This window comes from Actinoallomurus soli (assembly GCF_024055715.1).
GTDB lineage: Bacteria > Actinomycetota > Actinomycetes > Streptosporangiales > Streptosporangiaceae > Actinoallomurus > Actinoallomurus soli.
Window position 1 is genome coordinate 57,311 of record NZ_JAMXMV010000022.1, and the last position, 56,358, is coordinate 113,668.

The 56,358-nt window shown below is 70.8% G+C and carries 56 protein-coding genes (2 of these 56 only partly in view); 30 read left to right on the forward strand and 26 right to left on the reverse strand.

Annotated elements, in window-relative coordinates:
* On the forward strand, positions 1–3,244 hold the 3' portion of the coding sequence (locus NDW01_RS35350) for a GH92 family glycosyl hydrolase (RefSeq protein ID WP_252828707.1). It extends 44 nt beyond the left edge of the window; the window shows 3,244 of its 3,288 coding nt (coding positions 45–3,288); its start codon lies beyond the left edge, outside the window; it ends in the stop codon at positions 3,242–3,244.
* A 118-nt stretch (positions 3,245–3,362) separates the two neighbouring features.
* Here the strand turns inward: NDW01_RS35350 and NDW01_RS35355 are convergent, their stop codons facing one another.
* From NDW01_RS35355 to NDW01_RS35380, 6 genes are all read right to left on the reverse strand, one after another.
* Positions 3,363–4,589, reverse strand: coding sequence for a cytochrome P450 (locus NDW01_RS35355; protein ID WP_252828708.1), 1,227 nt, complete (start codon positions 4,587–4,589; stop codon positions 3,363–3,365).
* 23 nt (positions 4,590–4,612) lie between these two features.
* Positions 4,613–6,223, reverse strand: a complete 1,611-nt coding sequence (locus NDW01_RS35360) for an FAD-dependent oxidoreductase (protein ID WP_252828709.1) — start codon at positions 6,221–6,223, stop codon at positions 4,613–4,615.
* A 174-nt stretch (positions 6,224–6,397) separates the two neighbouring features.
* Positions 6,398–7,246, reverse strand: coding sequence for a carbon-nitrogen hydrolase family protein (locus NDW01_RS35365; protein ID WP_252828710.1), 849 nt, complete (start codon positions 7,244–7,246; stop codon positions 6,398–6,400).
* On the reverse strand, positions 7,243–7,899 hold the full coding sequence (locus NDW01_RS35370; RefSeq protein ID WP_252828711.1) for a response regulator: 657 nt from the start codon (positions 7,897–7,899) through the stop codon (positions 7,243–7,245). Before NDW01_RS35370 ends, NDW01_RS35365 begins: the two co-directional genes overlap by 4 nt.
* Complete coding sequence (locus tag NDW01_RS35375) at positions 7,896–9,044, reverse strand: sensor histidine kinase (RefSeq protein ID WP_252828712.1); 1,149 nt, start codon at positions 9,042–9,044, stop codon at positions 7,896–7,898. Before NDW01_RS35375 ends, NDW01_RS35370 begins: the two co-directional genes overlap by 4 nt.
* Complete coding sequence (locus NDW01_RS35380; RefSeq protein ID WP_252828713.1) at positions 9,041–10,246, reverse strand: sensor histidine kinase; 1,206 nt, start codon at positions 10,244–10,246, stop codon at positions 9,041–9,043. The genes NDW01_RS35375 and NDW01_RS35380 overlap by 4 nt, the downstream gene beginning before the upstream one ends.
* Positions 10,247–10,379: 133 nt before the next feature.
* On the opposite strand from NDW01_RS35380, the gene NDW01_RS35385 reads away from it, so the two are divergent.
* The 3 genes from NDW01_RS35385 (at position 10,380) to NDW01_RS35395 (ending at position 13,299) form a co-directional block, all read left to right on the forward strand.
* A complete protein-coding gene (locus NDW01_RS35385; RefSeq protein ID WP_252828714.1) occupies positions 10,380–11,291 on the forward strand; it encodes an ABC transporter ATP-binding protein in 912 nt (303 codons plus the stop codon).
* Entirely contained in the window at positions 11,288–12,139 is an 852-nt protein-coding gene (locus NDW01_RS35390; RefSeq protein WP_252828715.1) for a hypothetical protein, read from the forward strand. Before NDW01_RS35385 ends, NDW01_RS35390 begins: the two co-directional genes overlap by 4 nt.
* 167 nt (positions 12,140–12,306) lie before the next feature.
* Entirely contained in the window at positions 12,307–13,299 is a 993-nt protein-coding gene (locus tag NDW01_RS35395) for an LLM class flavin-dependent oxidoreductase (RefSeq protein ID WP_252828716.1), read from the forward strand.
* Here NDW01_RS35395 and NDW01_RS35400 read toward each other — a convergent pair.
* The gene (locus NDW01_RS35400; protein ID WP_252828717.1) at positions 13,267–14,136 is read right to left on the reverse strand and encodes an SDR family NAD(P)-dependent oxidoreductase; all 870 of its coding nucleotides are present in this window, start codon (positions 14,134–14,136) and stop codon (positions 13,267–13,269) included. The two genes, NDW01_RS35395 and NDW01_RS35400, sit on opposite strands and share 33 nt — an antisense overlap.
* 132 nt (positions 14,137–14,268) lie before the next feature.
* On the opposite strand from NDW01_RS35400, the gene NDW01_RS35405 reads away from it, so the two are divergent.
* Positions 14,269–15,168, forward strand: coding sequence for a LysR family transcriptional regulator (locus NDW01_RS35405; RefSeq protein WP_252828718.1), 900 nt, complete (start codon positions 14,269–14,271; stop codon positions 15,166–15,168).
* 97 nt (positions 15,169–15,265) lie between these two features.
* Here NDW01_RS35405 and NDW01_RS35410 read toward each other — a convergent pair whose 3' ends face one another.
* The gene (locus NDW01_RS35410; protein WP_252828719.1) at positions 15,266–16,129 is read right to left on the reverse strand and encodes an SDR family oxidoreductase; all 864 of its coding nucleotides are present in this window, start codon (positions 16,127–16,129) and stop codon (positions 15,266–15,268) included.
* Positions 16,130–16,317: 188 nt separating this feature from the next.
* On the opposite strand from NDW01_RS35410, the gene NDW01_RS35415 reads away from it, so the two are divergent.
* The gene (locus NDW01_RS35415; RefSeq protein ID WP_252828720.1) at positions 16,318–17,202 is read left to right on the forward strand and encodes a helix-turn-helix transcriptional regulator; all 885 of its coding nucleotides are present in this window, start codon (positions 16,318–16,320) and stop codon (positions 17,200–17,202) included.
* 854 nt (positions 17,203–18,056) lie between these two features.
* On the opposite strand, the gene NDW01_RS35420 is transcribed toward NDW01_RS35415, so the two are convergent.
* Together NDW01_RS35420 and NDW01_RS35425 are read right to left on the reverse strand one after the other, a co-directional pair.
* Positions 18,057–18,980 (reverse strand): alpha/beta hydrolase, encoded by a 924-nt coding sequence (locus NDW01_RS35420; protein WP_252828721.1) that lies wholly within the window; start codon positions 18,978–18,980, stop codon positions 18,057–18,059.
* Between the two features lie 313 nt (positions 18,981–19,293).
* Positions 19,294–20,817 carry an MFS transporter gene (locus NDW01_RS35425; protein ID WP_252828722.1) on the reverse strand — a complete coding sequence of 508 codons (1,524 nt, stop codon included), beginning with the start codon at positions 20,815–20,817 and terminating at the stop codon, positions 19,294–19,296.
* Between the two features lie 105 nt (positions 20,818–20,922).
* Here NDW01_RS35425 and NDW01_RS35430 point away from each other — a divergent pair, with 105 nt between their 5' ends.
* Positions 20,923–21,378, forward strand: a complete 456-nt coding sequence (locus NDW01_RS35430) for a MarR family winged helix-turn-helix transcriptional regulator (protein WP_252828723.1) — start codon at positions 20,923–20,925, stop codon at positions 21,376–21,378.
* Positions 21,379–21,400: 22 nt separating this feature from the next.
* On the opposite strand, the gene NDW01_RS35435 is transcribed toward NDW01_RS35430, so the two are convergent.
* On the reverse strand, positions 21,401–21,595 hold the full coding sequence (locus tag NDW01_RS35435) for a hypothetical protein (protein ID WP_252828724.1): 195 nt from the start codon (positions 21,593–21,595) through the stop codon (positions 21,401–21,403).
* A 171-nt stretch (positions 21,596–21,766) separates the two neighbouring features.
* Here NDW01_RS35435 and NDW01_RS35440 point away from each other — a divergent pair, with 171 nt between their 5' ends.
* On the forward strand, positions 21,767–21,943 hold the full coding sequence (locus tag NDW01_RS35440) for a hypothetical protein (protein WP_252828725.1): 177 nt from the start codon (positions 21,767–21,769) through the stop codon (positions 21,941–21,943).
* 258 nt (positions 21,944–22,201) lie between these two features.
* The gene (locus NDW01_RS35445) at positions 22,202–22,561 is read left to right on the forward strand and encodes a hypothetical protein (protein WP_252828726.1); all 360 of its coding nucleotides are present in this window, start codon (positions 22,202–22,204) and stop codon (positions 22,559–22,561) included.
* Positions 22,562–22,825: 264 nt separating this feature from the next.
* Here the strand turns inward: NDW01_RS35445 and NDW01_RS35450 are convergent, their stop codons facing one another.
* A complete protein-coding gene (locus tag NDW01_RS35450) occupies positions 22,826–23,782 on the reverse strand; it encodes a helix-turn-helix domain-containing protein (protein WP_252828727.1) in 957 nt (318 codons plus the stop codon).
* 401 nt (positions 23,783–24,183) lie between these two features.
* Between NDW01_RS35450 and NDW01_RS35455 the strand changes: the two genes are divergently transcribed.
* Complete coding sequence (locus tag NDW01_RS35455; RefSeq protein WP_252828728.1) at positions 24,184–24,777, forward strand: RICIN domain-containing protein; 594 nt, start codon at positions 24,184–24,186, stop codon at positions 24,775–24,777.
* A 78-nt stretch (positions 24,778–24,855) separates the two neighbouring features.
* Here NDW01_RS35455 and NDW01_RS35460 read toward each other — a convergent pair whose 3' ends face one another.
* The 3 genes from NDW01_RS35460 to pdhA are packed head-to-tail and all read right to left on the reverse strand — an operon-like array spanning position 24,856 to position 28,212.
* Positions 24,856–26,148, reverse strand: coding sequence for a pyruvate dehydrogenase complex dihydrolipoamide acetyltransferase (locus NDW01_RS35460; RefSeq protein ID WP_252828729.1), 1,293 nt, complete (start codon positions 26,146–26,148; stop codon positions 24,856–24,858).
* 8 nt (positions 26,149–26,156) lie between these two features.
* On the reverse strand, positions 26,157–27,143 hold the full coding sequence (locus NDW01_RS35465; protein WP_252828730.1) for an alpha-ketoacid dehydrogenase subunit beta: 987 nt from the start codon (positions 27,141–27,143) through the stop codon (positions 26,157–26,159).
* A gap of 10 nt (positions 27,144–27,153) precedes the next feature.
* A complete protein-coding gene (gene pdhA, locus NDW01_RS35470) occupies positions 27,154–28,212 on the reverse strand; it encodes a pyruvate dehydrogenase (acetyl-transferring) E1 component subunit alpha (RefSeq protein WP_252828731.1) in 1,059 nt (352 codons plus the stop codon).
* Positions 28,213–28,356: 144 nt separating this feature from the next.
* Between pdhA and NDW01_RS35475 the strand changes: the two genes are divergently transcribed.
* The 4 genes from NDW01_RS35475 to polX all read left to right on the forward strand — a co-directional run bounded on the left by NDW01_RS35475 (position 28,357) and on the right by polX (position 32,489).
* Complete coding sequence (locus tag NDW01_RS35475; protein WP_252828732.1) at positions 28,357–28,974, forward strand: GntR family transcriptional regulator; 618 nt, start codon at positions 28,357–28,359, stop codon at positions 28,972–28,974.
* Positions 28,975–29,035: 61 nt separating this feature from the next.
* On the forward strand, positions 29,036–29,479 hold the full coding sequence (locus NDW01_RS35480) for an RrF2 family transcriptional regulator (RefSeq protein WP_252828733.1): 444 nt from the start codon (positions 29,036–29,038) through the stop codon (positions 29,477–29,479).
* 78 nt (positions 29,480–29,557) lie between these two features.
* Entirely contained in the window at positions 29,558–30,760 is a 1,203-nt protein-coding gene (locus tag NDW01_RS35485) for a globin domain-containing protein (protein ID WP_252828734.1), read from the forward strand.
* 16 nt (positions 30,761–30,776) lie between these two features.
* Entirely contained in the window at positions 30,777–32,489 is a 1,713-nt protein-coding gene (gene polX / locus NDW01_RS35490) for a DNA polymerase/3'-5' exonuclease PolX (protein ID WP_252828735.1), read from the forward strand.
* Here the strand turns inward: polX and NDW01_RS35495 are convergent.
* A complete protein-coding gene (locus NDW01_RS35495; protein WP_252828736.1) occupies positions 32,471–33,304 on the reverse strand; it encodes a helix-turn-helix domain-containing protein in 834 nt (277 codons plus the stop codon). The genes polX and NDW01_RS35495 overlap by 19 nt on opposite strands.
* A gap of 155 nt (positions 33,305–33,459) precedes the next feature.
* Between NDW01_RS35495 and NDW01_RS35500 the strand changes: the two genes are divergently transcribed.
* Both NDW01_RS35500 and NDW01_RS35505 read left to right on the forward strand, forming a co-directional pair.
* Complete coding sequence (locus NDW01_RS35500) at positions 33,460–34,299, forward strand: SDR family oxidoreductase (protein ID WP_252828737.1); 840 nt, start codon at positions 33,460–33,462, stop codon at positions 34,297–34,299.
* Positions 34,300–34,481: 182 nt separating this feature from the next.
* Entirely contained in the window at positions 34,482–35,549 is a 1,068-nt protein-coding gene (locus tag NDW01_RS35505) for an alpha/beta hydrolase (RefSeq protein ID WP_252828738.1), read from the forward strand.
* A 115-nt stretch (positions 35,550–35,664) separates the two neighbouring features.
* Here NDW01_RS35505 and NDW01_RS35510 read toward each other — a convergent pair whose 3' ends face one another.
* The 5 genes from NDW01_RS35510 to NDW01_RS35530 form a co-directional block, all read right to left on the reverse strand.
* On the reverse strand, positions 35,665–36,672 hold the full coding sequence (locus tag NDW01_RS35510) for a COX15/CtaA family protein (protein ID WP_252828739.1): 1,008 nt from the start codon (positions 36,670–36,672) through the stop codon (positions 35,665–35,667).
* A 48-nt stretch (positions 36,673–36,720) separates the two neighbouring features.
* Entirely contained in the window at positions 36,721–37,341 is a 621-nt protein-coding gene (locus NDW01_RS35515) for a Uma2 family endonuclease (protein ID WP_252828740.1), read from the reverse strand.
* Positions 37,342–37,459: 118 nt separating this feature from the next.
* The gene (locus NDW01_RS35520; protein ID WP_252828741.1) at positions 37,460–38,395 is read right to left on the reverse strand and encodes an EamA family transporter; all 936 of its coding nucleotides are present in this window, start codon (positions 38,393–38,395) and stop codon (positions 37,460–37,462) included.
* Between the two features lie 3 nt (positions 38,396–38,398).
* Positions 38,399–39,166 carry an ABC transporter permease gene (locus NDW01_RS35525; protein WP_406567125.1) on the reverse strand — a complete coding sequence of 256 codons (768 nt, stop codon included), beginning with the start codon at positions 39,164–39,166 and terminating at the stop codon, positions 38,399–38,401.
* Positions 39,163–40,074, reverse strand: coding sequence for an ABC transporter ATP-binding protein (locus NDW01_RS35530; RefSeq protein WP_252785952.1), 912 nt, complete (start codon positions 40,072–40,074; stop codon positions 39,163–39,165). The genes NDW01_RS35525 and NDW01_RS35530 overlap by 4 nt, the downstream gene beginning before the upstream one ends.
* A 99-nt stretch (positions 40,075–40,173) precedes the next feature.
* Here NDW01_RS35530 and argF point away from each other — a divergent pair, with 99 nt between their 5' ends.
* The 10 genes from argF (at position 40,174) to NDW01_RS35580 (ending at position 49,237) form a co-directional block, all read left to right on the forward strand.
* Positions 40,174–41,190 (forward strand): ornithine carbamoyltransferase, encoded by a 1,017-nt coding sequence (argF, locus tag NDW01_RS35535; RefSeq protein ID WP_319949745.1) that lies wholly within the window; start codon positions 40,174–40,176, stop codon positions 41,188–41,190.
* A 149-nt stretch (positions 41,191–41,339) separates the two neighbouring features.
* Positions 41,340–42,737 (forward strand): MFS transporter, encoded by a 1,398-nt coding sequence (locus NDW01_RS35540; RefSeq protein ID WP_252828742.1) that lies wholly within the window; start codon positions 41,340–41,342, stop codon positions 42,735–42,737.
* Between the two features lie 56 nt (positions 42,738–42,793).
* Positions 42,794–43,561, forward strand: a complete 768-nt coding sequence (locus NDW01_RS35545; protein WP_406567124.1) for a helix-turn-helix transcriptional regulator — start codon at positions 42,794–42,796, stop codon at positions 43,559–43,561.
* Positions 43,558–44,970, forward strand: coding sequence for a Fe-S cluster assembly protein SufB (sufB, locus tag NDW01_RS35550; protein ID WP_252785950.1), 1,413 nt, complete (start codon positions 43,558–43,560; stop codon positions 44,968–44,970). The genes NDW01_RS35545 and sufB overlap by 4 nt, the downstream gene beginning before the upstream one ends.
* Positions 44,971–44,972: 2 nt before the next feature.
* Positions 44,973–46,088 carry a Fe-S cluster assembly protein SufD gene (gene sufD / locus NDW01_RS35555; protein WP_252828743.1) on the forward strand — a complete coding sequence of 372 codons (1,116 nt, stop codon included), beginning with the start codon at positions 44,973–44,975 and terminating at the stop codon, positions 46,086–46,088.
* Positions 46,085–46,399, forward strand: coding sequence for a non-heme iron oxygenase ferredoxin subunit (locus NDW01_RS35560; protein WP_252785948.1), 315 nt, complete (start codon positions 46,085–46,087; stop codon positions 46,397–46,399). Before sufD ends, NDW01_RS35560 begins: the two co-directional genes overlap by 4 nt.
* 7 nt (positions 46,400–46,406) lie before the next feature.
* Positions 46,407–47,159 carry a Fe-S cluster assembly ATPase SufC gene (gene sufC, locus NDW01_RS35565; protein ID WP_252785947.1) on the forward strand — a complete coding sequence of 251 codons (753 nt, stop codon included), beginning with the start codon at positions 46,407–46,409 and terminating at the stop codon, positions 47,157–47,159.
* Positions 47,156–48,436 (forward strand): cysteine desulfurase, encoded by a 1,281-nt coding sequence (locus NDW01_RS35570; protein ID WP_308211851.1) that lies wholly within the window; start codon positions 47,156–47,158, stop codon positions 48,434–48,436. The genes sufC and NDW01_RS35570 overlap by 4 nt, the downstream gene beginning before the upstream one ends.
* Positions 48,437–48,473: 37 nt before the next feature.
* Positions 48,474–48,920 (forward strand): Fe-S cluster assembly sulfur transfer protein SufU, encoded by a 447-nt coding sequence (gene sufU, locus NDW01_RS35575; protein WP_252828744.1) that lies wholly within the window; start codon positions 48,474–48,476, stop codon positions 48,918–48,920.
* The gene (locus NDW01_RS35580) at positions 48,917–49,237 is read left to right on the forward strand and encodes a metal-sulfur cluster assembly factor (RefSeq protein ID WP_252785945.1); all 321 of its coding nucleotides are present in this window, start codon (positions 48,917–48,919) and stop codon (positions 49,235–49,237) included. The genes sufU and NDW01_RS35580 overlap by 4 nt, the downstream gene beginning before the upstream one ends.
* A gap of 22 nt (positions 49,238–49,259) precedes the next feature.
* Here the strand turns inward: NDW01_RS35580 and NDW01_RS35585 are convergent, their stop codons facing one another.
* Positions 49,260–49,772, reverse strand: a complete 513-nt coding sequence (locus NDW01_RS35585; protein WP_252828745.1) for a hypothetical protein — start codon at positions 49,770–49,772, stop codon at positions 49,260–49,262.
* 96 nt (positions 49,773–49,868) lie between these two features.
* Here NDW01_RS35585 and NDW01_RS35590 point away from each other — a divergent pair, with 96 nt between their 5' ends.
* Positions 49,869–50,453: an HD domain-containing protein gene (locus NDW01_RS35590; protein WP_252828746.1), complete on the forward strand. Its 585-nt coding sequence runs from the start codon at positions 49,869–49,871 to the stop codon at positions 50,451–50,453.
* Between the two features lie 30 nt (positions 50,454–50,483).
* On the opposite strand, the gene NDW01_RS35595 is transcribed toward NDW01_RS35590, so the two are convergent.
* From NDW01_RS35595 to NDW01_RS35610, 4 genes are all read right to left on the reverse strand, one after another.
* Complete coding sequence (locus tag NDW01_RS35595) at positions 50,484–51,623, reverse strand: EAL domain-containing protein (protein ID WP_252828747.1); 1,140 nt, start codon at positions 51,621–51,623, stop codon at positions 50,484–50,486.
* A gap of 202 nt (positions 51,624–51,825) precedes the next feature.
* Positions 51,826–52,221, reverse strand: coding sequence for an ABC transporter permease (locus NDW01_RS35600; RefSeq protein ID WP_252828748.1), 396 nt, complete (start codon positions 52,219–52,221; stop codon positions 51,826–51,828).
* 57 nt (positions 52,222–52,278) lie between these two features.
* Complete coding sequence (locus NDW01_RS35605) at positions 52,279–53,337, reverse strand: DUF2330 domain-containing protein (protein WP_252828749.1); 1,059 nt, start codon at positions 53,335–53,337, stop codon at positions 52,279–52,281.
* A gap of 362 nt (positions 53,338–53,699) precedes the next feature.
* Entirely contained in the window at positions 53,700–53,939 is a 240-nt protein-coding gene (locus tag NDW01_RS35610; RefSeq protein ID WP_252785938.1) for a hypothetical protein, read from the reverse strand.
* Positions 53,940–54,242: 303 nt separating this feature from the next.
* Here NDW01_RS35610 and NDW01_RS35615 point away from each other — a divergent pair, with 303 nt between their 5' ends.
* The 3 genes from NDW01_RS35615 to NDW01_RS35625 all read left to right on the forward strand — a co-directional run.
* Entirely contained in the window at positions 54,243–55,841 is a 1,599-nt protein-coding gene (locus tag NDW01_RS35615) for an ABC-F family ATP-binding cassette domain-containing protein (protein WP_252828750.1), read from the forward strand.
* A gap of 126 nt (positions 55,842–55,967) precedes the next feature.
* A complete protein-coding gene (locus NDW01_RS35620; RefSeq protein WP_141961196.1) occupies positions 55,968–56,180 on the forward strand; it encodes a helix-turn-helix domain-containing protein in 213 nt (70 codons plus the stop codon).
* Between the two features lie 121 nt (positions 56,181–56,301).
* A protein-coding gene (locus NDW01_RS35625) for an enoyl-CoA hydratase/isomerase family protein (protein ID WP_252828751.1) crosses the window boundary here: on the forward strand, positions 56,302–56,358 show its 5' portion. 729 nt of this gene lie beyond the right edge of the window; the window shows 57 of its 786 coding nt (coding positions 1–57); it begins with the start codon at positions 56,302–56,304; the stop codon falls past the right edge of the window.

The following is a 56,358-nucleotide window of genomic DNA, read 5'->3' on the forward strand; positions in this document are numbered from 1 at the left end:
GGCCCTGACCTCCTTGGCCGTCTCGGCCGTACCGGCCCGAGCGGCCACCCCCGATCTCGCCTCCTACGTGAACCCGTTCGTCGGGACCCAGGACGGCGGCCCCGACTTCGGACACGGCGGCGGCGCCGGGATGGACTTCCCCGGCGCCGTCGCGCCGTTCGGGATGATGCAGTGGAGCCCCGACACCGTCCGCTCGTCCGGCGGCGGCTACAAGTACGAGGACAACCGCCTGCGCGGCTTCAGCATGACCCACATCTCCGGGCCGGGCTGCACGGGCGCGCAGGACTTCCCCGTCATCCCGTTCTCCGGGCCGATCAAGAACTCGCCGGCGACCCACGGCACCGACTACGTGCAGACCTTCAAGCACGAGAATGAACAGGCCTCCCCGGGGTCGTACGCCGTGACGCTCGACAGCGGCGTGAAGACGGAGCTGACCGCGACGCAGCGGGGCGGCGTCGCGCGGTTCACCTTCCCGACGGACAAGGTCGGCACGCTCCTGCTCAACGTGACGGGGTCGATCAACGGCGTGGACGACGCCGAGGCCACCGTCAAGGGCAACACCGTGTCCGGCTGGGCCAAGACCGGCGGGTTCTGCAACACCGACGCCAAGTACTACGTCTACTTCACCGCGACCTTCGACCGGCCGTTCCAGGCGTACGGCACGTGGAAGAACGACTCGGTCGAGCCGGGCGAGGACGCGGTGCGCGGCAGTTCCCCGGCGAAGGTGCCACAGCAGACCAGGAAGATCGTCGGGCGGATCAACAACGGCCCCGAAGGCCGGCCGATGCCGCAGCGCTCGCTCCAGGCCAAGACCCAGGACGTCACCGTCAAGGGCCCCGGCTCGGGCGTCTACCTGCAGTTCGACACCAGCAAGGCCAAGCCGGTGCAGATGCGTGCCGCGGTGTCGTACGTCAGCATCGACGGCGCGAAGCAGAACCTCAAGAAGGAGATCGGCGGGCGGAGCTTCGACTCCGTACGGACCGCCGCGCGGGCCGCGTGGAACAAGCGGCTCGGGCAGATCAAGGTGAGCGGCGGCGCCGCCGACCGGCTGCGCACCTTCTACACGGCGCTCTACCACGCCATGCTGCAGCCGTACGTCTTCGACGACGTCGACGGCACCTACACCGGCTTCGACTACCGCACCCACAAGGTCAAGAAGGGCCACCACCAGTACGCGACCTTCTCCGGGTGGGACATCTACCGCAGCGAGGCGCAGCTCATCGCGCTGCTCGCCCCCGACGTGGGCGCGGACATCGCCCAGTCGATGTACAACGACGCGCATTCCGTCGGTGACGTGTGGGACCGCTGGTCGCACCAGAACACCATGACCGGCGTGATGAACGGCGACCCGTACCACTCGATCATCGCGACGATGTACGCCTTCGGCGCCCGGAGCTTCGACGCGAACGCCGCGCTGGCCGCCATGGTCAAGGGCGCGAACCGCGTCGGGGAGGACAAGGCGACCGGCTACACCGAACGTCCCGGCAACGCCGACTACCTCAAGCTCGGCTACGTGCCGGCCGACCCGGCGACGACGCTGGAGTACGGCATGGCCGACTTCGGCATCGCCCAGCTCGCCCAGCGCCTGGGGGAGAAGGACACCTACCAGGAGTTCATGAAGCGGGCGCACGGCTGGGAGACGATCTACAACCCGCTGAACGACTGGATCCAGCCGCGCTTCGGCGACGGTTCGTTCCTCACGCCGTTCGACCCCGCCGACTCCAACTGGTACGTCGAGGGCAACGGCTCGCAGTACCACTGGATGGTCTACGAGGACGTCGCCGGGCTCTTCAACGCCATGGGCGGCCGGGACCAGGCGGCCAAGCGGCTCGACACGTTCTTCACCAAGCTCAACGCCGGCTCGCACGAGGCGTACGCCTACCTCGGCAACGAGCCGTCCCTGCAGTCCCCGTGGCTCTACGTCTGGGCCGGACAGCCCTACAAGACCCAGGACGTCGTCGCGCGGGCCCGTACGCAGCTGTTCAAGCCCACCCCGGACGGCCTGGTGGGCAACGACGACCTCGGCACGATGTCGGCGTGGCGGGTGTTCGCCGGACTCGGCATGTACCCGGCGATCCCGGGCCGCGCCGAGATGGTGCTGAACAGCCCGGAGTTCCCGCAGATCACGATCAAGCGGTCGAGCGGCCAGAAGATCACCATCAACGCGCCGGGAGCCTCCGACACCAACAAGTACGTCCAGTCGCTGAAGGTCGGCGGCAAGGCGACCAGCCGCGCCTGGCTGCCCGAGTCCTTCGTGGCCTCCGGCGGCAGCCTGGACTACACGCTCGGCGCGCAGCCGAATACCACGTTCGGCAGCGACCCGAAGGACGCTCCGCCGTCCTTCGGCACCGGCGCGCGGCCGTTCCTGTCGGCGCTCCAGCCGGGTACCGCGTCGGTCGAGCCGGGCGGCTCCACCGAGGCGACCCTGCGCGTGCAGGCCGTCGGCGCGGGTGACACCGTCACCTGGACCGCCAAGCCGCCGGCGGGCATCACCGTCACGCCGTCCTCCGGCACGCTGAAGATCCCCGACGCCGGGCACGCCGACCAGAAGGTCACCGTGTCGGTGAGCGCCGACCAGAAGCTGGACTACTACTCGGTGCCGATCGAGCTGACCGCCTCCGGGCAGTCGGTGGGCACCACCGGCATCTCGCTCAACGTCGCCAAGCGCGGCACGATCGAGTGGTACCAGAACAACGCCGGCATCTCCGACGACGGCAAGGCCGGGAACGCCAACTTCGACGGCGGCGGCTGGAGTTACTCCGCGCAGGCCCTGGCCGCGGCCGGGCTGAAGCCGGGACAGCCGGTGACGTGGAAGGGCTTCACGTTCACCTGGCCGAACCGCACGCCCGGTCAGCTCGACAACGTTCAGGCGAACGGCCAGGTCGTCGACCTGCCGACCGCGCCGAAGGGCGCGTCCCAGCTGGCCTTCCTCGGCGCGGCCGGCAACGGCGACGCCTCGTCGACGGTGACGATCACCTACACCGACGGGTCGACGGCGACCGCCAAGCTGGAGTTCAGCGACTGGGCGCTCGGCGCCGACGCCTACCCGCCGAAGTTCGGCAACGAGATCGTCGCCAAGACGCCGTACCGGAACACCTCCGACGGCGGCAACCAGAAGCTCAACATCTACGTGTTCGGGGCCACGCCGATCGCGCTTGACGCGAGCAAGCAGGTCAAGAGCGTGACCCTGGGCACCCCGTCCAGCGGAGGCTCGCTGCACGTCTTCGCCTGGGCCTTCTCCTGATCCGTTCCCGGTGAGCCCGACCCGGGCTCACCGGGCTCGACCCTCACCCTTGATGCCCCGGTGCCACGAGCACCGGGGCATCATCCGTTCCCCGCGGTGTCGCCGGGCGACCGGCCGCTCAGGCGGTCACTCCGTCGACGTCGACGAGGAGATGGCGGGGCCCGCGCAGCTCGGCGCTCGGGCGGTACGGAGGCGGGTCCGCGACCAGCCGGGGATTGTCGAGCCGCCTCGCCAGCTCCGTCAGGGCGATCTGCGTCTCCAGCCGGGCCAGCGGGGCGCCGAAGCAGTAGTGGATTCCGCCACCGAACCCCAGGTGCTCGTTGTACCGGCGATCCGGGTCGAAGTGGTCGGGATCGGTCACGTGCGCCGGATCGCGGCTTCCCGCCGCGAGCGCCACGGCGATGGGCGCGCCCTTCGGGATGACGGTTCCGCCGATCTCGATGTCGTCCAGGGCGACCCGCGAGGACAGGAAGTGCACCGGGGGCTCGTACCGCAGCAGCTCCTCGACCATGGAGACGGCCAGGGCCGGCTCCTGACGCAGCCGATCGAGCAGCGCCGGGTGACGCAGCAGGGTGAGCATCCCGTTGGTGATCAGGTTGACCGTCGTCTCATGGCCGGCGATCAGCAGCAGTGTGGCGGTGGCCACCACCTCGACCGGCGACATCGGGTCCTCCGCGCCCTCATCGGTCACGAGACCGGAGAGCAGGTCGTCCCCGGGGTTCTCGCGGCGTTCGTCGATGATGCCGCCGAGGTACCGGTGCAGCTCGACCACCGCGGCCTGCCGTCGCCGCAGCCGCTCCGCCCGGCCCTCCTCTCTGGGGTCGAGCGACTCCACCACCGCGTCGGCCCACTCGTGGAACGACGCCTCGTCCTCGCGCGGCACGCCGAGGATCCGGCAGATCATCGTGACCGGGAACGGATAGGCGACGTCGTCGACGACGTCGATGCGAGCCCGGCCCGCGACGCCGTCGATCAGCTCCGTGATCACCCGGAGCATCTCCGGCCGCAGACTCTCCACCAGGCGCGGCGAGTGCGGCGGGCCGAAGTGACGCATCGCCAGGCGGCGGAGCCGATCGTGTTCGGGCGGGTCGGTGTTGATGAAGGACGGTGGCGGCACCGCCGTGGCCTCATCGGACCCGGGCTCGCCCGGCTGCGGGACGTTGCGGCGGGTGGAGCTGACGCGCGGGTCGTGCAGCAGCGCGACGATCTCGTCGTAGCCGCTGACGACGTACGTCCCGTCCTCCTGCCGCGACACCGGGGTCGCGCGCAACTCGGCGTACAGCGGATACGGGTCGGCGCGCCCGGCCGGATCGAAGATCTGCTCGAAGACGCTCATCGGTGCCATGGCGGCGCCTCCTCCTGGCTCGTTCACCGGTCGTCGTGCAGCAGCCAGGCGCGGCGTTCGGCCGGATCGTGCCCGGTCACCACGACGGTGACCTGGGACGGCTCCAGCCGTTCCGGCACCTCGGCCGGGACCGGCCGCCGTTCGGCCCGGTCGGCGCCGGGAAGCTCGGGCGGGAACGGCGCGGCGCGCTCGATCAGGCCCTGGTAGAAGTCCAGCCACATGGCCTGGTCGAACGTGATCGCGGCCGTGATCCGGCCCCGGTAGCCGTAGACGGCGACGAACCGGCGTTCCGCGAGAGAACCCTGCGCGATGACCACCTCGTCGGCGAAGGTCGGCACTCCGACCGACTTGATGTTGGTCCCGAACTGGTTCGACCAGAACACCGGCAGGGACAGATGCGGCCAGCGGTGCGCCTGGTCGCTGATCATGTTGTGCGCGGCGATCTCGGCCTGGGCGACCGCGTTCCCCCAGTGCTCGAGCGCCATGAACTGGTAGTTGTAGACCGGATGCGGGAAGCGCGCGACGTCGCCCGCGACGAACACGTCATCGGTCACCAGGCCGTTGCTGTCGAAGGCGCGGCAGCCCGCGTCGCAGGCCACCCCCCACACTCCCGCCGCGAGCCCGGAGCCGCGCAGCCACTCGACGTTGCGGACCGCTCCGAGGGCGACCACCGCGACGTCGGCCTCGACCGTGCTCCCGTCGGAGAGCCGAGCGGCCCGGACCCGGCCGTCCGCGTCGCCTTCCAGGGCCTCCACCGTCACACCGCACCGCAGGTCCACGCCGTGATCTCGTTGCATGGCGGCCGCGGCGGCTCCGATCACCCCGCCCAGCGCGCCGACCAGCGGCACCGGGCCGCGTTCGACCACGGTCACGGGCAGGTCCAGAGCCCGGCAGACCGACGCGACCTCCGAGCCGGTGAACCCCGCGCCGATGACCAGTACCCGGCGCGGGCCGGCCGCGAGGCGCTCTCGCAGCAGGGCGGCCTCGTCCATCCCGCGCAGCGGGATCACCCCGTCCAGCGCCGCCTCCTGTCGGTCCGGCCAGGGCCGGGCGCGGGCGCCCGTCGCGATCAGCAGCCGGTCGAAGGGCACCTCCCGGTCGTCGGCGAGCCGCACTCTCTTGGCCGCCAGGTCGAGGCCGGTCGCGGCGATCCCGGAGAGCCACTCGGCATCGACCTCGCGCAGGCGGGGGAGCAGCGTGTGATCCTCCGGCGCGAGGCCCGTCAGCACCTGCTTGGACAACGGCGGCCGGTCGTACGGCTCGTACGGTTCGTCGCCGATCAGGGTGAGTGAGCCGGTGAAGCCGTCCCGGCGGAGGACGCCCGCGGCCCGCGCGCCGGCCAGTGAGGCACCGACGATCACGATCCGGCCCGTCTTCCGGGACCCGTCGCCGGCACGAACCGGCGGAGGAGCCGGACCGGTCCTCATCCCGGGGTGCCGCGTGGCCATCTGGTCGAGGTGAATGGCCTGGACCGGGCAGGCCGCCGCCGCCCGGAGGACGTGCTCGCGCTGCGCGTCGTCCGTGTCGGGGTCGTAGAGCAGCGCTTCCTGACCGTTCATCGTGAACACGTCGGGTGCGAGGAACGCGCATTGGCCGTACCCCTGGCACCGTGTGAGATCGACGATCACGCGCATCCGGCGCACCCCCCGTCGTGCGCGGCCACCCGGCGAACCCGGTCCGATCGGCGCGGCGGCCTTCCTCCGGCTGTCCGTCGGAGACCTACCCGGCGTTCCGGTCTTTCAGGCCGGGGACCGGATATAAGGGTGAGGTGCTTCGACACCCGGTGCGCCGAGGAGGGCCGGTGACGCTCAGAACCGGGTCCTGTCCCCGCTGCGCGGGTCGTCGACCCGGCGGCCCTCGTACACGTCACCCGCCCGCGCCGTCGCCCGCCACGGCCGGGCCTTGTGCAACGCCACGTCGAGGGCCGGGTCGCCCCGATTCAGCTCGACGCAGACCAGCCCGGGTTCACCGTCCGCCGTACAGCTCCCGAGCCGGTATCCGTGCGGCCCGATCACTCCGGACGGCATGGCGGCGCTGCACTGTGCCGGCACGGAGACGGAGATCCAGAGAGCGGAGGCGGCGGCGTGCGCCCGCGCGAGGACCTCGAAGATCGGGTCGCGCGAGTACGAGGAGAACAGGACGCAGTCGACGCCCGAGGCGGCGTACTCGAGGAAGAGCTCCGGGAAGGTGACCTCGATGCAGAGCGCGCAGCCGAACCGGAAGCCGTCGACGTCGAACACGCAGGGGGTGAAGCCGGGGGAGTACCAGTCGCCGATCTCGGTGTGAGAGCACCGTCTCTTGTCGTACCGGCCGACGAGTTCGCCCTGGTCGGAGAGGACGTACAGGCTGTTGTGCGGCCGGTTCGGCGGCGTCAGACGGTGGTTGCCGCCGACCACGGCCCACAGGCCGAGCTCACCCGCCAGCGCCGCGACGCGCTCCAGCTGCTCTCGGACGGCGCCCCAGTCGACGTTCCAGCCGGACAGCGCCCGCTTCGCCGCCCGGTCGCCGGGGTAGCCGGAGACCGCGCCCTCGGGGAACTGGACGAGCCGGGCGCCCGCCGCCTTCGCGGCCGCCATCGTCTCCCGGATGACGGCCCCGTTGGCCTCCGGGTCGCAGCCGACCGGGATCTGCGCGGCCGCGATCGTCAGGGTGGTCACTGCGCCGCGGTCACCAGACCGGTCTCGTAGGCGATGATGACGAGCTGTACGCGGTCGCGGGCGTTCAGCTTGGTGAGCAGCCGGGTCACGTAGGTCTTGACGGTCGCGACGCTGATGATCAGCTCGGCCGCGATCTCGGCGTTGGACAGGCCGCGCCCGACGAGGGTCAGCACCTCGTGCTCGCGTTCGGTGATGCCGTCCAGCGTGCGCCGCGCGGGAACGGGCCCCGGGCGGCCGGCGAACTCCTCGATCAGGCGGCGTGTGACGCTCGGCGCGATCAGGCCGTCCCCGGCGGCGACCACGCGGATCGCGGCGAGGATGTCGTCCAGCGCCATGTCCTTGACGAGGAACCCGGCCGCGCCGGCGCGCAGGGCGCCGTAGACGTAGTCGTCATCGTCGAACGTGGTGAGGACGACGACATGCGTCGAGTCGTGATCAGCGGTGATCCGCCGGGTCGCCTCGATTCCGTCCATGCCGGGCATGCGGATGTCCATCACGACGACGTCCGGATCGAGGCCGCGCGCCAGCTCGACCGCCTCGGCGCCGTTTCCGGCCTCTCCGACGACCTCGATGTCGGGAGCGTCGGTGATGACCATCTGCAGTGCGGTGCGCACCAGCGGCTGGTCGTCGGCGAGGACAACGCGGACGGTCATGTGACTCCTGTCGGTAGGGGGAGGCGGGCGGTCACGCGGAAGCCGCCCTCGGGCCGTGGCCCGGTGGTGAGTTCTCCGTGCAGCAGGGCGACGCGCTCGCGCATGCCGACCAGACCGTAGCCGGTGCCGGAGGTTCCTCCGTGGCCGTGGCCGTCGTCGACGACCTCGATGGAGATCTCGTCGTTCCGGTGGTCGATGGAGACGGCACAGTGGGAGGCGCCGGAATGGCGTACCACGTTGGTGACGGCCTCCTGGATGATCCGGTACGCCGACAGGTCGACCTCCGGAGGCAGCGGGCGCCGTTCGCCCCGCTGATGGACGTCGACGCGGACTCCGGCGGCCGTGGTGGCCTCGGCCAGCCGGTCGACGTCCGCCAGGCCGGGCATCGCGTCGAGCGGCGCGGGCTCGGCGCCCTTCTCCAACTCGGCCTGCCGGAGGGCGCCGAGCATCCGGCGCAGCCCGGACAGCGTCTCCCGGCTGGCGGTCTCGACCTCGCCCAGCGCCTCGCGTGCCCGGGAGGGTTGCGTGTCGATCACCCGTTTCGCCGCGCCGGCCTGCAGGGCCACGATGCCGATGGTGTGCGCGACCATGTCGTGCAGCTCGCGCGCGATGCGGAGCCGCTCGGCGGTGACGGCGTCGGCCACCGCGCGCGTACGCAGTGCCTCCCCGTGCTCGCGGCGCTCGCGGATCAGCCTGCCGACCATGTAGGCGGTGGCGAGCGCCAGCAGGGCCGTCTCGGCGTTGACGCCCACGTCCCCGCCGTCGGAGAAGGCCCCCACGGTCAGGAACTGCACGACGACGGACAGCAGGACGGCGGCGGTCGAGACCCGAGAGGCCCGGGTGGCGACGATGAACGCCAGGGCCAGATCCGCCGCGAGGAAGGGAAGGAACGGGGCTCGACCGCTCTGGCGGTGGGGCCCCGCCAGCAGGACCACGGCGACGCAGCCGAGCAGCATCATGAGCAGCGCGAGCAGCGGGACCCGCCGGAGCACGCCGATGAGCAGGCTCATCGACAGGATCGCCGCGACGGCCAGGACAGGGCTGTAGTAGTGGAACGGCGCCGGGTGCGGCGAGCCCAGCTGTGACCAGGCCAGCGCGAGGGGGAACAGGACGGCTCCGCCCCAGGCCGCGATCGACCTCCTCATCGGACCCCCGTCGGCAGGGGAAGGCGGGCCGTGACGCGGAAGCCGCCTTCAGGCCGTGGCCCGGCGGTGAGGTCTCCGTGGAGCAGGGCGGCGCGCTCGCGCATGCCGACCAGGCCGTAGCCGGTGCCGGCGGTGGCTCCGTGGCCGCGGCCGTCGTCGACGACCTCGATCGCCACCTCCTGGTCCCGGCGGTCGATGGACACGACGCACGATCGTGCGCCGGAGTGACGGACCACGTTGGTGACCGCCTCCTGGATGATCCGGAACGCCGACAGGTCGACCTCCGGGGGCAGCGGGCGCCGTTCACCGCGCCATCGGACCTCGACGCGGAGTCCGGCGGAGGTGATCGTCTCGGCCAGCCGATCGACGTCGCCCAGACCGGGCATCTCATCGAGTACCGCCACGCGTGCTCCGTCCTTCAGCTCCGCCTGCCGGAGGGCGCCGAGCATCCGGCGCAGTCCGGACAGCGTCTCCCGGCTCGCCATCTCCACCTCCCGCAGGGCGTCACGCGCGCCGGTGGGCTGGGTGTCGATGACTCTTCGCGCCGCGCCGGCCTGCAGGGCGACGATGCCGATGGTGTGCGCGACCATGTCGTGCAGCTCACGCGCGATGCGGAGCCGCTCGGCGGTGACGGCCTCGGCGGCGGTCCGGGCTCGTGCGGCCTCGGCGTGCTCGCGCGCCTGGTGCGTCGAGTTGCCGATGAGCCAGGCGACCAGGGCGGTCATCGCCACGGCCAGTTCCGTCGACGTCCCGATGGTCCAATCGTTGGCCAGCCGGACTGCGAGGTACACGGCGAGCGTCGCGAAGACCAGACCGGCGGCGGTGAGCGAGGTCCGGAGCCGCCCGGTGGCCGCGACGAAGCACAGGGCGACGTCGACGGACAGGAACTGCGCCAACGGAATCGCGCCGACGCTCAGCGGGACCGTCCCGAGGACGGATCCGGCGAGCACCAGGGCGAGTGCCGTGAGCGGCCACCGCCGCAGCAGGCCGCTGCCGATCAGCGTGAGCGCGGTGGCCAGCGCCAGCGTCGTCCGGCCGTCCCACCGGTGGAAGAGGACGCCGGTGTAGACCGAGGCCACGCTCTCACCGGGCAGCCTGATCCGGATCAGGAACGTGAACACCGTGCCGGCGCACCAGGCCAGGGCCGTCCACGCGCCCGGAGGTACGCGCCTGAGCAGCGGAGAAGGGGGCACGGCGGACATGTTCGAGATCGTAATCGCCTGATCCGCGCAGGGCATCGGACCACGGATGTACGACCACGGTCGGCACCCGTACCCCGCGAATGCCGACGACGGCCCGATGCGCGGCGGGTCCCGCGCGCGACACCGTTGGCCCGTGATCGAAGTGAGCGGACTGACGAAGCACTATGGCTCGAAGACGGCTGTGAACGGCCTGACCTTCAGCGTGCGCCCCGGGCACGTCACCGGGTTCCTCGGCCCCAACGGCGCGGGCAAGAGCACGACCCTGCGGATGATCCTCGGGCTGAACGAACCCACCGGTGGAACCGCCACCGTCGCGGGCCGTCCGTTCCGCGACCGGCCGCGCGGGCTCCGCCACGTCGGCGCGCTGCTCGACGCCCAGGACGTGCACGGCGGACGGACCGCGTACGCGCACCTGTCCGCCCTCGCCCGCGCCAACCGGATTCCGCGGCGCCGGGTGGATGAGGTCCTGCACGAAGTGGGACTGACGGAGGCGGCGCGCCGTCGCATCGGCGGCTTCTCCCTGGGGATGAGGCAGCGGCTCGGCATCGCGACCGCCCTGCTCGGCGACCCGCCCGTCCTGCTGTTCGACGAGCCGATCAACGGCCTCGATCCCGAGGGCGTGCGATGGGTCCGCGGGCTGTTCCGCCGCCTGGCCGCCGAGGGCCGGACCGTGTTCGTCTCCAGTCATCTCATGAGCGAGATGGAGCACACGGCCGACCATCTCATCGTCATCGGCCGGGGCGAGCTGATCGCCGACGAGAGCCTGGCCGAGTTCGCCGCCCGCGGCACGCCGCAGAGCGTGACCGTGCGCACGCCTGACGCCTCCGCGCTGATGACCGTCCTGACCGCCGAGGGAGCGTCCGTGCGACCGGACGGCGACCAGGCGCTCACGGTCACCGGCCTGAGCGCCGCCCGCATCGGCGAGCTCGCCTTCCGGCACCGGGTGCTGCTCCACGAGCTCGCCCCCCGTACCGCCTCGCTGGAGGAGGCGTTCATGGAACTCACCGCCGACAGCGTCGAATACCTCGCCGGAGACGCCCGATGACCGCACCGGCCCGCACCGTCCGCCCCGGCGTCCCCGAGCCGCCCGCCCGGTTCCGCGACCTCCTCGCCGCCGAGTGGACCAAGCTCTGGTCGCTCCGCTCGACCTACTGGACGCTGCTCCTCAGCGGGCTGCTCGTCGTCGGGCTGAACGTCAACGCCGCCGTCGCCGACCACCACAACTGGCCGCACTACGACGCCGACATCCGCGCCATCTTCGTCCCGATCTGGGCGATGCGCGACGCGTTCACGCAGGTCGCCGGCCTGGTCCTCATGCTCGCCGCCGGCAGCGTCGGCGCCATCACCATCACCGGCGAGTACGGGACGGGGCTCGTCCGCACCACCTTCGCGGCCGTGCCGGCCCGTCGTTCGGTGGTGGCCGCCAAGCTGGTCGACGTCACGGTCGTCATGCTCGGCTACGGGGCGCTCGTCGCCGGAGCCTCCTTCTGGGTGACCCAGGCCATCCTGTCGGGCCGTCATGTCGGCATGTCGATCGGCTATCCGGGAGCGTTCCAGGCGGTCGCGGCGTCCGCGTTGCTCGCACCGGTCAGCGCGCTCGTCGGCATGGGCCTCGGCGCGATCATCCGGCACGGCGCGGCCACCATGGTGATCACCACGGCGGTGCTCCTGCTGCTGCCCCTCTGCTTCACCGACCACTACCGCTGGACGGCCGACGTCAAGCACGCCCTGCCCGCCAGCGCCTGGGGACGCCTGATCGACGTCGGCTACGGGCGCTTCGGCTTCGCCGTACGCCATCCCACGACGACCACCGAGGCGTGGATCGCGCTCGCCTCATGGGCGATCGCCGCCGCGGCCGTCGCCGTCACGGTCGTCCACCACCGCGACGTCTAGTGGAGGTCTTCGACGCCGGAGCCGTGTTGGTCCGGGACCAACGCGGCTCACGTGCCGCGGTATTTTGCCGAGTCGGATCGGACACCATGCCGCACAGGAACTCCGCTCACCCCGGCCGGTCACCGGATCGGTGAAAGAGCACTCGGCGCCAGCAGAAGGAGCCCTCGATGCCCGAGACGGACACCACTCCCGCGCGCGGGCGTGTCGGTGTCATGCTGCCCCGTGACGTGCCCGTCCGGGACGTGCTGCCTTACGCCCGGCGAGCCGAGGAGCTGGGATTCGACCAGGTATGGGTGGTGGAGGACCTCGGCTGGCGCGGCGGAATCGCACAGGCCGGCGCCGTCCTCGCCGGGACCGCAGGCATCACCGTCGGCATCGGCATCATGCCCGCCGGCGCCCGCAACGTGTGCTTCGCAGCGATGGAACTGGCCACCCTCGCCCAGCTGTATCCCGGCCGCCTCATCGCCGGCATCGGCCACGGCATGCCCGACTGGATGCGCCAGGCCGGAGCCTGGCCCGCCAGCCCCCTGACACTGCTCAAGGAGTACACCACCGCGCTCCGCCTGCTCATGCGCGGCGAGCCCGGCCCGGCAGGCGGCCGTTACGTACGCTGTGAAGGCGTCGTCATCACCGAGACCCCCGACATCGTCCCGCCGGTCGTCCTGGGCGTGCGCGGTCCTCGATCACAGGCCGCCGCAGGCGAGGTGGCCGACGGGCTCCTCCTGGCCGAACCCGCGGTCCCCGCCTACATCGCCTCCTCGCTGCGGCATCTGGGCAGTGCCTTCGACGCGAGCACCTTCGAAGTCGTCACCTACGACGCCACCGCCGTCGCCGACGATGAGGACACCGCTCTCGCCCGCGTCCGCGGCGGCCTGACCACCATCGGTGAGCCGGCCTGGGCCGCCCACATCGACCCCCTGCCGTTCGCCACGCAGCTGCGCGAACATCGCGCCGCCTGCGCCGACGCCCGGCAGTTCGCCCAGACCATGCCCGACGGCTGGGTCCGCCAACTGAGCATCGCCGGTACCCCCGACCAGGCACGCGAAGCGATCAGAGCCCGCCATACGGCGGGCGCGACCAGCGTCGTCCTCGCTCCCACCGGCCCCGACGCCCTGGCATCCCTCGACTCACTCGCCCGCGCCCTGCCCCCCGGCTCCTGAAGCGAGCGTGCGCTCGGTGAGGGCGCGCACCGTTGCCATCAGGTCGGGGGTGAGTGCTCCGGTCAGCGCGTCGGACGGGGAGCACTCCGGGTCGATGACGAGCCCGGTCTCGCCGCTCAGCGAGGGGTCGGTCGCCGCGAACACGACGGAACGCGCCGCTTCGGCCGCCGGGCGTTGCACGCCCTCGCGGATCTGCTCCCAGTGCGGTCGCAGCGGAGGCGGCAGGATCTCGGGCGTCATCTCGGCGGCATTCGGGGTCGCCGCCGCCCCCGGGTCGGCGGAGAACACCGAGACACCGGTGCCCCGCAGCCGTCCGGCCAGCTCCCGGGTGTACGCGAGGTGCGCGAGCTTCGCTCGACCGGACACGGCCATGCCGTAGTACTCGCCAGGCTCGACCTCGTCGTAGACCGGGCTCCCCGCGAGCAGCGCCGTCTGGATGGACGACGAGGTCACATCGACGATCCGGCTCGGACGGCCCGCCCGCAGCGCGTCGAGCAGCGTCTCGGTCAGCACGGTCGGCGCAAGGTGGTTGAGCGCGAAGCTCGCTTCGATGCCATCGGCGGTCTGCCACCGCTTCGACCACATGCCACCGACATTGTTCACGAGCAGCTGCAACGGGCCCTCCGCGGCGAGCCGCTCACCGAGCGCCCGAACCTCGGCCAGCACGGACAGGTCGGCCTGGATGAAACGGGCGTCCCCGATCCGGCGCACGGCCTCCTCTCCGTGCTCCGGGTCCCGTCCCACGACCGTCACCGCATATCCGCGCCGCGAGAGCTCCAATGCCACTTCCACGCCGATCCCGCGCGTGCCCGCGGTGACGACTGCCTTCCGTTCCATAACGCTCCTATGTTCCGCTGGGCGGCCGATCAGCCCTTGTGCAGAACATCGGAGTAAAGACGAGTGGTCAAAGGCCTGCTCGGCATGGAGCCATGCATTAGCGGCATGCCATAGATATGGAATCCTGGCCCTATGGGGGCAGATATCGATCTCAAACACTTCCGCTTCTTTCTCGCCGTGGCCGACGAAGGCACCTTCACCGGGGCGGCCCAGCGGCTGGGCATGACGCAGCCGGCGCTGTCGCGAGCGATCCAGGCGCTGGAGGACACGGTCGGAACGGCGTTGTTCATCCGGGGTCCGCAGGGAGCCGAGCTCACCGAGGCCGGCCGGATGCTGAGCCACGACGCCCGTGGCCTCGTCGAATTCGCCGACGCGGCGCTGACCCGAGTGACGAGATTCGGAAAGGAGGGCCCGCGGCTTCAGGTGACCGCCCGGGGGTGTGACGTGGACGTCGTTCACTCGCTCGTGGCCTCCTACAACGAGCGCCATCCACACGCACCGTCCGCTCACGCGGCAATGGTCGACTGGCGGGTCCAGGCCGACCAAGTCCGTGCCGGGGATACTGAAGCGACCTTGCTGCGCGCCCCGTTCGACCGCCGAGGCTTGGACAGCGACCTGGTGCGGATCGATCCCCGGGTCGCTTTGCTGCCCGAGACCCATGCGCTGGCCGGGCGAGAGGTGATCCACCGCAGCGAACTGGCCGACGAGGCGTTTCCTGTCTGGCCGGATCTCACGCCCGCCGAAACCGCCTTCTGGACGGGCACGGATCTTGTGCACTACGCATGGCGGCCCGGCCCCGTGGTGCACGACGGCATGCAGTTCGTCGGCAGCATCCGGCTGGGGCAGGCCATCGGCTTCATCGCCGGCGCACACCTACCCGAGCAGTTGCCCATCGGAATCCGTGCCGTGCCGGTCATCGGCCTCACGCACAGCGAATTGCACATCGCCTGGGCGACCACCGAGACCTCTCCCGATGTGGCGAGGTTCGTGCGGCACGCCACGGAGCAGACCATGGAGGCGATGGAAGCCTGAGAGAGGCGACAGCGGCGGAAGCCGCCGTTCCCGGAACGCTCGGGCCGGACCGGGAACGGCAGCGTGTACATGGACCGGGCATGGTGGTCCGTGGGGCTCAGCCGGTGGTGGGGTGGTCGGTGGCGGGTGCGGTGGTGGCGGTGGCGTCGAGGTTGTCCCGGAGGGCCCGGACCTTGGCGGTGGTGTAGGCGTGGGAGTCGGAGCCGAGGAGCCGGCGCAGGGGTCCTTCGCCGGCGACGACGCGGTCGATGATGGCCCGCGCCCCCTTGGCGGGGTCGCCGAGCTGGCCGCCCTGGAGCTTGAGGTGGTCGTCGACCATCGCGCGGATGGCGGGGTAGTGCTCGGTGGTGTCGGCGGGCAGGGCGAGGGAGTCGGTGGTGAGGAAGTCGGTACGGAAGTAGCCGGGCTCGACGATGGTGACGTCGATGCCGAAGTCGGCGACCTCGGCGGCCAGGGCCTCGCTGATGCCTTCCAGGGCGAATTTGCCCGCGCAGTACAGGGCCCAGCCGGGTACGGCGGTCAGGCCCAGGACGGAGGAGACGTTGACGATGTGGCCGCTGCGCCGTTCGCGCAGGACGGGCAGGGCGGCCCGCAGGACGTTCCACACGCCGACGACCTGGAGGTCGAGCATGTCGCGGACGTCACGGTCGCTGGTCTCCTCGACCGCGGCCAGGAAGCCGTAGCCGGCGTTGTTGACGACCACGTCCAGGCCGCCGAAGTGTTCGGTGGTCTTGCGCACGGCGGCCGCCACCTGTGCCTCGTCGCGCAGGTCGACGGTGAGCGGAAGGAGACGGGAGGCGTCGACCTCGTCGCCGAGCGCCGCGAGCAGCCGGTCGGAGGAACGCGTCGTCGCCGTGACGCTGTCACCGCGCTCCAGCAGCCGCCTGACCAGGTGCAGCCCCAGGCCGCGGGAAGTACCGGTGACGAGCCAGATCGCGGGCCGGTCGGTCGGAAAAGCCATGATCGTCCTTACTTCGTATCGGGTGCCAGGGTCCGGTCCCGAGCGACTTCTCGGGGCCGGCACATCCAGCGTGATCGGCCGAGCCCCGCCGTGGACGCCCCTATCGCGCCCTGCGCGGACGCGGACGCGGCGACCTAGGACTCACAGGACCAGTCGGGGAGCACCTCATATCGGTGAGACTGGTAGGCGTGGCTGACCGGAATCGTGAACTGGCGGACTTCCTCCGACGCGCCCGCGCGCAGGTCGATCCCTCGCGAGCAGGCCTTCCCCCGGACGGTCGCGTCCGCCGCGTGCCGGGCCTGCGCCGCGAGGAGGTCGCCCTGCTGGCCGGGGTGTCGACGGACTATTACGCCCGCCTCGAACAGGGACGTCCCATCAACCCTTCACCCGCCGTGGTCGAAGCCCTGGGCCGGGCCCTCGACCTCGACGCCGCGGGAAAGGCCCACCTCCACGACCTCATCGGGGTGACCACGGCGTCGGCGTCGGGCCGGCGGCGCCCCGTCGGGGTCCAGCGCGTGCGTCCGGGCCTCTACCAGCTCATCGACGCCCTCGACGGTGAACCGGCCCTCATCCTGGGACGTCGCACCGACATCCTCGCCGCCAACCGGATGGCACGCGCGCTCTTCGCCGACTTCGACCGGATGCCACGCCGGGAACGCAACTACGCGCGCTGGATGTTCCTCGACGACCACGCCCGCGCTCTCTTCCTGGACTGGGAGGATCAGGCCCGCGCCGCGGTGGAGAGCCTTCGACTCGAGATGGGTCGTGATCCCCACGATCAGAGCACCACGGCCCTCGTCGAGGAGCTGCGGGAACACAGCCCCGAGTTCGACCGCTGGTGGGAGCAGCACCGGGTCCACCAGCGCACCCACGGCAGCAAACGGCTCCGTCATCCCCTCGTCGGAGATCTCACCGTGGAGTACGAGACCCTCACCTTGCCCGGGGACCCCGACACCACTCTCTTCATCTACTCGGCCGAGCCCGACTCGGAGTCCCAGAAGAACCTGAACCTGCTGGCGAGCTGGACCTTCACCAGCCCTGTCGATCATCGGTCCAGCCCCGAATCCGCGTAGTCGGACGGTGCGCGCGGCCGTCAAGCCGCCGCATCGACGCCGGCCCACACGAGTAGGCGGACGCCCACGGTCCCGCGCCTGCGCATCCCTCACCGTCGGGAGCGCCCGAGTCCGCGCAGCGACCGTAGGATGCGCGCCGACCGCCCACGACGGGCGGCCGCCACGTACCAGACACCCGCGTGCTCGACGCGTCGGCCTGCACGACGGGACGGTTGCCGGGCAGGGGGACACGATCGTCACCCGCGACAACGACCGCCGTCTCACCACTGGGAAGCGGTGGGTGAAGAACGGCGACACCTGGATCGTCATCGAAAGCCATGAGGACGGGAGCTTGACCGTGCAGCGCCCCGGCTCCCGTGGGCGACGCGGCCCGGTCACGCTGCCCGCCGGTTATGTGGCCGAGCACGTCGCCCTGGCGTACGCGATCACCGCCCACAGGGCGCAGGGTGCGACGGTGGACACCGCGCATCGGGTCGTCCACGCTACAACGATCATGTCTCCGCCCGCACGATCCGCTACGGCGTGCTCCAGCATGAGGGCGCGGAGAAGTCGGCGCACGAGACGATCAGCCTTGCCGACGAGCAGGCGGGGGCGATCGTGGGTGGGGAGTCGTTCGGGCCGAACGACCCCGACCGGCGGGCGGCCTGGGAGCAGCAAGTTCGCACCATCGCCGCCTACCGCGACCGCCACGCCATCACCGGCCCCCGACCCGCTCGGACCCGCGTCGACCAGCCAGGGGCAGCGGCTCGAATACCAGCGCGCCGACGCCGCCGCCCGGCGAGCGAAGACCGCCGCCAACGAGGACGTCCGGCGACGGCACGGACCGGAGCTGCGAACCGACTCCGGCCGCAACCTCAGCCGATGAGGGTTTCTGCCGGGTCTGCGGTGCTGGAGAGGTGCTGGGAGAGGAATATGGACGCTCGCCGCAGGGCGGCGTCTGCCTCGTCGAGGAGGGTGGCGACGGCTTGGAAGACGTGGTGGACGCCGGGAGTGATGTCGAGGGTGATCGCCACGTTGTCGGCCGCGGCGCGTCCGGCGAGTCTGACGGCGTCGTCGAGCAGGCACTCGTGTGAGCCGGCCTGGATGAGCAATGGCGGGAAGCCGTCGAAGTCGCCGAAGAGTGGGCTGACGAGCGGGTCGGTGCGGGGTTGGTTGCCTGCGTACTCTCGGGCGCGCAGCTCAAGCGCTGCGCGGTAGATGACGGGATCGATATCGGCCTTGGTGTCGATGCTCGCGCCGGAGAGGGTGAGGTCCACCCACGGCGACATCACGAACGCGGCGGCGGGCATCGGTAGGCCCCGTTGTCTGGCGGCCAGGAGCGTAGCGAGGGCGAGTCCTCCGCCGGCAGACTCTCCCGCGACGGCCAACCGGGTTGGTGCGTAGGCGTCGAGTGCGGCTTGGTAGGCGTCGAGTCCGTCGGTGAGTGCTGCTGGGAACGGGTTCTCCGGTGCGAGGCGGTAGTCCACGGACAGGACCGTGACGCCGTTGCGGGCGGAGATCTGGCCTGGCAGTCCGATGGTCTCGGCCGCGGTTCCGATCGCGTACCCGCCGCCGTGGAAGTACAGGACGGCTGGCCGGCCTGGCTTCGCCTGTCCGGTGGAGATGCGAACGGCCGGCGTGTCGCCGAGTTGGATGTTGTCGGAGACGAGATCGGCCGGGCGCGGACGTGAAGCCATCAACTGCGCGAACAGCGCTCGCTGCTCTACCGCCTCGCCACCGACATCGAGGGGTGAGTCTCGCAGCGTCTGGGCGATGGCTTCGGCTTGTTCTCTGCTCATGAGCGTCATTTCTGATTGGAGTGGTCGTAGGGTTGGCTGGCTCCGGCCGGGATCGAGCCGGTCAGCGACGCGGTGCGGTTGGCCGGCATGGTGCGTTGCTGGCGGAACGCGCTTGGCGAGAGGCCGTAGGCGGCGTGAAAGCACTGGCTGGCGTGAAACTCGATAGATGTACCTCCTCAGCGAGTGCGTTGAGCGTCCACGGTTCGTCCAGTCGACTGCGCAGCAGCCCGACCGCAGAACGACATGACCGCGCACGACGCCGCGGGCGGCGAGTTCGAGCGACTTGCCCCGTTGAGAGGAACCACGGCCTGGGTCAGGAGGCGTCGTCTTCCCCCAGCAGGGTCCTCGCAACGTTCGCTGCCGTGGCGTGAGCAGCCGGTGTGGTGATCGCGAGCCCCATGGCGGTGATTGCGATCCCGCAGCCGAGGATGACCCACCAGCCGGAGTGGCTGGCGTGTGCGATGTCGAGGTGCGTGCTCGCTCCTGTTGCGGTGCCGGCGAGCGCACCGACGATTGCGACGCCGAGTGCTTGGCCGACCTGGCGGCTGGTGGACGCGATCCCGCCGGCGACGCCGGCCTGCGCCAGCGGCATCCCAGACACGGCGGCGTTGCTGATCGGGGCGTTCAGCACCCCAAACCCGGCACCGAACAGGACGTAGGCCGGCGCCAGGAGTGCGTAGGAGGTGTGGTCGGTGAGGCCGGCGAGGATCGCGGCTGAGGCGGTGATGCCGAGCCCGCCGACCAGCAGAGGAATACGCGGGCCGCGTGCGGCGACGATCCGGCCTGAGATCGGCGCGACGATGATCGTCAGGACGGCCATCGGGAGCGTGTGCAGGCCGGCGTTCAGCGGCGACATTCCGCGGGTCTCTTGCAGGTAGAGGGTGTTGAGGAACAAGAACCCGCCGAGTGACGCGAACGCGCAGGCTGCGACGACAGTCGCGCCGGAGAACGGCAGGCTGGCGAAGAACCGTAGATCGATCAACGGCTCCTCCGGCCGCCGCTCCCACACCAGCAAGCCACACGCCGAGACCGCGGCCAAAGCGAACGCGATCGTGATCTTCGCCGAACCCCACCCGGAGCCTGGCCCCTCGATGATCGCGAAGGTCAAAGCGGCGAACAGGGCGATCACGAGCACCTGGCCGGCCGGGTCCAGGCGACGTGACCTGGGCGCCCGTGACTCGGGAACGAACCGGGCAGTCAACGCGATCGTGGCCGCGGCGACCGGGATGTTGACCCAGAAGATCGACCGCCATCCCGCAGAGCTGACGAGCGTGCCACCGACGATCGGGCCGAGCGCCATGCTGACACCGATGATCGCTGCCCACACGCCCATCGCCCTCGCGCGCTCACGCCGATCGGTGAACGTGTTGGTAATGATCGACAGCGCGACCGGGTTGAGCATCGACCCGCCCACCGCCTGAACCGCACGGAACCCGACCAACAGACCGACGCTGGAAGCAAGGCTGCACAGCAGCGACCCGACGCCGAACACCGCGAGGCCGACTTGGAACACACGGCGACGGCCAAGCCGGTCGGCCATCGACCCCGACAGCATCAGCAGGCTCGCCAACACCAGCGTGTAGGCATCCACGATCCACTGAAGCCCAGAAACCGCGGTGTGCAGATCGTGGCTCATCACGGGAAGCGCCACGTTGACGATCGTGTTGTCCAAACCCACGATCAGCAGACTCAGACAGCAGATCGCCAGCACACCCCAACGCCGCCTCCCAGCCTGCTCAACGGCGGCCTGTTCGGACCGGCACGCCTCCGATGTAACACCGGCGCCCGCTTGCACTGCGACACCCCGCTCATCGCCGGGCGCGCGGTCGTCGCTCATCGCTTCGCTCCTGTCGCTCTTGGAAACCACGATCCGCAACCTAGCTCAAAGTTTTGATGGCGATCAAGTCCTTGATCCGCCTCAAGGCAAGCCTATACTGACGCCGTGAGCCAGCCACCAGACGTCATCCCAGAACAAGCGCTCCAGCGAGTCGGCTGGGCGCTACGCCGCGCCGACCTCACGCTCCAATCCGCCAAGGAGCCAGCCCTGCGAGCGGTCGGGCTCTCAACCGCCTCGTACTCGCTGCTGATGCACGTCCACGTCTACCCAGGACTCAACGGCGCCGAGCTGGGACGCCGCCTTGGCGTCAGCACCCAAGCAGTTGCGCTGCTGGCGACCAAGCTCGAAGCCAACGGACTAGTCGAACGACGCACCCACCCCCGGCATCGCAACATCCAAGAGCTGTACCTCACTGACGAAGGCCACCGCACGCTTCAGGCCGCGTACGAGCACATCGGCAAAATCGAGGACAAGCTCACCGACGCGCTCGGCCCCGAGGACGCCCAACACCTCCGCGAGCTCCTCGACACGGTGATAGCCGCGCTCGCAGACACCGAATGAGGCCGAGCATCCCGCGGGCCGTTCATCTGGCTCGCCTCCGTCGACGCTCGACATCAATGAACTCGTCGGCCATCCGCAGCCCGAGACGATCGGCGGCGAGCGCGATCTGCGCTCGCCGGCGCTCTACCTCGCGTGCCGCCTCATCGGTGGTCGTGGGTGCGACGCGGATGTAGGAGACGGCGGGCAGGTCGCTCGGCGACCAGCCCTCGGCACTCATGACGCCTGAGCGGCCGGTACGCGGGCATCCATGCGGGGGGCGTCGGGGTTGGCGGGGTGCGTGCGCTGCCGATCACGCGGCAGAACCGCTGCGCCTGACCGCAGAGGCAGGAACTGAGCGCCCAACCGGCTGCGAAGATCATGGCGGCCCGGGCGCGTGATCGTGACCGCAGTGCGCGCAGCCGTCGCAGTTGCCGAGCCCGGGTTGCAGTTGCCGGCCCGGCTGCTGGACGGGGTGGAGAAGATCATCCGGGATCTGGTGGAGCACCGGGAGGCGGACCGACGCCGACGGCTCACCGGCGACCTGGTGGACCGCGATGCGACACTTCGGCGCCGAAAAGTCCGTTAGGGAAGGAACCGCCGGGCTTCGGTTCACCGCCGTCCGGCGACCGGACGGCGGTGAACCGAAGGATCTCCCGCCTTCGCGGCACAGTCCGGGGTTCGTGACACTTCCCGGACTGAGCGGCTCCGGGATCAGAAGTACGGCGTGCAGCTCTTCGCGCGTCCGCTCTGCTGGACGCATGCGTGTGAGTGACTGCCGGCGTCGCTGATCGTGTCGGTTACGACGTGCGGGTTGTAAGCCGAGGCGGTCGCCCCGGTGTCCTGGTTGTACACCCAGATCTCCCATCCGGAAGATGTGCTCCGGTTGGTCATTACCGCGCGTACGGTCCTGCAGCCCGAGTTGTACTGGAGCCAGACCGTATCTGACCCAGAGGTGGCGGCCGAGATGTTCTGCCATGCCGTGCACGCGGCAGGGCCCGGGGGAGCCGCGTTGGCGGGCGCGGCCGCTCCGGTGAGCAGTGCGATGGCCGCGGCGGAGGTTGCGGCAGCGGCCACGACCCCGCCTTTCCCGATCAGTTTCATTTTCCCTCGTTTCTGGGGGTTGGGAGGAGCAGCGGTCGAGCGGGTCGACGAAGTGCCGGACGAACGGCGACGGCCGTACGACACCTTCACGAGCGCGCGGTGATAAGGCGCTTGAGTGATCGATCCTTTCCCTTTTCGATTTCGACGGTCACGCCCTGTCGGCCTTCGAATTCCGCTGCGTCCCCGAGTCTCTATCGGACAGAGAGGGATGTCATTGACGCTCCACGCCACCTTCTTTGCTTCGCATGCCAGGGAAACGCCGAGATCAGTCACCGGGGGATCGGCCGGTGCGGGACAACGGAGATGTCATATGCGGCGGCCCATGGCCGTGGACCCAGAGCCAGGGGGTCCATCCCCTGGCGTGAGGTCATCGTCGCTGGTGCCGGTGTTCCTGCGGGCTCAGGCCGTACGCGATGCGGAACGCGCGAGTGAAGTGAGCGTGCGAGGTGAAGCCCCATCGCCGGGCGATCGCGTGGATGGGCCGGTCGCCCAGGAGGGGATCGGACAGGTCGCGGCGGCAGTGTTCAAGGCGCTGGGTGCGGATCCATTCGGCGAGCGTGCAGCCGCTGGACTCGAACAGCCGGTGCAGGGTCCGAATCGAGATGTGATGTGCCTCTGCGACCATCGCGGGTGTCAGGTCGGGGTCGCCGAGCCGCTGCTGGATGAATTGGTGCACGCGTTGGAGCATCACCTGCTGCCGTGACTCGACGGGGAGTTGGCCGGCCGCGTCCAGATGGTGGGCGAGCACGCCGCCAACGAGGTCCAGCAGGACGGTCGACACGTGCGCGGCGTCGGTCAGGTCGTAGGTATCGAGGTCCCGGGCGGCCTGTGCCGCGAAGGTGTGCAGCAACGCGCCGATGCCGGAACGTCCGCTCAGGCGGACTCCGACGAGCTTGTCCACGGAGGCGGGAGGCAACCGCATCTGCTTCCGGGGAAAGATGAAGTGGAGAAGACCCGCTTTGCCCGGGTGATTCCACGCGTCGTAGGGGCGTGACACATCGAACAACACCATGTCACCGGGAGAAAGCTCGGTCTGTCGCTCGTTGTGGGTCAGCATGGTGGGCGTGTCCATGAACAGCGACAACCGATAGTCTTCCGGGTCCGACCGGCTGGAACGACGTAACCCGTGACGGGCTGCACAACGACTGACGATCCGCAGCAGGTTGACGGCACCTAGCGTGCCGACATCTATTGCCCCGTCCAATAGGGATTCGCCGCCCTCGACATAAGGTTCCGCCGGCGACAGTGTTTCCCCGAGGTACTCCAGCCGCTCGGCATTCGCGACGTCCTCCGTAGTCAGGACCGTGTGCATGATGACGGCCATTACCTCCGGTACCAGGGGCCATCAGCCCTCCACCGACGGACGCTGACCACTTCCCTCGCAGCGACAGGGTGGCCGGAACCAGGCTACGCCGCCAGAGCTCCCCGACGCATGGCTTGACCGGCCGTGCGGGGCCATCCCAACGCCATCCGGCTCGTCGAGGTCCGGGAAGCGCCACCGTCACGATCCGGGCGCCGGTGAGGTGATCGAACCGTTCGACGAGGATGCTCCCTGCATCATTCCGGCTGGTCAGGGACAAATGTTAAGTTCTGTCAAAGATTTCCGTCGAGTCCGCCGTAGATCATTGATCGGATGAGCGGGCCATGCGACGCTGATCGCGTTTTACGGCGATAAAGGGCTATTTGCGCTTCTCGCCCTTTCACCCCCGCACGCGAGGAGATCAGATGAGACGGAGATTCATCGCCGCCGGCCTCGGAGTCGGCGGCGTGCTCGCGGCCCTCGGGGCGAGCGGCGGCGTCGCGCAGGCCGCCACCGCGGCACCGCGCGCGGCGGCGACCAGCACCGGCCGTCCCACGCAGGTCGCGGCCGGCGAGATCGTGACGCGGATGTACGCACCGGCCAGTAACACCTGCATCGACGTGTGGGGCGGCACGACCGACATCAACCAGAACATCGGCACCGCGCCCTGCCAGACCACCCAGGAACAGCAGTTCACCCTCATCCCGGTCCCGGTATCGGGATTCAGCCACACTTATCAAATCCTGAACGCGGCTTCGAACCTGTGCCTGGCACCGTTCCGGTTCGAAGTGCGGCAGGGCGACTGCCTGCACCCGACCGTTCAGAATCAGGACGTCTGGGCCTTCCTCCCCGCGGGCCCGGCCCACGAGTACGTGCTGACGAACTACCTGGGCACGGGTCAGGGCCGATGCATGGCGCTCCACCCCACCTCACCGCCGAGCGCCGACTGGAGCATCTGGCGGGACTTCTGCGACACCGGCAACTCGGATCAGATCTTCGACATCCCGGACCTGCCCTGATCGCGATCCGCGTCGGCGCGCGTACGGCAAAGGGCGCCCCTTCCACGGCCGGTCGTGGAAGGGGCGCCCTCGCGCGGTTCAGGCGATGATGCGGAGCGGGTTCTCCAGCAGTTCGGCCAGCTCGCCGAGGAACTTCGCGCCGGTCGCGCCGTCGCAGGCGCGGTGGTCGACCGACAGCGTCAGCGTGAGCCGGTCCCGGACGGTGAACTCACCGTCGTCGCCGACCACGACGTCCTTGCGGGTCGCGCCGACGGCGAGGATGCCGGCCTCCGGCGGGTTGATGACGGCGGTGAACGAGTCGACGCCGAACATCCCGAGGTTGCTGACGGTGAACGTGCCGCCGGACATCTCCTGCGGGGTGAGGCGCTGTTCGCGCGCCCGCCCGGCGAGCTCGCGGGTCTCCGCCCCGATCTGTGAGACCGTCTTGCGGTCGGCGTCCCGGATGACCGGGACCACGAGACCGTCCTCCAGGGCGACGGCCACGCCGACGTTGACCCGCTTGTGCACGAGGAGGCTGTCCTCGGTGAACGAGACGTTCAGCACCGGGTTGGCCCGCAGGGCGGTGGCGCACGCCTTGACGATGAGGTCGTTCACGCTCACCTTCGCCGGGGCGAGCGACTCGTTCAGCGTCTTGCGGAAGGCCAGCAGCGCGCCGACGTCGACGACCCGCGTCAGGTAGAAGTGCGGCGTCGACTGCATGCTCTCGGTGAGCCGGCGGGCGGTGACCTTCCGGATCCGGCTGAGCGGCACCCGCTCGACGTCCGGGTCCTCGGCCGCCACGGCGGCAGCGGGAGCCGCGGTCGGCGCGGGGGAGGGCGCCTGCGCCGCCGGCACCGGGGCGGCCGGCGCGTTCTTCAGCGCGGCCTCGATGTCGGCGCGGACGATCCGGCCGCCGGGGCCCGAACCGGTGAGCGTCGTCAGGTCGATGTCGTTCTCCCGCGCGAGCCTGCGCGCGAGCGGGGAGGACGGCGGACGGGAGCGGGCGCCGTTCGACGCGTCGGCGGGGACGCTCTGGGCGGGAACCGTGGCGGTCGCGGCCGGGGCCGGGGCGTCGGCGGTCTGCGGCGACGGGGCCGCCTGGCCGTTCGCGGCGGCGGTCTCCGCCGCGGCGGGCGCCTTCGCCGGGGCGGACTCGCCCTCGGCCACCAGGACCGCGATCGGCGCGCCGATGGAGGCGGTCTGGCCCTCGGCGACCAGGATCTCGCCGAGGACGCCGTCCTCGTACGCCTCGTACTCCATGAGGGCCTTGTCGGTCTCGATGTCGACCAGGGCCTCCCCGGCGGTGACCTTGTCGCCGGGCTTCTTGTGCCACGCGCTGATGACGCCTTCCTCCATGGTGTCGGACAGGCGCGGCATGAGGATCTCGGACATCAGTCTTCCTAACGGCCGGTCGCGCGTACGGTGTCGCGCACGGCGGTGACGAGCGACTCGGCCGACGGCAGGGCGGCCAGTTCGAGCGGCTTGGAATAGGGGAGGGGCACCTCGGCCATCGCGACACGGCGCACCGGGGCGTCGAGGTGGTCGAACGCGCCCTCCTGGATCGTCGCGGCGATCTCCGCGCCGATGCCGTACGTGAGCCAGTCGTCCTCGGCCACGACGGCGCAGCCGGTGCGGCGGACGGACTCGACGATGGTCTCCCGGTCCAGCGGGCGCAGGCTGCGCAGGTCCACGATCTCGGCGGAGATCCCGTCGGTGGCCAGCTTCTCGGCCGCCTCGACGGCGACGTGGGCCATCCGGGAGTACGCGACGATCGTCACGTCGGCGCCCGGCCGCGTGACGGCCGCCCGGCCGATCTCGGCGGGCTCCAGGTCGTCGGGCACCTCGCCGCGCGTGTTGTACAGCGCCAGGTTCTCCAGGAACAGCACCGGGTCGTCGTCGCGGATCGCCGCCCGCAGCATCGAGGAGGCCTCGGCGGGCGTGCTGGGCGCGAGGACCTTCAGGCCCGGGATGAACGAGTAGAACAGCTCGACGTTCTGCGAGTGCGTGGCGCCGAGCTGCTGTCCGCCGCCGCCGGGCGTGCGGATCACCATCGGCACGCTGCACTGCCCGCCGAACATGCCGTAGATCTTGGCCGCGTGGTTGACGATCTGGTCCAGCGCGAGCAGCGAGAAGTTGATCGTCATGATCTCCACGACGGGACGCAGGCCCAGCATGGCCGCGCCGATCGCGGCGCCGACGAAGCCCTCCTCGGCGATCGGGGTGTCGCGGACGCGCTTGGGCCCGAACTCCTTGAGCAGCCCCTCAGTGATCTTGTACGAGCCCTCGAAGACGCCGATCTCCTCGCCCATGACGAAGACGTTCTCGTCGCGCAGCATCTCGTCGCGCAGGGTGTCCCGGAGGGCCTGGCGGTAGGTCATGGTCGCCATGTGAATCTCCTCAGAAGACCGGGTCGGCCGGCAGGCGGCGGGACTCGCCACGGACGGGCGTGGCGTAGGTGTAGTCGAACAGCGTGGACACGTCCGGGTGCGGGCTGTCGTCGGCGAACGCGGCCGCGTCGTCGACCTCGGCCTTGACCTCGGCGTCCAGCTTCGCGCGCGCCTCGGCGTCGAGGACGCCGGTCTCCTCCAGCACCAGCCCGAAGTGAGCGAGCGGGTCGGCGGCCTTGAGCGCCTCCTTCTCCTCCGCCGTGCGGTAGCGGGCCGGGTCGACGACCGAGTGGCCGCGCAGGCGCGGGCTCGTCGTCTCCAGCAGGAACGGCTTGCTCTCGCTCCGGGCCCGCTCGACCGCCGCGTGCGCGGCCTCGCGTACGGCGACCACGTCGGTGCCGTCGACGCGGGCGCCCTCCATGCGGTACGCCGCGGCCCGGCGGTAGAGCTCCGGCTCGGCCGAGGACGCCTCGACGGTCGTGCCCATGCCGAGGCCGTTGTTGATGACGACGAACACGATCGGCAGGTCCCACAGGGCGGCCATGTTCAGCGACTCGTGGAACGCGCCGATGTTGGTCGTGCCGTCGCCCATCTGGCACATGACGACCTCGTCGCCGCCCTTGTAGTTCACGGCGAGCGCCGCGCCGGTGGCGAGGGGGAGCTGGCCGCCGACGATGCCGTACCCGCCGAGCATCCGCGACTCCAGGTCGAACATGTGCATCGACCCGCCCCAGCCCTTGGAGACGCCGGTGCTCCGGCCGTACAGCTCGGCCATGACGCGGCGGGCCTCGATACCGCGGGCGAGGGCGTACCCGTGCTCACGGTAGTTCGTGAACAGGTAGTCGCGAGGCTCCAGCGCCGCCATCAGCCCGGTGACCGTCGCCTCCTCACCGAGATTCAGGTGACAGTAGCCACCGATCTTGGCTTCGGTGTACGCCCGGGCGGCGCGCTCCTCGAACCTGCGTATGAGCAGCATCTGCCGGTAGTACGCGACAAGCGTCTCCGGCTCGGGCTGCGCCGCGCGGGTCCGGGCCCGTCGTGCCGGGGTCCTCGTCTTGGTGTCACCCATCGAGGTGTTCCCTTCGTGTCCGGGCGCTGCGATGGGGTTCCCACGACCCGCGCCCATACAATCAGGAGGCGATTATCTATGATCGATCATAGATCAGTGTTAAGAAGGGTTTTACCACGTAGGAGGCGGCTACCATTGAGTAACATGAACGCGTCTCCCGCGCTGGTGCGCACCGGCCTCGGCGACCAGATCCGTCAGGTTCTGATCGAGGGCATCACCTCGGGCCGCTGGGCGCCCGGCGAGCGTATCGTGGAGCGCCGCATCGCGGCCGAGCTCGGCGTCAGCCAGGCGCCCGTACGGGAGGCGCTCCGCCATCTGGAGGCCCTCCGCCTGATCGAGACGCTGCCCAACCGGGGCGCGAGAGTGCGCGACTTCACCGACGAGGACCTCGCCGAGGTCTTCCCGGTCCGCGCGGGCCTGGAGGAGACCGCCGCCGATCTCGCCGTCCACCGGATGGCCGGTCAGGTCGAGGGGCTCGAGGTCCACATCGCGCGCCTGGCCGCCGCCACCGACCGGGACGAGGAGATGCGGCACAGCATCGCGTTCCACCGCGAGATCGTGGAGGCCTCCGGCAACCGCCTGCTGCGCTCGGTGTGGCAGTCCCTCGGCATCGAGGTCTGGACGGCCCTGTCCCTGAAGCGCCGGGGCACCGAGTTGTGCGGAAAGGCCGCCGAGCACGCCCACATCACCGAGGCGTTCCGCCGCGGTGACCCCGGAGTCGGCCGCATGGTCCACGACCACGTCATGAGCTACGCGCCCTGACGGCCCCGGCAGGGCGAGCGCGACGGCAAAGTGGTATTTCTCATACCGGTAATCTGGTGGCATGCGGCTGACGAAGTCCACCGATCTCGCCCTGCGCGTCGCCATGCTGCTGGCCGTGGCCGGCGAGGGGGAGACCCCCACGGCGCGTGAGGTCGCCGAGGCCGTCGCCGCTCCGTACAGCCACATCGCCAAGATCGTGAGTCGCCTGCAGCACCTCGGTGTGGTGGAGACACGGCGGGGCAGAGGCGGCGGCCTGGCGCTGACCGGGTTCGGCCGGGACGCCTCGGTCGGCTGGCTCGTGCGCGAACTCGAAGGCCCCGATGAGGTCGTCGGCTGCGAGGACGCCCCGCCCTGTCCGCTGCGGGCCGCGTGCCGCTTGCGCGGGGCGCTGCGCCAGGCCCAGGAGGCCTTCTACTCCGCGCTCGACCCCGTGACCGTGCGGGACCTGACCGCCGCTCCCACGGAGCCGACGCTGGTCAGGCTGCTGACCTCGCGTCCCGCCTGAAGCACCCCACCTCTGGACGGGCGATACTCGCGAGTTAAAATACGAACTCAATATTCGTATTTAGGAGGTGCGCTTACCGTGCTGTCCGAGAAGTCCGCCGCTGTCGTACGCGCCACTCTGCCGGCCGTCGGCGGGGCCATCGACGAGATCACCCCGCTCTTCTACCGGAGGATGTTCTCCGCCCACCCGGAGCTGCTGACCGACCTGTTCAACCGCGGCAACCAGGCGAACGGGACCCAGGCGCGAGCGCTCGCCGGATCGATCGCGGTCTTCGCCGGGATGCTCCTGGAACACCCGGACCGGCGGCCGGACGCGATGCTCGCCCGCATCGCGCACAAGCACGCGTCCCTGGGCATCACCGCCGACCAGTACACGATCGTGCACGAGCACCTGTTCGCCGCCATCGCCGACGTCCTCGGCGACGCCGTCACCCCAGAGGTCGCGGCGGCCTGGGACGAGGTCTACTGGCTGATGGCGGGCGCCCTGATCGCGACCGAGGCCCGGCTCTACACGCAGGCCGGGGTGGCGAACGGCGACGTCTGGCGGCCGTGGACGGTCGTCGGGCGCATCGAGGAGACCCACGACGTCGCGACCTTCATGCTGCGTCCGGCCGACCGGGTCCCGAGCCCGCCGTTCCGCCCCGGGCAGTACGTCTCGGTCCGGGCCGAACTGCCCGACGGCGCCCGGCAGATCCGCCAGTACAGCCTGTCCTGCGCGCCGAACGGCACCGACCGGTGGATCACGGTGAAGCGGATCGCCGAGGCGCCCGGCTCCCCCGAGGGCGAGGTCTCCAACTGGCTGCACGCCAACGTGCGGCAGGGCGACGTACTCGGCGTCAGCATGCCGTTCGGCGACATCGCCCTGGACGAGGGCGACTCGCCGCTTCTCCTGGCCTCGGCGGGCATCGGTGGCACGCCGATGATCAGCATGCTGGCCCACCTGGCGGCCACCGGGTCCACCCGGCGGGTCATCGCCGTACACGCCGACCGCTCCGAGCGCACCCACGCCTTCCGCAGCGATCTGGGACTCCTCGTCGGCAAGCTGCCGTGTGCCGAGGCGCACGTCTGGTACGAGCGTCCCGAGGCCGCCTGGCCCGCGGACCGTACGGGCCTGGCCGACCTGTCGGGGATCGCCGTCCCCGAGGACTGCCGCGCCTACCTGTGCGGGCCGGTGCCCTTCATGCGCTCGATCCGGACGCAGCTCCTGGACCGCGGTGTGCCGGCGAACCGGATCCACTACGAGGCGTTCGGCCCCGACCTTGGTCTGGAGACCGCCGCGTAACTTTAGGATCGGGACCATGGGGCGCCCTAACGACGACGTCGCGGCTCTGTTCTCCGAGTTCGCCGATCTGCTCTCGATCACCGGTGAGGCGGCCTTCAAGGTCCGCGCCTACGAGAAGGCGGCCCGCGCCATCGCGGGCCACCCCGACGACGTCACGGCCCTCGACCTGAAAGGCCTGCGGAAGATCCCGAACGTCGGCGAGGCGATCGCCAAGAAGATCCTCGACTATCAGCAGACCGGCACGATCCGGCAGCTCGAGGTGCTGCGCGAGCGCATCCCGGCGGGGGTGCGGGCCCTCACCGCCATCCCGACCCTCGGGCCGAAGAAGGCGATGGTGCTGTACGAGGAGCTCGGCATCTCCTCGGTGGAGCAGCTCGCCGAGGCCATCCCGGCCGGCCGGCTGACCGGGCTCAAGGGCTTCGGCGCCAAGACCGAGGAGAACATCCTCCACGGCATCGAGCTCCTGCGGAGCCAGGGGGAGCGAGCGCTGATCGACGTGGCCACCGAGCTCGCCACGGAGATCGTCGCCGCGCTCTCCCCGCTCGCCGGCCGCTGCGCGGTCGCCGGGTCGCTGCGACGCCGCCGCGAGACGATCGGCGACATCGACATCCTCGCCACCGCCGACGACTCGGGCCCGCTCATGGCGGCGTTCACCGCCCTCCCGTTCGTCACCGAGGTGATCGGCAGTGGCGAGACGAAGACCTCCGTCCGCACGCTCAAAGGGCTGCAGGTCGACCTGCGCGTCGTACCGCCGGAGTCCTGGGGCGCCGCTCTGCAGTACTTCACCGGTTCCAAGGCGCACAACGTCCGCACCCGCGAGATCGCCGTACGCGCCGGACTGAAGCTGTCGGAGTACGGCCTGTTCTCGGTCGAGACCGGCGAGCTGATCGTCTCCGCCACCGAGGAGGACGTCTACGCCCGGCTCGGGCTGCCGTGGATCCCGCCGCCGCTGCGCGAGGACGAAGGCGAGATCGAGGCGGCGCTGCGCGATGAGCTGCCCCGCCTCGTCGAGCTCGCCGACCTGCGCGGCGACCTGCACACCCACACCGACCTGACCGACGGCGTCGCCTCCCTGGAGGACATGGTCGCCGCCGCGGCCGCGCGCGGCAACGCGTACTACGCGATCACCGACCACGCGCCGAACCTCTTCATGCAGCGCATGACGGACGAGAAGATGCTCGCCCAGCGCGAGGCCGTGCGCGCGCTGCAGGAGCGGTACCCGGACATGACGCTGCTGCACGGCACCGAGCTGAACATCGACCCCGACGGCGAGGTCGACTGGCCGGCCGGGTTCCTCGCGGGCTTCGACGTCTGCGTCGCGTCCGTCCACTCGCACTTCACCCAGGACCGGGCGGCGATGACCCGCAGGCTCCTCCGCGCGGTCGAGAACCCGTACGTTCACATCCTCGGCCACCCGACCGCGCGCAGCATCGGCCGCCGCGCCCCCGTCGACGCCGACTGGGACGCCGTCTTCGCCGCCTGCGCGCGGGCCCGGACGATCCTGGAGATCGACGCCTTCCCCGACCGGCTGGACCTGCCCGCCGACCTGATCCGGCATGCCCGCCGGCACGGCGTGAAGTTCGCCATCGACAGCGACGCCCACGCTCCGGGCCACTTCGACAACCTCCGGTACGCGGTCGGCACCGCGCAGCGCGGCTGGCTCACCCCGGAGGACGTCGTCAACACCTGGTCGCTCGACCGCCTGCGCGCCTACCTCCGGGGCGACTGACCCTCGGAGAGCTCGAGCGAGGCGAGCAGCGCGAGCGCCTCGGCGGCCGGAGTGCCGGGGTCGGCGTGGTAGATCACCAGCAGCAGTCCGTCCGTTCCCGTGACGGCCAGCTTCTCGCGCCGCAGCCGCAGGTCGCCGACCCTCGGATGGCGGATGAGGCCGGCGCCGCTCTCCCCGCGGTGCACGTCATGGCGCGCCCAGAGCGTACGGAAGCGTTCACTGCTCCGTGACAGGTCGTCGACGAGTGCCCGGAACCGGTCGTCGTCGGTGTCGGTGCCGACCTCGGCGCGCAGCTGGGCGACGAGACCGGGCGCGTTCTCCTCCCAGTCCGGGTGGTACTCCTGTGCGACCGGGTCGGTGAAGATGGCGCGGAGCCGGTTCACCCCCGGCGCCATCAGGGGGGAGAGGGCCTGGGCGAGACGGTTGGCCGCCAGCACGTCGCGGTACCTGTCGACCACGAACGCGGGCACGTTGAGCGTCCGGAGCAGCAGCTCCACGCCCTCGGGGACGCGCTCACGGCGCTCGGGCCGGCGGCGTGACTCCGGCCGGGCCAGCCGGATCAGGTACGCCGTGCTCTCGGCGTCCAGCCGCAGCACCGCGGCCAGAGCGTCGAGCACCTGGGCCGAGGGGTTGCGGTCGCGTCCCTGCTCCAGCCGGAGGTAGTAGTCCGCGCTGATGCCGGCGAGCAGCGCGACCTCCTCGCGCCGCAGGCCGCGCACCCGGCGCATCCCCGTCACCCGCAGCCCGACGTCCTCCGGACGGACGAGCTCCCGCCGGGCGCGCAGGAACTCGCCGAGTCTGTTACCGCCGCTCACGGCGCCCACGCTACGCCAGGCTCCGCCGGTGACTGGTCCCCGCACTACCAGGAACACGGGGGAACTCCCACCGGGACACCGGGGAGCGGACTCTTGAAGAGCCTCCCCGAACGGGAGGCGCACACCGCCCCACGGGGCAGAGAGAAAGGCAGACGATGGAGCGCCGCACCTGGTTCATCACGGGCGTCAACAGCGGCTTCGGCCGCCACATGACCGAGCGACTGCTGGAGCGGGGCGACCGGGTCGCCGGGACCGTCCGCAAGCGGGGATCGGTGGACGACCTGAAGGCCGCGTACGGGGACCGGTTCCGGGTCGCGCACCTGGACGTGACGGACCTCTCCGAGGTCAGGCGGGTCGTCGATGGCGCCTTCGGCGACCTCGGCCGGATCGACGTGGTCGTGAACAACGCCGGTTACGGCCTCTTCGGCGCCGCGGAGGAGCTCACCGACGAGCAGGTCGTCCACCAGCTCAACACCAACCTGCTCGGGTCGATCCAGGTCGTCCGCGCCGCGCTGCCGCACCTGCGGCGGCAGGGCGGCGGCCGCATCATCCAGCTGTCGACGTACGGCGGCCAGGCCACCAACCCCGGCGCATCGCTCTACCACGCCGGCAAGTGGGGCATCGAGGGATTCATGGAGGCGACCGCCAAGGACGTCGCCCCGTTCGGCATCGGCGTCACGATCGTCGAGCCCGGCGGCGCCCGCACCGAGTTCCGCTTCGACAGCCTGCAGCTGGCCGACCCGATGCCCGAGTACGACGACAGCCCCGCCGCGATGGTCCGGCAGGCGAAGGACCGCAGCCGCCCGCCACTGGGCGACCCGGCGAAGATGGCCGACTTGATCATCGCCAGCGCCGATCAGGAGCCCGCGCCGCTCCGTCTCGTGCTCGGCAGCGACTCCTACCGGGCCGTCCGCGCCGCGCTGACCGAGCGGCTCGCGCAGATCGAGCCGCAGGAGGCCCAGGCGGCGACGACGGACATCGCCCCCGGCGAGTGACCGGCCGGGTCCGCGGCGACCTTCACGCCAGGTGAACGTGAAGTACACGCGGCCGACACGTTCGCTCAAGCCGGAGCGAACCTGACCCCCTCTACGATCGGCCCGCGATGACAGCGCATGGAGCCACCGTCCAGGTGGCGTTGCGGTGACGCTCAGTTCGACGCCTTCGGGGGAGGCCACGGGTGAGTCTGCTGGGCCCGCCACTGCTCGTCCTATCGATCCTGCTCGCACTGGCCGCGCCGGTCGGCTGCGCGCTCCTGTGGGGACGGGTACGGGGCATGACCGCATGGCCGGTCAGGATCGCGATGATCGTGGTCTGCCAGGTGACGGCCGTCCTCCTGGCGGGCGTCGGCCTCAACGATCACTTCCAGTTCTTCGCCTCCTGGAACGACCTGATCGGCCAGAACGGCGCCGACGCGCCCATCCAGCAGCAGAACTCCGGATCGCAGCCGTTGGCCCGTGGCCTGTCCAAGCGGCTCCGCAACGACTTTCGCCCGGACCGGCGCGACTCCGCGTACTCCGCCGAACTGGTCGGGGCGAAGTCGGGGATCCGCAGCAGGATCTGGGTGTGGCTGCCGCCGCAGTACCGTCAGCGTCCGCGGCAGCGGTTCCCCGTCATCGAACTGTTCCCCGGATTCCCCGGCACCCCGATCACGTGGTTCCACACCATGCAGGGGCCGAAGAAGCTCCAGGAGGCGATGAAGAAGGGCGCCGCCCAGCCCTACATCCTCGTAGCGCCGACCATCACGGTCGTCCCCGGTCACGACACCGAGTGCACCAACGTGCCGGGCGGCCCGAAAGTCGCCACGTGGCTGACCGAGGACGTCCGTCGCATCGTCATGGAGAACTTCCGCGCCCTGCCCGGCCGTGACGGCTGGGGGACGATGGGCTATTCGACGGGCGGCTACTGCGCCGCCAAGCTCGCCACCGAATACCCTCGCCTCTTCCGCGCGGGCGTCAGCATGTCCGGCTACTTCACCGCCTCCAACCCGGCGCTGGCCAGAGTCCCCGGCGCCGACGTGCCGGCGCTGCTGCAGACCAGGCACCCGAACGTCGATCTGCTCCTGACCGCCAGCAAGCAGGACCCCGGAACGACCACGGCGGTGAACACCATGGTGCGGGCGGCCCGGCCGCCCTCGGTCGTCTACACCTACGTCGTGCCGCGCGGCGGCCACAACACCGGCGTCTGGACGGCCATGCTCCCCAAGTGCTTCCAGTGGCTCACCACCCAGCTCACCCACGCCGACTGACGCCCTGAGCACCGGCCGAACCGCAGGCTCGGCCGAGGGCTCCACGACAGTGGGCGTTCAACCCGCGCCCGCGATCGCCGAGCGCTCCCGGACGCGGTGAGGTGGTACGGGGGCGTCAGCCGCCGAGGGAGGCGGCCGGGGCGGTGTCGCGCGTCGCCTCCGAGGGCCCGGCGGCCGGGGCCGGCGGCATGGCGCCGCGGTCGCGGAGGGCGAAGAGGACGCGCAGGGTCGCGATCCACACCAGGGCCGCGCCGAGCACGTGGGCGACGACGAGCGTGCCGGGGACGTTGGTGAAGTACTGCACGTAGCCGATGACGCCCTGCGCCAGTTCGACCACCAGGAGCTCGAGCGCGCGCCGCTGGACGTGCTTCGGGGCGTTGGTCAGCCGCAGGCCCAGGAGCAGCGCGAACGTCAGCCCGACCGTCGCCCAGACGATGTCCGCGTGGAGCTGGGCCACCTGCGCGATCTGGAAGTCGTAGCGCCGTGCCTTGGGATCGCCCGCGTGCGGGCCGGTGCCGGTCACCACGGTGCCCGCCACGAGGAGCAGGAAGACCACGCCCGTCAGCGCGCGGCCCAGCCAGACCAGCTCCTGGCGGACGACGGGTCTGGCGCGCCCGTCGCCCTCGCCCGCGCGCACCCAGAGCACGACGGCCGCGGCCAGGATGGCGGGCGACAGCAGGAAGTGGACGGTCACCGAGACCGGGTGCAGGTCGGTCAGGACGACGATCCCGCCGACGATCGCCTGCGCGACCACGCTCAGCGGCTGGATCGCGGCCAGCCGCACCAGGCCCGTGCGACGGGGTCGCAGCCGCAGGGCCGCGACGAACACCGCCACGCCGAGCGCCAGCACCAGGAAGGTCAGCATCCGGTTGCCGAACTCGATCGCCATGTTGACGGCCGAGTGCTGCGGGGTGTGCGTCGGCACGAGGCTGGTGCCGGTGCACTTCGGCCACGTGGGACAGCCGAGGCCCGAGCCGCTGACGCGCACGGCCGCGCCGGTCGCCATGATCAGGGCGTTGCCCGCGACGCTCGCGAGGGCCAGCCCGCGCAGGGCGGCGGGCGTCGGACGCCACACGAGGTCACGGAGCCGGGTCAGCGGGTTGTCGGATCGCACGCCCTTCATCGTACGAGCGCCCGGCCATGCCCCGGATCCGGGTCCCCGCCGCTGCCTTCAGTCGACGAGCGAGGCGACGTCGAAGGTGAAAGGGAACGGCTCGTCGGTCTTCAGCGCCGACCCTTGATCGGCTGAGCCGGTGACGTGATATCTGCCGTCGTCACCAAGCCTGCGGGTGACGACGCACGGCTCCGGCTCCAGGTCGACCAGCCAGTACTGCGGGATTCCGGCTCGCGCGTATTCGAAGACCTTGTCCACCCGGTCATGCTGCTCACTACCGCTTCGAGGAGAGACGATCTCCACGACCAGTAGCACGTCCGCGGCGTCGTAGGCCCGAGCCCGGCGAGCGCGCGCCGCGCGCGCAGCCTCACCCTCGACGACCACGATGTCCGGCACGCGGATCGATGGGCCGGTGTCGATGTCGAGTGGGCCTTTGATGTACACGTCGGTCGCCGCCGCGGCGGCGGCGTCCTCGAGCGCACGCTCCAATTTCTTGGCCGCATGATCGTGGAAGGTGCTCGGCCAGGGGGCCACGAAGATCCATCCGTTCACGAGCTCACGACGTACGCCCTCATCGGGCAGCGCGTCCAGGTCATCGACGGTGTACGGGCCGTACGGCCAGTCCGGAACGGCGATCATCGGAGTCCTCGGTAGAGACGTCGTGGCCATGTCGGGCATGGCATGACTCCTCTCCAGTCTGTCAGGTCACCGGCCGAGCAGCACAGAGCCGCTGCGTGTGCAAATCGTACATGGATGAGCGCGCTCTGTTACGGAGTTCAAATCTGGCCGGCGGCCGTCAGGCCTCGGGGGCCTCGGGAGGGGAGTCCTGGAAGCGGGTGGCGCCGACGCAGGCGGCGATGACGCAGCCGATCGCCAGCCACTCGCGCCACATCAGGACCTCGCCGAGGAAGACGAGGCCGACGAGGGCGGCCACCGCGGGCTCCAGGCTCATGAGGATGCCGAACACCCGGGCGGGCACGCGCCGGAGCGCCTCGAGCTCAAGGCTGTAGGGGATGACCGACGACAGCAGCCCGACGCCGAGCCCGATCAGCAGGATCTCCGGGTCGAGCAGCCGCGAACCGCCGGTGGCGATCCCGACGGGCATGATCGCGATGGCCCCGACGACGCTCGCGATGGCGAGGCCGGTCGACCCGGAGAACCGTTTGCCCGTCGCGCCGCTCAGCAGGATGTACGCGGCCCAGCCGACCGCCGCGAGCAGCCCGAACACCACGCCGGCCAGGGGCACGCCGCCCTCGCCGCGCGCGAGCATCGCCACGCCGCCCAGTGCCAGGGCCGCCCACAGCAGGTCGAGCCGGCGCCGCGACGCGACGATCGAGACGGTGAGCGGACCCAGGAACTCGATCGTCACCGCGACGCCGAGCGGGATCCGCGCCATCGCCTGGTAGAAGCTGAAGTTCATGCCGGCGAGGGTGAGGCCGAACAGCACGGCCACCATGAGGTCGCGCCGGGAGTGCAGCCGCCGCAGGTCGCGCAGCGCGGAGCGGGCCATCACCGAGAGCACGATGGCCGAGGTGGCCAGGCGCAGCATCACGATGGCGTCCGGAGAGATGCGGCCGAAGAGGTTCTTGGCGAGGCCGGCGCCGACCTGGACCGAGACGATGCCGAGCAGGATCAGTGCGGGCGGGGGGACGGAGCCGAGAGACAGCCGGAGACCGGCCGGACGGGACCGGGCCGTCCCGTCATAGGAGCCGGGGGCTTCGGCGAGCGCCATGCGTCACTCCCAGGAGAAGAAGCGCGCGGCGAGAGCGAGGCCGAGAACCGCCCACACGGCGAGGATCACCAGGTCGCGGGCGGGGAACCCGGCACCGTGCTGCAGTACCTGGCGCAGCCCGTCGGCGAGCGCGGAGATCGGTAGCAGTTCGAGCACCGACCGTACGCCGCCGGAGAATTTTGTCAACGGGAATACGACGCCGCCGAGGGCCAGCAGGAGGATGTAGACGAGGTTCGCGGCCGCCAGGGTCGCCTCGGCGCGCAGGGTGCCCGCCATCAGCAGCCCGAACCCGCTGAACGCCGCGGTGCCCAGGAGCAGCAGCAGGATCACGGTCGCCGGGTTGCCGTGCGGGCTCCAGCCGAGCGCGGCGGCCACGACGCAGATGACCAGGGCCTGCAGGACCTCGACGGCCAGCACGGTCAGCGTCTTGGCGATGATCAGGCCGGAGCGGGGGAGCGGCGTGGCGCCGAGGCGCTTGAGCACGCCGTACCGTCGTTCGAAGCCGGTGCCGATGGCCTGGCCGGTGAACGCCGTCGACATCACGGCGAGCGCCAGCACGCCGGGCGTCAGGAAGTCGACGCGCCGTCCGGCGCCCACGTCGAGCAGGGGCGCGCTGCTGAACAGGATCAGCAGGGCGACGGGGATGATCAGAATCAGCAGCAGCTGCTCGCCGTTGCGCAGCAGCGTGCGCAGTTCGTACGCCGTCTGGGCCCGGACCATGCGGGACCTCGGCGCCGCGCCGGGCGAGGGGCTGAACGTCAGGTCCGTCACGAGCGGAGCTCCCGTCCGGTCAGTTCGAGGAAGACGTCTTCGAGGGTGCGGCGCTCGATCCGCAGGTCCTCGGTCATGACGCCGTTGGAGGCGCACCAGGCGGTCACGGTGGCCAGCAGCTCGGGGACGAGGTCGCCCTCGATGACGTAGTGGCCGGCGGGGGACTCCTTGGCGATCGTCGCGGGCGGCAGCGCGGACAGCAGTTCGTCCAGGCCGAGCCCGGGACGCGCGCGGAAGCGCAGTTGCCGTTCGGCGCCGGTCAGCGAGGACGGCGGGCCCGAGGCGATGACCCTGCCGTGGTCGACGATGACGACCTCGTCGGCGAGCCGCTCGGCCTCGTCCATGTGGTGGGTGGTCAGGATGACCGCGACGCCGGCGGCCTTCAGGTCCTCGACGAGCTCCCAGGTGGCGTGGCGGGCCTGCGGGTCGAGGCCCGCGGTGGGCTCGTCGAGGAAGACCAGCTCGGGGCGGCCGACGACCGCGGCGGCGAGGGCCAGCCGCTGCTGCTGGCCGCCGGACAGGCGGCGGTACGAGGTGCGGGCCGAGGCGGTCAGCCCGAGACGGTCGAGCAGCGCGGCGGGGTCCAGGGGAGTGGCGTAGAAGCTCGCGATCAGGCGCAGGAACTCCCCGGCGCGCGCGTTGGTCGGCACGCCACCGGACTGCAGCATCACGCCGATGCGGGTCTTGAGCGCGGGATCACGGGGGTCGCGGCCGAGGACGCGCACGCTGCCGGAGTCGGCGCGCCGGTAGCCCTCGCAGATCTCGACCGTGGTCGTCTTGCCCGCTCCGTTGGGCCCGAGCAGGGCCGTCACCTCGCCGGATCGCGCCTCGAAGGAGAGGCCGTCGGCCGCGGCGGTCATGCCATAGCGTTTGACCAGGTCATTGACTGCGACCGCGAGGGGCTCCATGGACCCGAGTCTAGGAGGGCGTCATCGGGAGGGAGGCGGCCACCCCTGACATTGATCTGAATATTGATTCAGTATAGCGCATGGCGATACAGTCACCTCATGTCTCTGGGAGGTCACATGCTGCGCGGCCGTAGCTTCGTCAAGGAGCTCGACTTCACCGCTGAGGAGTTCCGCTCGCTCATCGACCTGGCCGGTGAGCTCAAGGCGGCTCGCCGGGAGGGCACGGAGCGCCCCCGTCTGACCGGCCGCAACATCGCGCTGATCTTCGAGAAGACCTCCACGCGCACCCGCAGCGCGTTCGAGGTGGCGGCGCACGACCAGGGCGCGCACGTCACCTACCTCGACCCGGCCGGCTCGCAGATCGGGCACAAGGAGTCGGTGAAGGACACCGCGCGCGTGCTGGGCCGGATGTTCGACGGCATCCAGTACCGCGGCCGGCGCCAGGAGGACGTCGAGAGCCTGGCCGCGTACGCCGGAGTCCCGGTCTGGAACGGCCTGACCGACGAGTGGCACCCCACGCAGAGCCTCTGCGACGCGTTCACCATGGCCGAGCACGCGGCGCGGCCGCTTGAGGAGATCTCCTTCGCCTACCTCGGCGACGCGCGCAACAACATGGGCGACTCCCTTCTCGTCATGGGCGCGCTGCTGGGCATGGACGTGCGTCTCGTCGCGCCGGGCGGCCTGCAGCCGTCCGCCGAGGTCCAGGCCGCCGCCCGTGCCCTGGCCGAGCGCAGCGGGGCCCGGATCACCCTCACGGACGACGTCGCGGAGGGTGTGCGCGGCGCCGACTTCGTCCACACGGACGTGTGGGTGTCGATGGGCGAGCCCAAGGAGGTCTGGGCGGAGCGGATCGAGCTCCTCGCGCCCTACCAGGTCAACGCGAAGGTGCTCGAAGCGACGGGGAACCCGTCGGTGCGGTTCATGCACTGCCTGCCGGCCTTCCACGACCGGGAGACGACGGTCGGCGAGGAGATCTACGCGCAGTTCGGCCTGGAGGGCCTCGAGGTCACCGACGAGGTCTTCGAGTCGGACGCCTCGATCGTCTTCGACCAGGCCGAGAACCGCCTGCACACCATCAAGGCCGTCATGGTGGCCACCCTCGCCGGCGAGATCTGAGCGGGCTCCGCCCCGGGGCGTGCGGTCCCGGGGCGTGTCGGCCCGGGGCGTGTCGGCCCGGGGCGTGTCGGCCCGGGGTGTGCCGGCCCGAGCGGCGGGACGGGAACGCTTCGACGATCGTCTAAACGACCCCGGGCAAGCATCGGGGGATGCTGACGCTGAGATCGACATCCGAGTCCCGGCCGCGCACCGGGGCGTTGCCGCTGGTCGCCATCTGCCTCGGCTACTTCGCGGTGATCATCGACGCCACCGCCGTGAACCTGTCGCTGCCCGCGCTGGGCCGCGACCTGGGTGGCGGGATGGGCGTCCTTCAGTGGGTGGTCGACGGCTACACGCTCACGTTCGCGACCCTGCTGCTGTCCGCGGGCGCGCTCGGCGACCGGGTCGGGCCCCACCGGGTGTTCTGCGCCGGTCTGGCGCTCTTCACGGTCGCCTCGGCGGCCTGCGGGCTGGCGCCGACCGCGGGCGCCCTGGTCGCCGCCCGGCTGGTCCAGGGCGCCGCGGCCGCCGTCATGGTCCCGTCCTCGCTGGCGCTGCTGCAGGCGGCGCACCCCGACCCCCGCGCGCGTGCCCGCGCCGTCGGGGTGTGGGGCGGGGTGGCCGGAGTCGCGGCCGCCTCGGGCCCCGTCCTCGGCGGGGTGCTGACCGACGCGGCGAGCTGGCGCCTGGTCTTCTTCATCAACGTGCCGATCGGCCTGGCCGCCCTGCTGCTCACCGTCCGGCACGTCGTACGGCCCGAGGGGCACGGGCGGCGCGGGCTCGACCTCGGTGCGCAGATCACGGTGGTCGGCGCGCTCGGCCTGCTGACCTTCGCGCTGATCGAGGCGCGGACCCGCGGCTGGGTCTCGCCCGTCGTGCTCGGCGCGCTGGCGGTCGCGGCGCTGCTCGCCGCCGTGTTCACGGCGGTGGAACGGCGTACGGCGAACCCGATGCTGCCGCTCGGACTCTTCCGCGGCGCGGCGTTCTCCGGCGGGAACGCGGTCGGGTTGCTGATCAACCTCGGCTTCTACGGCCAGCTGTTCGTGCTCAGCCTGTTCTTCCAGGACGTGCGCCGGATGAGCCCCACCCTCGCCGGGCTGGCGCTGGTGCCCGAGGGGATCCTGGTCTCGCTCGCGTCGTTCCTGTCGGGGCGGATGACGGGCCGGTCCGGCACCCGGACCACCATGCTGATCGGCCTGGTCACCGGGGCGGCCGGGCTGTTCGCGCTGACGGCGGCCGGCCGGAGCACCCCGTACCCGATGCTCATGGTCCCGCTGATGGCGGCGGGCTTCGGGATGGCCTTTACGATGCCCGCCGCGACGACCGCCGTCGTCGAGGCCGCCCCGCCGGAGCGGGCGGGCGTCGCCTCCGGCGCGGTGAACACGGCCCGGCAGATGGGGAGCACGATCGGCGTCGCGCTGCTCGGCACGCTGGGGGCCGGCGGCCGCCTGGCCGCGCCGATGGCGGGGGCGGGCGCCGCCTTCCTCGCCGGGGCCCTCGTGGTGGCCGTCGTGGTCCGGAGCCGTGGGCCGGAGTTCGCGCAGGCGAGGCAAGGCTCACCTAAGTGAGCCAGATAACCGGGATCGGTTTGTGTCGGGGGAAGTAATTAGGCCACACTGATGTTGTGAAAAACGTGACCGAGACGACGAGCAGCGACCCGGCGGCCGCCGGCGTGCCCGCGCTCGGTCCGAACCACGCCGAGCGCACGACCCGCGCTCGAGTGGCACGGCTGATTCTTGAACATGGTCCCATCAGCGCCTCGGCGCTCGGACAACGGCTCGGGCTCACGCCCGCGGCCGTGCGCCGTCACCTCGAGACCCTCCTCGCCGAGGAGATGATCGAGGAGCGGCGGAGCCGTCCGCAGTCGAGGCGCGGGCGCGGCCGCCCGGCGAAGCTGTTCGCCATCACCGACGCCGGGCGCAGCGCCTTCGTGCACGCCTACGACGATCTGGCGGCCAACGCCCTGCGGTTCCTGGCCGACAAGCTCGGCGAGGAGGCCGTCGTGGAGTTCGCCCTGCGGCAGGTGGGCGACCTGGAGGCGCGCTACGGCGCGTCCATCCGGGCCGTTCCGCCGCAGCAGCGGGTCCGGGCCCTGGCGGAGGCGCTGTCCACCGACGGCTACGCCGCCTCGGCCAGCACGGCGCCGGCGGGCGGGCAGCAGCTCTGCCAGCACCACTGCCCGGTCGCGCACGTCGCGGCGCGGTTCCCGCAGTTGTGCGAGGCGGAGACGGCGGCGTTCGGGCGGCTGCTCGGCGTCCCCGTGCAGCGGCTGGCCACGATCGCGCACGGCGATGGAATATGCACGACTCACGTGACGTCACGTGAACTGACTGAAAAACCCGATAAGACCGACAAGTTCGACAAGCAGGAGTCCGGAGGCACCTCCGTATGACCACGGCAGCCCACCCCGAGCTCGAGGGGCTCGGCAAGTACAAGTTCGGCTGGGCCGACCCCGACGTGGCCGGCGCCTCGGCCCGTCGCGGGCTGTCCGAAGAGGTCGTCCGCGACATCTCGGGGAAGAAGAACGAGCCCGACTGGATGCTCGACCTTCGCCTGAAGGGCCTGCGCCTGTTCGGCAAGAAGCCGATGCCGACGTGGGGCGCCGACCTCTCCGACATCGACTTCGACAACATCAAGTACTTCGTCCGGTCGACGGAGAAGCAGGCCGCGTCGTGGGACGAGCTCCCGGCCGACATCAAGAACACCTACGACAAGCTCGGCATCCCCGAGGCGGAGAAGCAGCGCCTGATCGCCGGCGTCGCGGCCCAGTACGAGTCCGAGGTCGTGTACCACCAGATCCGCGAGGACCTGGAGAAGCAGGGCGTGATCTTCCTCGACACCGACACCGGTCTCAAGGAGCACCCGGAGATCTTCCAGGAGTACTTCGGCTCGGTGATCCCGGTGGGCGACAACAAGTTCGCCGCGCTGAACTCCGCCGTGTGGTCGGGCGGGTCCTTCATCTACGTGCCGCCGGGCGTGCACGTCGAGATCCCGCTGCAGGCCTACTTCCGGATCAACACCGAGAACATGGGCCAGTTCGAGCGGACGCTGATCATCGTCGACGAGGGCGCGTACGTGCACTACGTCGAGGGCTGCACCGCGCCGATCTACAAGTCCGACTCGCTGCACTCCGCGGTCGTCGAGATCGTCGTGAAGAAGAACGCCCGCTGCCGCTACACGACCATCCAGAACTGGTCGAACAACGTCTACAACCTCGTCACCAAGCGCGCCGTCTGCTACGAGGGCGGCACGATGGAGTGGATCGACGGCAACATCGGCTCCAAGGTGACGATGAAGTACCCGGCGGTCTACCTCATGGGGGAGCACGCCAAGGGCGAGACGCTGTCCATCGCCTTCGCCGGTGAGGGCCAGCACCAGGACGCCGGCGCCAAGATGGTGCACGCCGCGCCGAACACCTCCTCGACGATCATCTCCAAGTCCGTGGCGCGCGGCGGCGGCCGTACGAGCTACCGCGGCCTGGTCCAGGTGCAGGAGGGCGCCGAGCACTCCAAGTCGACCGTCAAGTGCGACGCGCTGCTGGTCGACCAGATCAGCCGCTCCGACACCTACCCCTACGTCGACGTCCGCGAGGACGACGTCGAGATGGGCCACGAGGCCACCGTCTCGAAGGTCTCGGAGAACCAGCTGTTCTACCTCATGAGCCGCGGCCTCACCGAGGACGAGGCGATGGCGATGATCGTGCGCGGCTTCGTCGAGCCGATCGCGCGCGAACTGCCGATGGAGTACGCGCTCGAGCTGAACCGCCTGATCGAGCTGCAGATGGAAGGAGCGGTGGGCTGATCATGGGTCTCGAGACCAAGCAGCTGTCCACCCTCCACGAGCACGCGTCGTACGACGTCGCCGACTTCGCAGTCCCGGCCGGGCGCGAGGAGGAGTGGCGCTTCACGCCGCTGCGCCGGCTGCGCGACCTGCACAAGGGCGTGGCGGCCGCCGGCAAGGTGATCGTGGAGGTGTCCGCCGCGCCCGAGGTCACCGTGGAGACGGTGGGCCGCGACGACGAGCGCGTCGGCAAGGCGTACGTCCCCTCCGACCGCGTCAGCGCGCAGGCGTACGCCTCGTTCGCCCACGCGACCGTCGTGAGCGTGCCCAAGGAGGTCGTGGCGACCGAGCCGACCGTCCTCACGCTGCGCGGCGAGGGCGGCGTCGCCTACGGTCACACCACCGTCGTCCTGGAGCCGTTCGCGCAGGCCACGGTCGTGCTGGACCACATCGGCTCGGCCGCCTACGCCGACAACGTCGAGTTCGTCGTCGGCGACGGCGCCTCGCTCACGGTGTTCAGCCTGCAGAACTGGGCACCGGACGCCGTCCACCTGTCGCATCAGCACGCCAAGCTGGGCCGGGACGCGCGGTTCAAGAGCTTCACCGTCAGCCTGGGCGGCGACGTGGTGCGCATCGCCCCCTCCGTCGCGTACGACGCGCCGGGCGGCGACGCCGAGCTGTACGGCCTCTACTTCGTCGACGGCGGCCAGCACCTCGAGCACCGCCTGCTCGTCGACCACACCCAGCCGAACTGCCGCAGCCGCGTCGACTACCGCGGCGCGCTGCAGGACGAGGACGCGCACGCCGTCTGGATCGGCGACGTGATCATCCGGGCCGAGGCCGAGGGCACCGACACGTACGAGCTGAACCGCAACCTCGTGCTCACCGACGGCACGCGGGTCGACTCGGTCCCGAACCTCGAGATCCTCACCGGTGAGGTCGCCGGCGCAGGGCACGCCTCGGCGTCCGGCCGCCTCGACGACCAGCACCTGTTCTACCTTCAGGCACGGGGCATTCCGTACGACACCGCCCGGCGGATGGTCGTCCGCGGATTCCTGGGCCAGCTCGTCGACAAGATCGACGTGCCGCAGCTGAAAGAGCGGGTCATGGCCGCCATCGATGAGGAGATCGACCGATGAGCTTCACGCGCGCCTGCGCCCTTTCCGAGCTGCCCGCCGAGGGCGCCCTCGCGGTGGAGATCGACGGCACGCCCGTGGCGGTCGTCCGCGCCGACGGCGAGGTCTACGCGCTGCGCGACGTCTGCTCCCACGCCGAGGTCGCCCTCAGCGAGGGTGAGGTCTACGACCGCACCATCGAGTGCTGGCTGCACGGCTCGTGCTTCGACGTGCGCACCGGCAAGCCCACCAACCCGCCGGCCACGCAGCCGGTCCCCACGTACCCAGTGAAGATCGAGGGCGACGACGTGTACGTGTCGCTCAAGGAGTCCTGAAATCACCATGGCCACGCTTGAGATCCGCGACCTGCACGTCTCCGTCGAGGACAAGGAGATCCTCCGGGGCGTCGACCTGTCCGTGAAGGCGGGCGAGACCCACGCCATCATGGGGCCGAACGGCTCCGGCAAGTCCACCCTCGCCTACGCCATCGCCGGTCACCCGAAGTACACCGTCACGAGCGGCGAGGTCCTCCTGGACGGCGAGAGCGTCCTGGACATGGCCGTCGACGAGCGCGCCCGCGCCGGGCTGTTCCTCGCGATGCAGTACCCGGTCGAGGTGCCGGGCGTGTCGGTGTCGAACTTCCTGCGCACGGCCGTCACCGCGGTGCGCGGCGAGGCACCGAAGCTGCGGGAGTTCTCCAAGGAGATGCGCTCGGCAATGGCCGAGCTGCAGATCGACCCGGCGTTCGCCCAGCGCAACCTGAACGAGGGCTTCTCCGGCGGTGAGAAGAAGCGCCACGAGATCCTTCAGCTCGAGATGCTCAAGCCGAAGGTCGCGGTGCTCGACGAGACCGACTCCGGTCTCGACATCGACGCGCTGAAGATCGTCTCCGAGGGCGTCAACCGCTTCCGCTCCGGCGGCGAGACCGGCGTGCTGCTGATCACGCACTACACCCGCATCCTCCGCTACGTGAAGCCGGACTTCGTGCACGTCTTCGCGGCCGGCCGCGTCGTCGAGGAGGGCGGCCCGGAGCTGGCCGAGCTGCTGGAGAACGAGGGCTACGAGCGGTTCACGAAGGCGGGCGCGTCCGCGTGAGCATCGACGTCGAGAGGATCCGGGCGGACTTCCCGATCCTGACCAGGACCGTCCGCGACGGGAAGGCCCTGGTCTACCTCGACAGCGCGAACACCTCGCAGAAGCCCCGCCAGGTGATCGACGCGATCGAGGACTACTACGCCCGGCACAACGCGAACATCCACCGGGCCACGCACCAGCTCGGCGAAGAGGCGACCGAGGCGTACGAAGGCGCCCGGATCAAGGTCGCGAACTTCATCGGCGCGGGCAGCGAGACCGAGGTGGTGTTCACCAAGAACATCTCCGAGGGCATCAACCTCGTCGCCTACGCCATGGGCAACGCGGCCACGGCGGGCCCGGAGGCCGAGCGGTTCCGCGTCGGCCCGGGCGACGAGATCGTCATCACCGAGATGGAGCACCACTCCAACATCGTGCCGTGGCAGCTGCTCGCCCAGCGCACCGGCGCGACGCTCCGCTGGTTCCGGGTGACCGACGACGGCCGTCTCGACCTGAGCGACATCGACGAGCTCATCAACGAGCGCACGAAGATCGTCGCGGTCGCGCACCAGTCGAACGTCCTCGGCACGATCAACCCGGTCCGGCTCATCGCGGACAGGGCGCACGCGGTCGGCGCGCTGGTGCTCGCCGACGGCGCGCAGGCCGTGCCGCACATGCGGGTGAACGTCCAGGAGCTCGGCGTCGACTTCTACGGCTTCACCGCGCACAAGCTGTGCGGGCCGACCGGCATCGGGGTGCTGTGGGGCCGCGCCGAGCTGCTCGAGACGCTGCCGCCGTTCCTCGGCGGCGGTGAGATGATCGAGACGGTGGCGATGGAGGGCTCGACGTTCGCGCCGCCGCCGCACAAGTTCGAGGCCGGCACGATGCCGATCGCCGAGGCCGCCGGGCTCGGCGCCGCGATCGACTACCTGAACGCCCTGGGCATCGACGACATCGCGGCGCAGCAGAACGAGCTGCTGGCGTACGCGCTCAAGTCGCTCACCGCGGTCGGGGGCGTGCGGATCCTCGGGCCCACCGAGGCCGAGGACCGCGGCACCGCGATCTCCTTCACCCTGGAGGGGCCGGACGGCCGCGAGATCCACCCGCACGACGTCAGCCAGGTGCTGGACGCCCACGGCATCGCCGTGCGCGCCGGTCACCACTGCGCCCGCCCGCTGCACCGGCGCTTCGGGGTGACCGCGAGCACCCGTGCGTCGCTGTACTTCTACAACACCACGGCCGACGTCGACGCGCTGGTCGAGGGACTGCGGGAGACGCAGAAATTCTTCGGCAGCGCCTGACGTTGCACCCCATCGGCCGCTGTGAGAAGGGAAGCAGATGCAGCTCGAGTCGATGTATCAGGACATCATCCTGGACCACTACCGGAACCCTCACCACAAGGGCCTCCGGGAGCCGTACGACGCCGAGGTGCACCATGTGAACCCGACCTGCGGTGACGAGGTGACCCTGCGCGTCCGGCTCGACGGCGACGAGGTCGCCGACGTGTCGTACGACGCGATGGGCTGTTCGATCAGCCAGGCCAGCGCCTCGGTGATGACCGACCTCGTCATCGGCAGGCCGGTGAAGGACGCGATGGTGACCGGTGACGAGTTCCTCAAGCTGATGCAGTCGCGCGGGCAGGTCGAGCCCGACGAGGACATCCTCGAGGACGCCGTCGCCTTCACCGGGGTGTCGAAGTACCCCGCCCGTATCAAGTGCGCCCTGCTCGCCTGGATGGCGTGGAAGGACGCGACCGCGAAAGCCATGGAAGGCAGCGACGCATGAGCGACACGAAGGTCGCCGAGGACGACGTCCTCGAGGCGATGAGGGACGTCGTCGACCCCGAACTCGGGATCAACGTGGTCGACCTGGGCCTGGTCTACGGCGTGAACATCGACGACGACAACGTCGTCGTCCTCGACATGACCCTCACGAGCGCGGCCTGCCCGCTCACCGACGTGATCGAGGACCAGACGGCGAGCGCCCTGGAGGGCCTGGTCGAGAAGGTCACGATCAACTGGGTGTGGCTGCCGCCGTGGGGCCCGGACAAGATCACCGAGGACGGCCGCGAGCAGTTGCGCGCCCTCGGCTTCAACGTCTGAGCCCTCCGGCCTCCGGGCCCGTTCAGTCCAACCCGGCATGCCGGCGCCAGCCCGCCGGCTGCTGGGAGTTGGCGATCCACTGGTCCGTGTAGCGCAGGACCGCGGTCAGCGCGTCGAGCGCACCGGCGGGCCCGCCGGTGCGCCACGAGGTCTCCACGATCGTGTGGTGACCGGGGTGCGCGGTCTCGCAGCGGCAGGCGATGGTGAGGCTCGCCCCGAGCCGGCAGTGGTCCGGGTAGAAGTCGATCGACTCCATCCGGATCGCCACCTCGAGCCAGTCGTCCCCGGCCTCGTACGTATGGCAGTCGTAGATGCGGCGGGCGGGCGGATGCCACATCCACTGGCCGGGCCGTGGCCCGCCCGTCCCGCCGACGGCCGACGGCGCCGGATGGCGGGCCTGCCACTGGCCGGTCAGGGTGAGGAAACGCGCGCGGACCTCCGTGCCGTCCCACGCCGGTCCGAAGATCGCGGCCAGCGGGAGCGCCCTGGGCCATATCCACACCGCGACGGCATGATCATCGGGCGGGTTTCGCACCGTGCAATCATGCCGCGATCGTACGGTTCGGCGCACGCTCGGGGACGATCGAGACGACCTCGTGACGGTGCCCGGTCACCTGGAGGAGAAGGCAGCGTGGAGACCTTCACGAACTGGCGGACCTGGGAGCAGGCTCGCGTCGCCCTGACGTCGCACCCCGTGGACGTGGCGACCCTGGACCGCGCCGCCGAGGCCGCGCTGCGCTGGCACGGCGAGCAGCGGCGGCCCACCGGCGCGCCGTACGCCGAGCACCTGTTCGAGGCTCTCGAAGTGCTGGTCCGCGGTGCCGGCGTCACCGACACGGACGTGCTCGTCACGGCCCTGCTGCACGACACGGTCGAGGACACCGCCGCGACGCTCGCCGACGTCGAGGGCGCGTTCGGCCCGGAGGTCGGGGAGCTGGTGGACTGGGTCACCAAGCCGCCGGTGGAGGGCAAGGCCGCCAAGCGCGCCGCGAAGGTCGCCTATCTGCGGCGCCTGCGCGACGCCCCCCGCGAGGCGATCCTCGTGAAGCTCGCCGACCGGGTCAGCAACGTGCAGACGCTGGACCGGATGCCGCCGGACTTCCAGCGCCGCTACCACGCCGAGACGGTCACCTACGTCGTGCCGCTGGCGGCGGGGGAGCCCTGGTTCGCCGCCTGGTTCGCCGCGTGGCAGGAGCGCTTCGCCCACCTGCGCTGACCGCGATGCCGGACGGCCGGCGGCCGGGTCTCAGTGGTCGAGCGCGGCCAGACTGCGGATGAGGTCGCCGACCCGCGCGATGCCGAGGCAGCGGCCGATCTCGTCGATCACCACGAGATCGTCGTAGACGCGATCGGCGTCATCGCCCGCCGCGCGCAGGGCCGCGATCGCGGGCACGGTCCTGGGCACCGGCCGGGGCGGGTCGGCCAGCCGCGCGGCCGGCCGGTGGGCGTGCAGGGCGTGACCGTACGCGCCGGCCAGCCGGAGCAGGAAACGGGTGCGGTCGACCGTGTGGCGGGGGCGTTCGGTCTGGTCGACGAGGACGACGCTGCTGGTGGCCGGCTCGGCGTTGAACACCGAGAGCACCTCTTCGGCGGTGGCCGTGTCGGGCATCACCGTCGCCGGCATCATGAACTCGGTCACGCGCGGGCCGAGCCGGTCGCGCTCCGAGTCGCGGGCGCCGACCGGGACGGTCACCGGCATGCCGGGTCGCCAGTGCCGTGGCGTCAGCAGCGGTCCCTGCGCCAGCCGCACTCCGCGTCCCCGCAGATTCGTGAGCTGGTCGTCGGAGACGACGCCCGGAGCGAGCACGTGCCCGCCGGTCCGGCGGCCCAGCGCGACGAACGCCTCCGCGATCGCGGCGCGCCGGGGGTCCGCCGCGGCCCGCCGGGTGACCGCGGGGTCGAGGATCAGGACCGTCGGCGCCATGTCGGCGACGAACCGGGTCGGCAGGTCGCCCACCTCCAGGGCGAGGAGGTATCCGGCCGAGCGGAGCCCGCCGAGCCGGGCGGCGGCCTCGTCGAGCGACATTCCGGCCGGGCCGCCCGTCATCGAGACGATGACGCCGCCGGGACGGCGGCCCAGGTCCGCCAGCGTCCGGTGGAGCCGCTCCATCGGCCGGTCGTAGGAGAGGGTGCCCATCCGAAGGACGAGCTGAAGGGGGAGCAGCGTCTCCGACCGGGACAGGGCCCGTGCCGCGTGGATCGCGCGGTCCACCTCGGCGTCCGGATCGGGGACCGACGCGCCGGGCACCGAGGGGGCGACGGCCACGACCGTTCCGGTGTCGAGATCGACGATCGGGTGGAAGGTGACACGCTCCAGAGGCGAGGCGTGGGAACGCCCCGCGAATGCGGACTCCGGGCCGCCAGGGGCGGCGGCGAAAGCTGTCACGGAACGATTCTGCGATGTTCTCGTGGCTTCGGTGCCCCGTTGACCTCAGTATTCATCGGGAATTTCACCGATTGCCGCCATTGTGATAACGGGCGGCCCCTGCCACGGCCGGCGGGCTTCCGTAACCGGCGGAATCCGAGTCGGCTTCAGCGCCGCCCGGTCGGCTTCAGCGCGCCGCCCGGTCGGCCCGTACGCAGGCGGCTCAGTAGGTGCGGTTCAGCATCAGGACGGACAGGAAGTAGGTCACCCCTGCCACGGCGGCGAGACCGGCGAGCAGGCCGATCTGGGCGCCGCGCAGCGCCTGGACCAGCATGGCCGCCACGATCACACCGACCAGCACGTCACCGGTCATGGCGGCGGCCCGCAGATGGATCCCGGAGCGCCGGCCGAGCCCGAACGCCTCATGCAGGGTGAGGACCGACTCGCCGCGCCGGTAGGCCAGCAGCGCGCCGTAGCCGAGGAGCACGGCCAGACCCACCAGGCCCGTCGTCACGTGCCCTCGGGCGGTCTCGGTGGCGCCGGTCGCCACGCCGGCGGCCACGGCGAGCGCCGGTGCGATCCACCGGCCCGCGCGTCGGCGGTCGGGAGCGATCCACATGCTCGGCATCCTCCCACCGCGTGACCGTTCCCAAACCCACGGTGACGGGGATGTCGATCAAAGGCCAGGCCGGATCGCGCGCCGCGCCCGGCGTCTCCGGCGCCGGGTCAGGAGGAACGCCACCAGGGCCACGAGCACCGCCACGGGCGCCGCGAGGACCCACAGGACCGCGGGCAGGCCCAGGAACGTCACCAGTCCGCCCTCCTCGTACTCGACCTGCTGATAGGGCGTGTCGGCGGTGTACGCGAAGCCGAGGTCGTCGGTGAAGTCGGCCGGCGGGATCCCCTGGCGTACGAACTCGGTCAGGAACGCGCCGCCGCCGAGGAGGGAGCGCAACCCGGGAGAGGCGACCTGCGCGGGGCGCACCCGGCCCGCGTACGTGGTGAACAGCCCCAGGCCGCGGACGGTGACCCGGTGCGGCGCGAGCACGTACAGGTGCACGGCCTGGGGAGTGCTCGCCAGCCGGGACAGCCGTATCGGGTAGACCGGGGCGTCCGCGGCGAACCTGATGCGCAACGGGTCGAGCTCCCCCGAGAGCTGACCGCTCCGGGGAGCCAGCCGGACCGCCGTGTACGTCCACCGCCGCGCCACGTACGGTGCGAGCGCCTGGCCGAGGCGGCCCTTCAGGTGGTAGCCGTGCGACGTGAGCCACGCCGCGAGGGCGCGGGGATCGGCCGCCGACAGCGTCGTCACCTCGAAGGGGCCGAGACGCTGCTGAGCGAGCACACCGACCCGGCCGCCCGCCGGCGCCGGGGCGCCCGCCACGCGGGTTCCGCCGCCGAGATCCGGAAGCCAGTGCCTGCGCCGGACGACCTTCGGCGCGGTGAGCCGGTCCAGCTGGTCGAACCAGCCGCGCTCGCCGAGCGTCACCGTGGCGCGGGACGGGGTGGGCATCAGCCAGGCGGCGTCGCGGGCGCTGGACCGCACCGACAGCCGCATGACGATCTCCTCGGACGAGCCGTCATAGCGGACGATCGAGGTCTCCGCGGCGACGTCGACCCCTGAATTCGTCGCGGTGATCAGAGCCCCGCAGCCACAGGCCCAGGACGGCCGCACGACTCCGAGCGCTGCTGCGGCCACCACGAGCGGCACCAGGATCCGGGTGAGCGTACGCATGCCCGCTCAGACGCGGGCGTCGGCACCGCGGTTGCGCGCCGTCGATCACGATCGGGTCACTCCCGGACACGGCCGGGAGCCGGTCCCCGGCCGGCGCGCCGGGGAGTAGGAGGCTCAGTACGGGAGCGGGCGGCCGGAGGGAGTGCGCAGGTCGAGCTCCACGACCGGGTTCGGACGCGGGCGCTTGATCTTGATCTGGATACGACGCATCAGAAGACCTCATCCTCGGGCGGGGAAGCGGGGCGGAACGGTCGATGTCCACTCTCGTCTCCGAGGGGACACGCGACCACGGGGAGACTCCCCGTTCGGATACCTGGATCGAACCGGGACGGGGGCCGGGCGGAGGTCGTTCCGGGCGGGGGTCACTCCTTGCCGAGTCGCCTCAGCAGGTCCGCGCGCCTGTCCTCCATCCGCTGGAGGATCGCCTCCTGCTCCTCGGCGTTCTGCAGCTGGACGGACCGCTCCTCCGGGTCGGTGGGGCCGTCCTCCTGCTGCCCGATCGTCCGGCGCAGGTCCTCCACCGCCGGACGCACGGACGCGATGTCGTCCTCGACCACCCGGAGCTCCTCCTCCAGCTCCTCCCTCGAGCGTTCCTGGGGCATCACGGGCCTTCCTCTCGTCCTCGGTCACGACCCGCCCGGGTCGGCGAGCCGCTTCGCCGTAGACGCTTCCCCTGATCCCGGCCGCCACACGTGTTCAAGATCACCGAGTCGGACCGTTCCTGATCATCGAGCGGGGCCGCGCCCGCGACGATGTCAAGATCCATGGGCTGCGTCCCCTACACTGGGGGCATGCTTGCGAGCTGATCAGGCGCTCCCAGGGCGCGGCCGGGCCATCGGGCCTCCGGGCGGCGCCCTTTTCGTCGTCCCGCCTCTCCCAGCCCGCCCCCCAGGAGCGTTCCCACTGTGATCACCGCCCGTGACATCGAACTCCGCGCCGGCTCCCGTCTGCTGCTCGAGGGAGCCTCGTTCCGCGTCAACCCCGGCGACCGCGTCGGCCTGGTCGGCCGCAACGGCGCCGGCAAGACCACCCTCACCAAGGTGCTCGCCGGCGAGGGTCTGCCGGCCGCCGGAGAGGTGACGCGGTCCGGCACGATCGGCTATCTTCCCCAGGACCCGCGCACCGGCGACCTGGAGGTCCTCGCCCGCGACCGCATCCTGTCCGCGCGCGGCCTGGACGAGGTCATCAGCCAGATGCGCGAGGCCGAGCTGAAGATGTCGACGGCCGAGGGTGCCGAACGCGACAAGGCGGTCCGCAAATACGGCCGCCTGGAGGACCGGCTGCACGTGCTCGGCGGGTACGCCGCCGACGCCGAGGCGGCCTCCATCGCCTCCAGCCTCAACCTCCCGGACCGGGTGCTCGGCCAGCCGCTGCGCACGCTGTCCGGCGGCCAGCGCCGCAGGGTGGAGCTGGCCCGCATCCTGTTCTCCGGAGCCGACACGCTCCTGCTCGACGAGCCCACCAACCACCTGGACGCCGACTCGATCACCTGGCTGCGCGACTTCCTCAAGACGCACCAGGGCGGGCTGATCATGATCAGTCACGATGTCGGCCTGCTCGACGCCGTCGTGAACAAGGTCTTCCATCTCGACGCGAACCGGTGCGTCATCGACATCTACAACGTCGGCTGGAAGACCTACCTCACCCAGCGGGAGACCGACGAACGGCGCCGCAGGCGCGAGCGCGCCAACGCCGAGCGCCAGGCGGGCACCCTGCAGGCACAGGCCGACAAGATGCGCGCGAAGGCGACCAAGGCGAAGGCCGCCCAGCAGATGGAACGCCGCGCGCAGCGCCTCCTGGCCGGGGTCGAGGGCGAGCGCCAGGCCGACAAAGTGGCCCGGATTCGGTTCCCCGCGCCGGCTCCGTGTGGCAAAACGCCGCTCATGGCACGAGCTTTGTCCAAATCGTACGGTTCGTTGGAAGTCTTCACGGATGTCGACCTAGCGGTTGATAGGGGCAGTCGGGTCGTCGTCCTGGGCCTCAACGGAGCGGGCAAGACGACCCTGCTGCGCCTGCTCGCAGGCGTCGAAAAGCCCGATACCGGCGAGCGTGTCGACGGGCACGGCCTGCGCCTGGGGTACTACGCGCAGGAGCACGAGACCCTCGACGTCGACCGTACGGTCCTGGAGAACATGCGCTCGGCCGCTCCCGACCTCCCGGAGACGGAGGCGCGCAAGATCCTGGGGTCGTTCCTGTTCACCGGAGACGACGTCGACAAGCCCGCCGGCGTGCTGTCCGGAGGCGAGAAGACACGCCTCGCGCTGGCCACTCTCGTCGTCTCCAGCGCCAATGTGCTGCTCCTCGACGAGCCCACGAACAACCTCGATCCGGCGAGCCGCGAGGAGATCCTGGCCGCCCTCCGGACGTACGCCGGGGCGATCGTTCTGGTCACTCACGATGAGGGTGCGGTGGAGGCGCTGCAACCGGAAAGAGTGATCTTGCTTCCGGATGGTGTTGAGGACATCTGGAGTGACGAATTTTCCGATCTCGTGGCACTTGCCTGACCTGCAGCGCAACCTTGACACAACGAAGCAGATCTTTTCTGGCGTAGTGGGTAGCCGATCGCGCGCGAATGTCTGATCATGGCTGGGGATAACGCAGCGGTCACCGCATCACTACGGGAGGTACTCGTGGCCGAGACCCTAAAGAAGGGCACCCGCGTGACCGGTGCCGAGCGAGATAAGTTGGCGGAGCAGTTGAAGAAGCGCTACGACTCCGGCGAGAGCATCCGTGCCCTGGCTGCCGCAACCGGACGGTCGTACGGCTTCATCCACCGCATCCTCACCGAGTCCGGCGTGAACCTGCGCGGACGCGGCGGAGCGACCCGCGGTAAGAAGTCCTGACGGACGGCTACTCCCCCCAGCTCTCGGCGCCGGACCGCATGAGAGGCCACCGTGCCCGACCCGCTAAGGTCGGGCACGGTGGCGGGCCCGTCCGCCACGACGCGCGCATGGAAGGAGCGTCATGGCGGACTCACCGCTCGACCCTGCCGAGCTTCAGCGAGCAGGCCTGCGCCTCGAC

Bases quoted from the DNA above. Each gene is read 5' to 3' on its own strand.
- NDW01_RS35475 (WP_252828732.1), top strand. From the start codon at position 28,357: ATGAACGCGTCTCCCGCGCTGGTGCGCACCGGCCTCGGCGACCAGATC.
- NDW01_RS35400 (WP_252828717.1), bottom strand. From the start codon at position 14,136: ATGGAACGGAAGGCAGTCGTCACCGCGGGCACGCGCGGGATCGGCGTG.
- NDW01_RS35465 (WP_252828730.1), bottom strand. From the start codon at position 27,143: ATGGCGACCATGACCTACCGCCAGGCCCTCCGGGACACCCTGCGCGAC.
- NDW01_RS35375 (WP_252828712.1), bottom strand. From the start codon at position 9,044: ATGAGGAGGTCGATCGCGGCCTGGGGCGGAGCCGTCCTGTTCCCCCTC.
- NDW01_RS35370 (WP_252828711.1), bottom strand. From the start codon at position 7,899: ATGACCGTCCGCGTTGTCCTCGCCGACGACCAGCCGCTGGTGCGCACC.
- polX (WP_252828735.1), top strand. From the start codon at position 30,777: ATGGGGCGCCCTAACGACGACGTCGCGGCTCTGTTCTCCGAGTTCGCC.
- NDW01_RS35405 (WP_252828718.1), top strand. From the start codon at position 14,269: ATGGGGGCAGATATCGATCTCAAACACTTCCGCTTCTTTCTCGCCGTG.
- NDW01_RS35435 (WP_252828724.1), bottom strand. From the start codon at position 21,595: ATGAGTGCCGAGGGCTGGTCGCCGAGCGACCTGCCCGCCGTCTCCTAC.
- NDW01_RS35610 (WP_252785938.1), bottom strand. From the start codon at position 53,939: ATGCCCCAGGAACGCTCGAGGGAGGAGCTGGAGGAGGAGCTCCGGGTG.
- NDW01_RS35420 (WP_252828721.1), bottom strand. From the start codon at position 18,980: ATGAGCAGAGAACAAGCCGAAGCCATCGCCCAGACGCTGCGAGACTCA.
- argF (WP_319949745.1), top strand. From the start codon at position 40,174: ATGTCTCTGGGAGGTCACATGCTGCGCGGCCGTAGCTTCGTCAAGGAG.
- NDW01_RS35500 (WP_252828737.1), top strand. From the start codon at position 33,460: ATGGAGCGCCGCACCTGGTTCATCACGGGCGTCAACAGCGGCTTCGGC.
- NDW01_RS35390 (WP_252828715.1), top strand. From the start codon at position 11,288: ATGACCGCACCGGCCCGCACCGTCCGCCCCGGCGTCCCCGAGCCGCCC.
- NDW01_RS35380 (WP_252828713.1), bottom strand. From the start codon at position 10,246: ATGTCCGCCGTGCCCCCTTCTCCGCTGCTCAGGCGCGTACCTCCGGGC.
- NDW01_RS35510 (WP_252828739.1), bottom strand. From the start codon at position 36,672: ATGAAGGGCGTGCGATCCGACAACCCGCTGACCCGGCTCCGTGACCTC.
- NDW01_RS35360 (WP_252828709.1), bottom strand. From the start codon at position 6,223: ATGCGCGTGATCGTCGATCTCACACGGTGCCAGGGGTACGGCCAATGC.
- NDW01_RS35410 (WP_252828719.1), bottom strand. From the start codon at position 16,129: ATGGCTTTTCCGACCGACCGGCCCGCGATCTGGCTCGTCACCGGTACT.
- NDW01_RS35355 (WP_252828708.1), bottom strand. From the start codon at position 4,589: ATGGCACCGATGAGCGTCTTCGAGCAGATCTTCGATCCGGCCGGGCGC.
- NDW01_RS35515 (WP_252828740.1), bottom strand. From the start codon at position 37,341: ATGCCCGACATGGCCACGACGTCTCTACCGAGGACTCCGATGATCGCC.
- sufB (WP_252785950.1), top strand. From the start codon at position 43,558: ATGACCACGGCAGCCCACCCCGAGCTCGAGGGGCTCGGCAAGTACAAG.
- pdhA (WP_252828731.1), bottom strand. From the start codon at position 28,212: ATGGGTGACACCAAGACGAGGACCCCGGCACGACGGGCCCGGACCCGC.
- NDW01_RS35425 (WP_252828722.1), bottom strand. From the start codon at position 20,817: ATGAGCGACGACCGCGCGCCCGGCGATGAGCGGGGTGTCGCAGTGCAA.
- NDW01_RS35530 (WP_252785952.1), bottom strand. From the start codon at position 40,074: ATGGAGCCCCTCGCGGTCGCAGTCAATGACCTGGTCAAACGCTATGGC.
- NDW01_RS35600 (WP_252828748.1), bottom strand. From the start codon at position 52,221: ATGTGGATCGCTCCCGACCGCCGACGCGCGGGCCGGTGGATCGCACCG.
- NDW01_RS35460 (WP_252828729.1), bottom strand. From the start codon at position 26,148: ATGTCCGAGATCCTCATGCCGCGCCTGTCCGACACCATGGAGGAAGGC.
- NDW01_RS35450 (WP_252828727.1), bottom strand. From the start codon at position 23,782: ATGGCCGTCATCATGCACACGGTCCTGACTACGGAGGACGTCGCGAAT.
- NDW01_RS35455 (WP_252828728.1), top strand. From the start codon at position 24,184: ATGAGACGGAGATTCATCGCCGCCGGCCTCGGAGTCGGCGGCGTGCTC.
- NDW01_RS35520 (WP_252828741.1), bottom strand. From the start codon at position 38,395: ATGGCGCTCGCCGAAGCCCCCGGCTCCTATGACGGGACGGCCCGGTCC.
- NDW01_RS35395 (WP_252828716.1), top strand. From the start codon at position 12,307: ATGCCCGAGACGGACACCACTCCCGCGCGCGGGCGTGTCGGTGTCATG.
- NDW01_RS35540 (WP_252828742.1), top strand. From the start codon at position 41,340: ATGCTGACGCTGAGATCGACATCCGAGTCCCGGCCGCGCACCGGGGCG.
- NDW01_RS35605 (WP_252828749.1), bottom strand. From the start codon at position 53,337: ATGCGTACGCTCACCCGGATCCTGGTGCCGCTCGTGGTGGCCGCAGCA.
- sufC (WP_252785947.1), top strand. From the start codon at position 46,407: ATGGCCACGCTTGAGATCCGCGACCTGCACGTCTCCGTCGAGGACAAG.
- sufD (WP_252828743.1), top strand. From the start codon at position 44,973: ATGGGTCTCGAGACCAAGCAGCTGTCCACCCTCCACGAGCACGCGTCG.
- sufU (WP_252828744.1), top strand. From the start codon at position 48,474: ATGCAGCTCGAGTCGATGTATCAGGACATCATCCTGGACCACTACCGG.
- NDW01_RS35560 (WP_252785948.1), top strand. From the start codon at position 46,085: ATGAGCTTCACGCGCGCCTGCGCCCTTTCCGAGCTGCCCGCCGAGGGC.
- NDW01_RS35580 (WP_252785945.1), top strand. From the start codon at position 48,917: ATGAGCGACACGAAGGTCGCCGAGGACGACGTCCTCGAGGCGATGAGG.
- NDW01_RS35480 (WP_252828733.1), top strand. From the start codon at position 29,036: ATGCGGCTGACGAAGTCCACCGATCTCGCCCTGCGCGTCGCCATGCTG.